This is a genomic window from Burkholderia crassaminum, assembly GCF_964265005.1.
GTDB lineage: Bacteria > Pseudomonadota > Gammaproteobacteria > Burkholderiales > Burkholderiaceae > Burkholderia.
The window spans coordinates 3,520,405-3,576,365 of the sequence record NZ_OZ183799.1 but is presented as its reverse complement, the minus strand read 5'-3'; the positions used below and the strand labels follow the sequence as shown (position 1 = coordinate 3,576,365).

The 55,961-nt window shown below is 68.1% G+C and carries 56 protein-coding genes (2 of these 56 only partly in view); 33 read left to right on the top strand and 23 right to left on the bottom strand.

What is annotated here, in order from left to right; translation table 11 throughout:
- The 4 genes in view from fliI to fliF are tightly spaced (at most 32 nt apart) and all read right to left on the bottom strand, a layout consistent with a single transcriptional unit that may run on beyond the window.
- On the bottom strand, positions 1-977 hold the 5' portion of the coding sequence (fliI, locus tag ACPTTF_RS16615; protein ID WP_423371899.1) for a flagellar protein export ATPase FliI. It extends 556 nt beyond the left edge of the window; only the first 977 of its 1,533 coding nucleotides appear in the window; its start codon is at positions 975-977; its stop codon lies beyond the left edge, outside the window.
- 32 nt (positions 978-1,009) lie between these two features.
- Positions 1,010-1,693, bottom strand: coding sequence for a flagellar assembly protein FliH (gene fliH, locus ACPTTF_RS16610; RefSeq protein WP_166962496.1), 684 nt, complete (start codon positions 1,691-1,693; stop codon positions 1,010-1,012).
- Complete coding sequence (gene fliG, locus ACPTTF_RS16605; protein WP_423371777.1) at positions 1,686-2,681, bottom strand: flagellar motor switch protein FliG; 996 nt, start codon at positions 2,679-2,681, stop codon at positions 1,686-1,688. The genes fliH and fliG overlap by 8 nt, the downstream gene beginning before the upstream one ends.
- Positions 2,671-4,434: a flagellar basal-body MS-ring/collar protein FliF gene (gene fliF, locus ACPTTF_RS16600; protein ID WP_423371776.1), complete on the bottom strand. Its 1,764-nt coding sequence runs from the start codon at positions 4,432-4,434 to the stop codon at positions 2,671-2,673. The genes fliG and fliF overlap by 11 nt, the downstream gene beginning before the upstream one ends.
- Before the next feature lie 249 nt (positions 4,435-4,683).
- Here fliF and fliE point away from each other — a divergent pair, with 249 nt between their 5' ends.
- From fliE to ACPTTF_RS16570, 6 genes are all read left to right on the top strand, one after another.
- Complete coding sequence (gene fliE / locus ACPTTF_RS16595; RefSeq protein WP_166962506.1) at positions 4,684-5,028, top strand: flagellar hook-basal body complex protein FliE; 345 nt, start codon at positions 4,684-4,686, stop codon at positions 5,026-5,028.
- 214 nt (positions 5,029-5,242) lie between these two features.
- Entirely contained in the window at positions 5,243-5,677 is a 435-nt protein-coding gene (gene fliS / locus ACPTTF_RS16590; RefSeq protein ID WP_166962509.1) for a flagellar export chaperone FliS, read from the top strand.
- Positions 5,674-6,006 carry a flagellar protein FliT gene (locus ACPTTF_RS16585; protein ID WP_166962512.1) on the top strand — a complete coding sequence of 111 codons (333 nt, stop codon included), beginning with the start codon at positions 5,674-5,676 and terminating at the stop codon, positions 6,004-6,006. Before fliS ends, ACPTTF_RS16585 begins: the two co-directional genes overlap by 4 nt.
- Before the next feature lie 130 nt (positions 6,007-6,136).
- Entirely contained in the window at positions 6,137-7,492 is a 1,356-nt protein-coding gene (locus ACPTTF_RS16580; protein ID WP_423371775.1) for a flagellar hook-length control protein FliK, read from the top strand.
- Positions 7,489-7,806, top strand: a complete 318-nt coding sequence (locus tag ACPTTF_RS16575; RefSeq protein ID WP_166962517.1) for an EscU/YscU/HrcU family type III secretion system export apparatus switch protein — start codon at positions 7,489-7,491, stop codon at positions 7,804-7,806. Before ACPTTF_RS16580 ends, ACPTTF_RS16575 begins: the two co-directional genes overlap by 4 nt.
- 269 nt (positions 7,807-8,075) lie before the next feature.
- A complete protein-coding gene (locus ACPTTF_RS16570; RefSeq protein ID WP_423371774.1) occupies positions 8,076-8,810 on the top strand; it encodes a PepSY-associated TM helix domain-containing protein in 735 nt (244 codons plus the stop codon).
- Positions 8,811-8,916: 106 nt separating this feature from the next.
- On the opposite strand, the gene ACPTTF_RS16565 is transcribed toward ACPTTF_RS16570, so the two are convergent.
- The 10 genes from ACPTTF_RS16565 to ACPTTF_RS16520 form a co-directional block, all read right to left on the bottom strand.
- A complete protein-coding gene (locus ACPTTF_RS16565; protein WP_166962523.1) occupies positions 8,917-9,942 on the bottom strand; it encodes an XdhC family protein in 1,026 nt (341 codons plus the stop codon).
- Between the two features lie 210 nt (positions 9,943-10,152).
- Positions 10,153-10,656 carry a hypothetical protein gene (locus ACPTTF_RS16560; protein ID WP_423371773.1) on the bottom strand — a complete coding sequence of 168 codons (504 nt, stop codon included), beginning with the start codon at positions 10,654-10,656 and terminating at the stop codon, positions 10,153-10,155.
- A gap of 546 nt (positions 10,657-11,202) precedes the next feature.
- Positions 11,203-12,609 carry an amino acid permease gene (locus ACPTTF_RS16555; RefSeq protein WP_423371772.1) on the bottom strand — a complete coding sequence of 469 codons (1,407 nt, stop codon included), beginning with the start codon at positions 12,607-12,609 and terminating at the stop codon, positions 11,203-11,205.
- A 228-nt stretch (positions 12,610-12,837) separates the two neighbouring features.
- A complete protein-coding gene (gene rqpR / locus ACPTTF_RS16550) occupies positions 12,838-13,494 on the bottom strand; it encodes a response regulator transcription factor RqpR (RefSeq protein WP_423371771.1) in 657 nt (218 codons plus the stop codon).
- A 7-nt stretch (positions 13,495-13,501) separates the two neighbouring features.
- Positions 13,502-14,317, bottom strand: a complete 816-nt coding sequence (gene rqpS, locus ACPTTF_RS16545) for a quorum system sensor histidine kinase RqpS (RefSeq protein WP_166962535.1) — start codon at positions 14,315-14,317, stop codon at positions 13,502-13,504.
- Between the two features lie 415 nt (positions 14,318-14,732).
- Positions 14,733-15,503: a ferredoxin--NADP reductase gene (locus ACPTTF_RS16540; RefSeq protein WP_011353501.1), complete on the bottom strand. Its 771-nt coding sequence runs from the start codon at positions 15,501-15,503 to the stop codon at positions 14,733-14,735.
- A gap of 236 nt (positions 15,504-15,739) precedes the next feature.
- On the bottom strand, positions 15,740-16,387 hold the full coding sequence (locus tag ACPTTF_RS16535) for a LysE family translocator (protein ID WP_423371770.1): 648 nt from the start codon (positions 16,385-16,387) through the stop codon (positions 15,740-15,742).
- A gap of 155 nt (positions 16,388-16,542) precedes the next feature.
- A complete protein-coding gene (locus tag ACPTTF_RS16530; RefSeq protein ID WP_039354781.1) occupies positions 16,543-17,358 on the bottom strand; it encodes an endonuclease/exonuclease/phosphatase family protein in 816 nt (271 codons plus the stop codon).
- Between the two features lie 5 nt (positions 17,359-17,363).
- Positions 17,364-17,852, bottom strand: coding sequence for a hypothetical protein (locus tag ACPTTF_RS16525; RefSeq protein WP_423371769.1), 489 nt, complete (start codon positions 17,850-17,852; stop codon positions 17,364-17,366).
- 146 nt (positions 17,853-17,998) lie between these two features.
- Positions 17,999-18,718: a nitroreductase gene (locus tag ACPTTF_RS16520; protein ID WP_166962544.1), complete on the bottom strand. Its 720-nt coding sequence runs from the start codon at positions 18,716-18,718 to the stop codon at positions 17,999-18,001.
- 230 nt (positions 18,719-18,948) lie between these two features.
- Between ACPTTF_RS16520 and ACPTTF_RS16515 the strand changes: the two genes are divergently transcribed.
- The 10 genes from ACPTTF_RS16515 (at position 18,949) to ACPTTF_RS16470 (ending at position 30,659) form a co-directional block, all read left to right on the top strand.
- A complete protein-coding gene (locus ACPTTF_RS16515) occupies positions 18,949-19,929 on the top strand; it encodes an AAA family ATPase (protein ID WP_166962547.1) in 981 nt (326 codons plus the stop codon).
- 178 nt (positions 19,930-20,107) lie between these two features.
- Positions 20,108-21,217 (top strand): NAD(P)/FAD-dependent oxidoreductase, encoded by a 1,110-nt coding sequence (locus tag ACPTTF_RS16510; RefSeq protein WP_166962550.1) that lies wholly within the window; start codon positions 20,108-20,110, stop codon positions 21,215-21,217.
- 482 nt (positions 21,218-21,699) lie between these two features.
- Positions 21,700-22,011: a high-potential iron-sulfur protein gene (locus tag ACPTTF_RS16505; protein ID WP_021163765.1), complete on the top strand. Its 312-nt coding sequence runs from the start codon at positions 21,700-21,702 to the stop codon at positions 22,009-22,011.
- Between the two features lie 190 nt (positions 22,012-22,201).
- A complete protein-coding gene (locus tag ACPTTF_RS16500; protein ID WP_166962553.1) occupies positions 22,202-23,509 on the top strand; it encodes an MFS transporter in 1,308 nt (435 codons plus the stop codon).
- 327 nt (positions 23,510-23,836) lie between these two features.
- Positions 23,837-25,465 (top strand): ABC transporter substrate-binding protein, encoded by a 1,629-nt coding sequence (locus ACPTTF_RS16495; RefSeq protein WP_423371768.1) that lies wholly within the window; start codon positions 23,837-23,839, stop codon positions 25,463-25,465.
- Between the two features lie 110 nt (positions 25,466-25,575).
- Entirely contained in the window at positions 25,576-26,586 is a 1,011-nt protein-coding gene (locus tag ACPTTF_RS16490; RefSeq protein WP_166962557.1) for an ABC transporter permease subunit, read from the top strand.
- A gap of 4 nt (positions 26,587-26,590) precedes the next feature.
- On the top strand, positions 26,591-27,508 hold the full coding sequence (locus ACPTTF_RS16485) for an ABC transporter permease subunit (protein WP_166962559.1): 918 nt from the start codon (positions 26,591-26,593) through the stop codon (positions 27,506-27,508).
- Between the two features lies 1 nt (position 27,509).
- Complete coding sequence (locus ACPTTF_RS16480; RefSeq protein ID WP_166962561.1) at positions 27,510-28,508, top strand: ABC transporter ATP-binding protein; 999 nt, start codon at positions 27,510-27,512, stop codon at positions 28,506-28,508.
- Positions 28,505-29,521, top strand: coding sequence for a peptide ABC transporter ATP-binding protein (locus tag ACPTTF_RS16475; RefSeq protein ID WP_423371767.1), 1,017 nt, complete (start codon positions 28,505-28,507; stop codon positions 29,519-29,521). Before ACPTTF_RS16480 ends, ACPTTF_RS16475 begins: the two co-directional genes overlap by 4 nt.
- Positions 29,514-30,659: a TraB/GumN family protein gene (locus ACPTTF_RS16470; protein WP_423371766.1), complete on the top strand. Its 1,146-nt coding sequence runs from the start codon at positions 29,514-29,516 to the stop codon at positions 30,657-30,659. The genes ACPTTF_RS16475 and ACPTTF_RS16470 overlap by 8 nt, the downstream gene beginning before the upstream one ends.
- A gap of 547 nt (positions 30,660-31,206) precedes the next feature.
- On the opposite strand, the gene pxpA is transcribed toward ACPTTF_RS16470, so the two are convergent.
- The 3 genes from pxpA to pxpB all read right to left on the bottom strand — a co-directional run bounded on the left by pxpA (position 31,207) and on the right by pxpB (position 33,759).
- Positions 31,207-31,971 carry a 5-oxoprolinase subunit PxpA gene (pxpA, locus tag ACPTTF_RS16465; protein WP_048026612.1) on the bottom strand — a complete coding sequence of 255 codons (765 nt, stop codon included), beginning with the start codon at positions 31,969-31,971 and terminating at the stop codon, positions 31,207-31,209.
- Positions 31,972-32,038: 67 nt separating this feature from the next.
- Entirely contained in the window at positions 32,039-33,106 is a 1,068-nt protein-coding gene (locus ACPTTF_RS16460) for a biotin-dependent carboxyltransferase family protein (RefSeq protein WP_423371765.1), read from the bottom strand.
- Positions 33,103-33,759: a 5-oxoprolinase subunit PxpB gene (gene pxpB, locus ACPTTF_RS16455; RefSeq protein ID WP_423371764.1), complete on the bottom strand. Its 657-nt coding sequence runs from the start codon at positions 33,757-33,759 to the stop codon at positions 33,103-33,105. The genes ACPTTF_RS16460 and pxpB overlap by 4 nt, the downstream gene beginning before the upstream one ends.
- Before the next feature lie 148 nt (positions 33,760-33,907).
- Between pxpB and ACPTTF_RS16450 the strand changes: the two genes are divergently transcribed.
- Positions 33,908-34,420: a winged helix DNA-binding protein gene (locus tag ACPTTF_RS16450; protein ID WP_027788908.1), complete on the top strand. Its 513-nt coding sequence runs from the start codon at positions 33,908-33,910 to the stop codon at positions 34,418-34,420.
- 74 nt (positions 34,421-34,494) lie between these two features.
- Here ACPTTF_RS16450 and ACPTTF_RS16445 read toward each other — a convergent pair whose 3' ends face one another.
- Positions 34,495-35,103 (bottom strand): 5-formyltetrahydrofolate cyclo-ligase, encoded by a 609-nt coding sequence (locus ACPTTF_RS16445; protein WP_423371763.1) that lies wholly within the window; start codon positions 35,101-35,103, stop codon positions 34,495-34,497.
- Positions 35,104-35,111: 8 nt separating this feature from the next.
- Between ACPTTF_RS16445 and ACPTTF_RS16440 the strand changes: the two genes are divergently transcribed.
- From ACPTTF_RS16440 to ACPTTF_RS16425, 4 genes are all read left to right on the top strand, one after another.
- Positions 35,112-37,064, top strand: a complete 1,953-nt coding sequence (locus ACPTTF_RS16440; RefSeq protein ID WP_423371762.1) for a transglycosylase SLT domain-containing protein — start codon at positions 35,112-35,114, stop codon at positions 37,062-37,064.
- 57 nt (positions 37,065-37,121) lie between these two features.
- A complete protein-coding gene (locus tag ACPTTF_RS16435) occupies positions 37,122-38,081 on the top strand; it encodes a complex I NDUFA9 subunit family protein (RefSeq protein WP_423371761.1) in 960 nt (319 codons plus the stop codon).
- Positions 38,082-38,145: 64 nt separating this feature from the next.
- Positions 38,146-38,793 carry a glutathione S-transferase family protein gene (locus ACPTTF_RS16430; protein WP_166962577.1) on the top strand — a complete coding sequence of 216 codons (648 nt, stop codon included), beginning with the start codon at positions 38,146-38,148 and terminating at the stop codon, positions 38,791-38,793.
- A complete protein-coding gene (locus ACPTTF_RS16425; protein WP_423371760.1) occupies positions 38,790-40,031 on the top strand; it encodes a multifunctional CCA addition/repair protein in 1,242 nt (413 codons plus the stop codon). Before ACPTTF_RS16430 ends, ACPTTF_RS16425 begins: the two co-directional genes overlap by 4 nt.
- A 39-nt stretch (positions 40,032-40,070) precedes the next feature.
- Here the strand turns inward: ACPTTF_RS16425 and ACPTTF_RS16420 are convergent, their stop codons facing one another.
- Positions 40,071-40,856 carry a helix-turn-helix domain-containing protein gene (locus ACPTTF_RS16420; protein ID WP_423371759.1) on the bottom strand — a complete coding sequence of 262 codons (786 nt, stop codon included), beginning with the start codon at positions 40,854-40,856 and terminating at the stop codon, positions 40,071-40,073.
- A gap of 432 nt (positions 40,857-41,288) precedes the next feature.
- Here ACPTTF_RS16420 and ACPTTF_RS16415 point away from each other — a divergent pair, with 432 nt between their 5' ends.
- Positions 41,289-43,139 (top strand): M24 family metallopeptidase, encoded by a 1,851-nt coding sequence (locus tag ACPTTF_RS16415; protein WP_423371758.1) that lies wholly within the window; start codon positions 41,289-41,291, stop codon positions 43,137-43,139.
- Positions 43,140-43,158: 19 nt separating this feature from the next.
- On the opposite strand, the gene ACPTTF_RS16410 is transcribed toward ACPTTF_RS16415, so the two are convergent.
- The 4 genes from ACPTTF_RS16410 to flgA all read right to left on the bottom strand — a co-directional run bounded on the left by ACPTTF_RS16410 (position 43,159) and on the right by flgA (position 46,909).
- A complete protein-coding gene (locus tag ACPTTF_RS16410; RefSeq protein ID WP_423371757.1) occupies positions 43,159-44,514 on the bottom strand; it encodes an SGNH/GDSL hydrolase family protein in 1,356 nt (451 codons plus the stop codon).
- Positions 44,515-44,698: 184 nt separating this feature from the next.
- Positions 44,699-45,139, bottom strand: a complete 441-nt coding sequence (locus ACPTTF_RS16405) for a flagella synthesis protein FlgN (RefSeq protein WP_166962587.1) — start codon at positions 45,137-45,139, stop codon at positions 44,699-44,701.
- Positions 45,140-45,210: 71 nt separating this feature from the next.
- Complete coding sequence (gene flgM, locus ACPTTF_RS16400; RefSeq protein WP_423371756.1) at positions 45,211-45,540, bottom strand: flagellar biosynthesis anti-sigma factor FlgM; 330 nt, start codon at positions 45,538-45,540, stop codon at positions 45,211-45,213.
- A 118-nt stretch (positions 45,541-45,658) separates the two neighbouring features.
- A complete protein-coding gene (flgA, locus tag ACPTTF_RS16395; protein WP_423371755.1) occupies positions 45,659-46,909 on the bottom strand; it encodes a flagellar basal body P-ring formation chaperone FlgA in 1,251 nt (416 codons plus the stop codon).
- Positions 46,910-47,113: 204 nt separating this feature from the next.
- Here flgA and ACPTTF_RS16390 point away from each other — a divergent pair, with 204 nt between their 5' ends.
- The 11 genes from ACPTTF_RS16390 to flgK all read left to right on the top strand — a co-directional run.
- Positions 47,114-47,602: a flagellar basal body rod protein FlgB gene (locus ACPTTF_RS16390; protein WP_423371754.1), complete on the top strand. Its 489-nt coding sequence runs from the start codon at positions 47,114-47,116 to the stop codon at positions 47,600-47,602.
- A gap of 40 nt (positions 47,603-47,642) precedes the next feature.
- Positions 47,643-48,068, top strand: coding sequence for a flagellar basal body rod protein FlgC (flgC, locus tag ACPTTF_RS16385; RefSeq protein ID WP_021164156.1), 426 nt, complete (start codon positions 47,643-47,645; stop codon positions 48,066-48,068).
- Positions 48,069-48,132: 64 nt separating this feature from the next.
- Positions 48,133-48,894, top strand: coding sequence for a flagellar hook assembly protein FlgD (flgD, locus tag ACPTTF_RS16380; RefSeq protein ID WP_166962594.1), 762 nt, complete (start codon positions 48,133-48,135; stop codon positions 48,892-48,894).
- A gap of 33 nt (positions 48,895-48,927) precedes the next feature.
- Positions 48,928-50,169, top strand: coding sequence for a flagellar hook protein FlgE (flgE, locus tag ACPTTF_RS16375; RefSeq protein WP_166962596.1), 1,242 nt, complete (start codon positions 48,928-48,930; stop codon positions 50,167-50,169).
- A gap of 19 nt (positions 50,170-50,188) precedes the next feature.
- On the top strand, positions 50,189-50,947 hold the full coding sequence (flgF, locus tag ACPTTF_RS16370; RefSeq protein WP_166962598.1) for a flagellar basal-body rod protein FlgF: 759 nt from the start codon (positions 50,189-50,191) through the stop codon (positions 50,945-50,947).
- Between the two features lie 34 nt (positions 50,948-50,981).
- Positions 50,982-51,770, top strand: a complete 789-nt coding sequence (flgG, locus tag ACPTTF_RS16365) for a flagellar basal-body rod protein FlgG (RefSeq protein ID WP_166962600.1) — start codon at positions 50,982-50,984, stop codon at positions 51,768-51,770.
- A gap of 21 nt (positions 51,771-51,791) precedes the next feature.
- The gene (gene flgH, locus ACPTTF_RS16360) at positions 51,792-52,484 is read left to right on the top strand and encodes a flagellar basal body L-ring protein FlgH (protein ID WP_423371753.1); all 693 of its coding nucleotides are present in this window, start codon (positions 51,792-51,794) and stop codon (positions 52,482-52,484) included.
- Between the two features lie 5 nt (positions 52,485-52,489).
- The gene (locus tag ACPTTF_RS16355; RefSeq protein ID WP_423371752.1) at positions 52,490-53,674 is read left to right on the top strand and encodes a flagellar basal body P-ring protein FlgI; all 1,185 of its coding nucleotides are present in this window, start codon (positions 52,490-52,492) and stop codon (positions 53,672-53,674) included.
- Complete coding sequence (gene flgJ, locus ACPTTF_RS16350) at positions 53,675-54,643, top strand: flagellar assembly peptidoglycan hydrolase FlgJ (RefSeq protein WP_423371751.1); 969 nt, start codon at positions 53,675-53,677, stop codon at positions 54,641-54,643.
- Between the two features lie 218 nt (positions 54,644-54,861).
- On the top strand, positions 54,862-55,617 hold the full coding sequence (locus tag ACPTTF_RS16345) for a flagellar brake protein (protein WP_021164374.1): 756 nt from the start codon (positions 54,862-54,864) through the stop codon (positions 55,615-55,617).
- A gap of 194 nt (positions 55,618-55,811) precedes the next feature.
- Positions 55,812-55,961, top strand: the start of a protein-coding gene (flgK, locus tag ACPTTF_RS16340) for a flagellar hook-associated protein FlgK (RefSeq protein ID WP_423371750.1). The gene runs 1,794 nt beyond the window's last position; 150 of the gene's 1,944 nt are visible here — the first part of the coding sequence; it begins with the start codon at positions 55,812-55,814; its stop codon lies off the right edge, out of view.

Below are 55,961 nucleotides of genomic sequence, written 5' to 3'. Positions count from 1 at the left end.
AGCGAATCCATCAGCAGCAGCACGTGCTTGCCCTGGTCGCGGAAATACTCGGCGAGCGACGTCGCGTAGGCCGCGCCCTGCATCCGCAGCAGCGGCGACACGTCGGCCGGCGCCGCGACGACGACCGAGCGCGCGAGCCCGTCCTCGCCGAGAATCTGTTCGATGAATTCCTTCACTTCGCGGCCGCGTTCGCCGATCAGCCCGATCACGATCACTTCCGCGCTCGTGTAGCGCGCCATCGTGCCGAGCAGCACCGACTTGCCGACGCCGGAGCCCGCGAACAGGCCCATCCGCTGCCCGCGGCCGACGGTGAGCAACGCGTTGATCGCGCGCACGCCGACGTCGAGCACATGGTGGATCGGTTCGCGCTCGAGCGGGTTGATCGACGGCGCCGACAGCGGCGCGTCGACCTTCGACGCGAGCGGGCCGAGGCCGTCGAGCGGGCGGCCCGACGCGTCGACGACGCGCCCGAGCATCTCCCAGCCCACCGGCAGCCGCTTCGCGCCCGCGAGCGGATCGGCGACGGGCGCGCTTTCGCGTGGCCACACGCGTGCGCCGGGCAGGACGCCGGCGACGTCGGTGGTCGGCATCAGGAACAGGCGATCGCCGGCGAAGCCGACGACTTCGGCTTCCGCGTGCGGCAGCGTGCTGCCGGGCGGCAGTTCGATCGTGCATTCGGCGCCGACCGACAGGCGCAGCCCGATCGCCTCGAGCACGAGGCCGGCCGCGCGCGTCAGGCGCCCGCACGGCCGCAGCGGCAGCGCACGGTGGCTGCGCGCGGCGAGCCCGTTCAGGTGGGAGCGCCAGTGCGCGAGATGCGGGTTGTGCGGCGCGCGCGGCGCGTGTGGCGCGCGCGGCGCGGCGCCGGAGGCGTCGGCCGCTGCAGCGGCGCCGTGTGCGTGTGCGTCAGGTGCGGCGTCGGGCGCGGTGTCGGGGCCGAACGATGCGAGCGCGAGTTCGCGTTCGAGCGGCGTCATGCCGTCGTGTGCCAGCGCTTCGGGCGGCCGCGTCACCACGTGCTCACCTTGCCGATCGCGGCGGCGACGCGCTGCCAGCGCGTGGGCAGCGTCGCGTCGACCTCGCCGGTCGCGGCGTGCGCGCGGCAGCCGCCGCGATCGATCGACGCGTCGGTGCGCACGTTCCAGCCGAGCGTATCGAGATCGTCCTGCAGATAGGCTTCGACGACGGGCAGATCGGCCGGATTCACCGCGAGATGCGGCGCGCCGGCGAGCGCGGGTTCGGCCGCGAGCACGTCGCGCACGGCCGCGACGAGCGCGGCCGGGTCGTGCTTCACGTGCTGGCGCACGACCTGCTGCGCGATGTCGAGCGCGAGCTGCGCGATGTCGGCGGCAAGATCGTGCTCGACGCTCGACACGGCCTCGCGGAACGACGCGGCGAGCGCCGCGAGCTGCGCGGCCTGTTCGCGCGCATCGGCCTGGCCGACTTCGAATCCTTGTTCGCGGCCCTGTTCGAAACCGGCCTGGTAGCCGAGCGCCTGGCCTTCGACGTGGCCGGCCGCATGGCCTTCGGCGTGCGCTGCGTCGCGCACGCGCTGCAGGTCCTCGGCGAGCGCGGCGGCGGCCGCTGCCGCGTCGTCGGGCGGCGGCGGGGGCGGCGGCGGGTCGAACGACGCCATCTCCCACCGCTGGTAGGCGGTGAGGGTGCCCGCGCGATCGCTCGCCGAATCAGACATACGCGTCTTCCGCCTTGCCGCCGATCGCGATCGCGCCGCTCTCGGCCAGGTTGCGCACGATCTGCAGGATGCGGCGCTGCTGCGCCTCGACGTCGGACACGCGCACCGGGCCGCGCGCGTCGAGATCCTCGGCGAGCAGTTCGGCCGCGCGCTGCGACATGTTCGCGAGGAACTTCTGGCGCAGTGCCGGCGGCGCGCCCTTCAGCGCGATGATCAGCGTTTCCGACTCGACTTCCTTGAGCACCATCTGGATCGCGCGGTCCTCGAGGTCGAGCAGGTTCTCGAACACGAACATCTGGTCGATGATCTTCTGCGCGAGTTCGGCGTCGTACTGGCGCACGCTTTCGAGCACGCCTTCCTCATGCACGCTCGTCATGAAGTTCAGGATCTCGGCCGCGGTGCGGATGCCGCCCATCGGGCTGCGCTTCAGGTTGTCGCTGCCGGACAGCAGGCCCGTCAGCACGTCGTCGAGCTCGCGCAGCGCGGCCGGCTGGATGCCGTCGAGCGTCGCGATCCGCAGGATCACGTCGTTGCGCAGCCGCTCGGTGAAGCACGACGCGATTTCCGACGCCTGGTCGCGGTCGAGGTGCACGAGGATCGTCGCGATGATCTGCGGATGCTCGTTCTTGATCAGTTCGGCCACCGCACCCGAGTCCATCCACTTCAGGCCCTCGATGCCGCTCGTGTCGCTGCCCTGCAGGATGCGGTCGATCAGTACGCCGGCCTTGTCCTCGCCGAGCGCCTTGGTCAGCACCGAGCGGATGTAGTCGCTCGAATCGAGCGACAGCGCGGTGTGCTGCTCCGCTTCCTTCGCGAATTCCTGCAGCACGTCCTCGACCTGCTCGCGCGTGACATTTTTCAGCGCGGCCATCGCGGCGCCGATCTTCTGGACCTCGCGCGGCGCGAGGAACTTGAATACCTGCGCGGCTTCTTCCTCGCCGATCGACATCAGCAGCAGCGCGCTCTTGGTCAAGCCTTCAGCGTTCATCGGACACCCAGTTCTTCACGACGGTGGCGACGATCTTCGGATCCTGGCGGGCGATCGTGCGCGCGTAGTCGAGGTTGCGTTCGTAGCGGTTCTTCTCGTTTTCGAAGCCGAGCAGCAGCGAGTCGGGTTCCTCGGCCTTGACCGGTGCCGGCAGGCCGTCGAGCAAGACCGGATCTTCCGGCGCGGCGAGCGCCGCCGCGACCGGCTCGGGCGGCGGGAACGCGCGGCGCATCGCCGGGCGCACGAACATGAAGTAGAGCGCCGCCGCGGCCGCCGCGATGCCGAGCCACTTCGCGGCTTCCTTCGCCATCGCGATCATGTCGGGCTGGCGCCACCACGGCAGGTCGGCGTACGGGTCGCTCGCGGTCGAGAACGCGCTGTTCACGACGTTCACCGAGTCGCCGCGCTTCTCGTCGTAGCCCATCGCATCCTTCACGAGCTGTTCGACCTGCGCGAGCTTCGCGGGCGGCAGCGGCTGCATTGTCACGTGGCCCTTCGCGTCGGCGACCGGCTGGTAGTTGACGACGACCGCGACCGACAGCCGCTTCACGCTGCCCATCGGCTGCTCGAGATGGCGGATCGTCTTGTCGACTTCGTAGTTGGTCGTCTGGTCCTTGCGGTCGCTCACGGGCGTCGTCTGCGGCCCGTTCTGGCCGTTGCCGGCGACGATCGGTGCGGACGCCGGCTGCGGCGGCGTGTTCGACAACGCCCCCGGCACGCCCGACGCGCCACCCTGCGCGAGTTCGGTCGCGCTGCTGGTCTGCTGGCTGCGGATCGCGGATTGCTGCGGATTGCCGTTCGGGCCGTAGCTTTCCGACGTCTGCTCGATCTTCGAGAAATCGAGGTCCGCGCTGACCTGCGAGCGCGCGTTGCCCGCGCCGAAGATCGGCGCGAGGATCGCGTCGATGCGTTTCTGCGTGTTGTGTTCGACCTGCTGCACGTACTTGAGCTGGCTGGCGTCGAGGCCGGATGCCGATGCGGTCTGGGTCAGCAGGTTGCCGTCCTGGTCGACGATCGTCACGTTCTTCGCGGGCATGTCGGGCACGCCGGACGACACCATCCGCGTGATCGCCTGCACCTGGCCCTCGTCGAGCACGCGGCCCGGGTAAAGGTCGACGAACACCGACGCGCTCGGCGATTCCTTGTCGCGCACGAACACCGACGGCTTCGGGATCGCGAGATGCACGCGTGCGCCGCGCACGGCGTTGATCGATTCGATGGTGCGCTGCAGCTCGCCTTCGAGCGCGCGCTGGTAGTTGATCTGTTCGGCGAACTGGCTGATGCCGAATTTCTGGTTGTCCATCAGCTCGAAGCCGACCGAGCCGCCTTTCGGCAGCCCCATCGCGGCGAGCTTCAGGCGCGTTTCATGCACCTGGTTCGACGGCACGAGGATCGCGCCGCCGGCATCGGCGAACTTGTAGGGAACGTTTGCCTGCTGGAGCGCGGCAATGATCGCGCCGCCGTCGCGGTCCGACAGGTTGCTGTACAGCACGCGGTAGTCGGGCGCGCGGCTCCACAGCACGAGCGCGGTGATCACGGCGACCGCGAACGCGACGGCGATCAGGAACGGCAGCTTCGGGTTGCCCTTCATCCGCGAGATGCCGGGAATGCGTTCCGCGAAGCCGCCGAGGCCGAAGTCCGCGCCGGCGCCACCCACGCCCGGCATCGCGGCGGCCGCGGCGGCGCCGGGCGCCGGGCTGGCGAGGCCCGCGCGGGCGTCGGGATTGATCAGCGAGTTGGCCTGCGAATCCATGCGTCGAGTTTCTCCGGAGCGGGACGACTGAGCTCGCTCGGACGAGCGGGCGGACAATGACACGATGCGATTATCGTGACCCGGGCCCTACTCCGATCGACCGAAAAGAGCGGGGTTTCCCCCGTACTTTCTCGGCTTTGACGCGCGTCACGCTGCTATCCTTTTTCGCGATCCGGCATGGTGCGCGTGGTGCGGCGCCGGCGGAAACACCCGGTGCTCCGGGGCACTTCTCTCAGTTTTGGGGACAGCATGACTGCGAACGTCAGCGGAATCGGTTCGGTGTTGCAACAGATGCAGTCGATGGCCGCGCAGGCGTCCGGCGGCGTCGCGAGCCCGACGGCAGCGCTGGCCGGCTCGGGCGCGGCGACGGCCGGCACGTTCGCGAGCGCGATGAAGGCGTCGCTCGACAAGATCAGCGGCGACCAGCAGCACGCGCTCGGCGAGGCGCAGGCATTCGAGGTCGGGGCGCCGAACGTGTCGCTGAACGACGTGATGGTCGACATGCAGAAAGCCAACATCGGCTTCCAGTTCGGGCTCCAGGTCCGCAACAAGTTGGTGAGCGCTTACAACGAAATCTCGCAGATGTCGGTCTGACGCGACGGGCATCCGGCAACGGGCATCCGGGGACGGCCATCCGGACAGGGTTATTCAGGGAAGGGCTCCGCGCTGGCCGGCGCCTTCGGCGCCTGGCGGCAGGCCCGGCTTGCCTAAAGCTTTCCAAATCCCTTCCGATAACTCCGGTGAAGGCCGCGTCGTGCGATGCACGACGGCGGTTCCCGTATAGCCAAGGCATAACAAGGAGATGCGCATGTTTTCCCCAGGACACGCTGGAGCCAATGCCTACGCGCGTGTCGGCGTCGAGACGGGGGTGATGGGCGCCTCCCCGCACCGGTTGATCGCGATGCTGTACCAGGGCGCGCGGCAGGCGGTTGCGCTGGCACGCCTGCATTTGCAGCAGGGCAATGTGTCCGCGCGCGGCGATGCGATCGGCAAGGCGATCCGGATCGTCGAGAGCGGGCTGAAGGCGTCGCTGAACCGCGACGCGGGCGGCGAGATCGCGGAGCGGCTGGACGCGCTGTATGCGTATATCGGCCGGCGTCTGCTGGAAGCGAACGCACAGGCGAGCGACGCGATGCTGGTCGAGGTCGACGGGCTGCTCGCGACGCTCGAGGAAGCATGGACGGGGATCGCCCCGGAGGTCGCGCGGATGGCCGCGCAACAGGCAGTGGAAGCATCACGATGAATCGCAAGGCCGAATACTTCGCACGTTACGAGGCGCTCGCCGCCGTGTCGGGCCGGATGCTGGGCGCCGCCCGCAGCGCCGACTGGAGCGCGTTGCCGGGGTTGCAGGCCGAATTCATGCAGCTTGTCGACGGGCTGAAGGAGGCCGATCCGGGCGTCGTGCTCGACGAATCGGATCTCGGCCGCAAGCTCGACCTGATCCGCCGCATCCTGGCCGACGACGCCGCGATCCGCGATCTCGCGAGCCCGGACGTCGCGCGGCTGTCCGCGCTGTTCGAGGCGCGGCGCTCGACCAAGGTATTGACCGATCTCTACCGCGCGCGCGGGTAGGGTCCGTTTCCGGGGAAACGGGCGCGGGGGCGCACGAGCCCGTTGCGGCAGGCGCGCAGTTCCCGCGAGCGGCACCGGTGTGCCGTTCCCGGATTCGCAACGATGTGGCTGAGGTGAGCAGGCTCCGATCATGACCGGTATCGACTCCGTTGCGGCCGCGCTGCTGGCGAGCCGCCTCGACAGCTTGCTGACCGGCACCGTGTCGGCGCCCGCCGGCGGCGGCGCGACCTCGCAGGTCGGCACGCCGGGCACCGGCGCGCCATCTTCGCCTTCGGCCGGCAGCCCGCCCGCCGCGCCGCCAGCCTCCACACAGACCGCACTGTCCGACGTCGGGCGCGTGCTCGACGCGATCTCGCGGGCCGGCGGCGACTCGACGCCGGCCATTGCCGGGCGCGTGCCGCTGCTGGCCGATCCCACCGTGCTGTTGACCGACACGGCCGTGCCGGCCCGCGCGCCGGCCGCCTCCGATCCGGCGGCGTCTTCCACGTCTGCCTCCACCGCGGCGTCGTCCGCAGCGGCGACGCGTGACGCGGCCGCGGCCCTGCCGGTCGCGGCGCTGCGCGCAGCGCTCGCGCAGGCCGTGAGCGAAAGCGGTCTTTTCTACGAATCCCATCTGGCGCAATGGCTGGCCGGCCAGCGCCCGCTCGCGGCACTGATGCGCGAGCCGCAGGCGCGCCTCGCGGCCGCGCTCGCGCCGGCCGACCCGGATGCCGCGCAGCACGGCTCGACCGACGTGCTCGACGAGCTGCTCGCGCAACGGCCACCGCTGCCCGCGCCCGCGCGGGCGACGGCGCAGCCGGGCACGCCGGCCCAGGGCGGCGCGTCGGCTCGCGATCCCGCGCAGGCCTTGCCGGCGGGCGCGCGGCAAGGTGCGACGCTGCCTCCCGATACGTTCGACCTGCTCGGCGAGCGCCCCGATGCGCGCGGGACGCCCGCGCGGGCCGAACTGGCCGCCGCCTCGTCCGACTCCCAGGCGCAGACGCTGGCGCCCGTGCATCCGGCCGCCGTACCGCTCGTCAGGCAGCAGCTCGACGCGCTCGCGACCGACCAGTTCCGCTGGACGGGCGAGGCGTGGCCCGGCGCGCGGCTCGACTGGACGATCGAGCCGGACGATCCGGGCAGCCGCGCGCCGCGCGGCGATGACGGCGTGGGCGACGGCATCGCATGGCGCACGCGCCTGACGCTGACGTTGCCGTCGCTCGGCACGGTCGACGCGGAATTGGTGCTGAACGGCACGCAACTGGTCGCGCGGCTGCGTGCGAACCAGACGGGCGCCGACCGTCTCACACGGCACGAGGCTGCGCTGCGACAGCGGCTCGAGGTGTCGGGGCTGCGGGTGGGCGGGCTGTCGATCCGCGCGGTCGACGACGGCCCGGACGGCTTCGACCTGTTTGCAGCCCAGGCGGCGGCCGCCGCGTATGCGCGCGGTTCGGCCGGCGGCCCGGCGACGCGTGCGCCGGATGTCGACGACGAGGCGCTGCAATGAGCATGACGTCCCGCAAGCGCGCGGCCGCGCTCGTCTACGACCCGAAGGGCGGCGATGCGGCGCCGCGCGTGGTCGCGAAGGGCTACGGCGTGCTCGCCGAGATGATCGTCGCGCGCGCGCACGATGCGGGGTTGTACGTGCATACGGCACCGGAGATGGTGTCGCTGTTGATGCAGGTCGACCTCGACGACCGGATTCCGCCGCAGCTCTACCAGGCGGTCGCGGATCTGCTCGCATGGCTGTACGCGCTCGACCGAACCGAGCCCGCGCCTGACGACACCGCACCGCGCTTTCCGCTGCCGCCGCTGCGCTGAATCGCCCGGCGTCACGCGACTTCTTACGAAATGCTGTCCTGGCCTTGCAAGGTCATTTCGTAGACATTCTTCGTCTATCGGCCGGCATCGTGGCGCAACACGCGCGCTTCGTCCGCAATTCCGCTTTTGTCAGGCTTGTCGCTGCGTACCCGGGCGGATTGAGTCGGCAATTAATTTGTGTAATGATATCCATTCTCATTTTCATGTTGCTCGGGCGGCGCGCACTCTCTGCGCGCCGCCCGTTGTTTTGAACGAATGGAACCTTTCGCGTGAACGCGCCCGAAACGATCAATCCGCCCAGGACGGGTACTTCCCGCGCGGGCGTCACCGTGCTGCACCCGGCGGCCCGCCCGCTGAGCGACGACGAACTGGCTGCGCGCCGCCAGCGCTCGCGCCGCGCGACCTTCATCAAGTGGCTGCGCAAGGTGCACGGCTGGGTCGGGCTGTGGGGCGCGGTGCTCGGGTTGCTGTTCGGCGTGACGGGCGTGCTGCTTAACCACCGCGCGCCGCCGCTGAAGATTTCGACGGGCGAGCCGCAGGTCGAGGAGATGCAGATCGCGCTGCCTGATCCGGCACCGAAGACGCCCGCCGCGATGACGAAATGGCTGCAGCACGAACTGCATTTCGACGGCAAGCCGGGCCGCATGCGCAAGGAGGCCGCACAGCCCGTTGCGTGGGGCGACAAGCGCGTGATGCAGCCGGAGCACTGGCAGATGGGCCTGTTCGGCCCGCATCAGAACCTGCAGGCCGAATACTGGGTCGGCAACGGCTACGTATCGGTGAAGCGCACGGGCAACACGTTCCTGACGACGCTGAACAACCTGCATCGCGGTGTCGGGATGAATCTCGGCTGGGTGCTGCTGATGGACACGATCGCGGGCTCGCTGATCCTGCTGTCGCTGACCGGCGTGCTGCTGTGGACCGAGCTGAACAAGCGCCGCACGGTCGGCGTCGTGCTGGTGGTCGGTTCGGTCGCTGCGGCGCTTGCCGCCGGCCTGACCTGATCGGCGACCGCGCCGGCCTGGTGCCGGCGCGTGCCCTTTCGTCAACTTCGTCGGCTTCGTCCGCTTCGTTCGTTGCGGCCGCGTATCCGGTGCGACCGCGCGCCGATCAGAGGCCGCAGGCCGCGCCGCTGTTCGCCGCGATCTCGCGCGCGGCCTTCGCGCCCTCGACCTGCAGGATCGTCGGCAGCGACACGTGGTTCTTCGCGGCGGTGATCTCGGCGAGGATCGAGATCGCGATTTCCGGCGGCGTCCGGCTGCCGATGTAGATGCCGGCCGGCCCGTGCAGCCGGCCCAGCTCCGCTTCGTTCAGGTCGAATTCGCGCAACCGTTCGCGCCGTGCCGCGTTGTTGCGCCGCGAACCGAGCGCGCCCACGTAGAAGGCGGGTGTTTTCAGCGCCTCCATCAGCGCGAGATCGTCGAGCTTCGGATCGTGCGTGAGCGCGATCACGGCCGAACGCGCGTCGAGGTTCATGTCGAGCACCGTATCGTCGGGCATCGTGCGCACGACGCGCGTGCCCGGCACGTCCCACGCATCCGTGTATTCCTCGCGCGGATCGCACACCGTCACCTGGTAGTCGAGCCCGACCGCGATCTGGCACAGATAGCGCGACAACTGGCCGGCGCCGATCACGAGCATCCGGTAGCGCGGCCCGTGGATCGTGACGAGCCGCTCGCCGTCGAACGCGAGCCCGTCGGCTGCCTGCGCGGGCGACAGCGATGCGCGGCCCGTCGCGAGCGTCATCGTGCGCGTGACGAGGCGCCCGGCCTCGACTTCCGCGCACAGCGCGGCAATCCCGCTGTCGCGCGTGAGCGGTTCGAGCACGAGCTGGATCGTGCCGCCGCAAGGCAGCCCGAAGCGATGCGCTTCCTCGGCCGTCACGCCGTACTTGAGCGCTTCCGGGCGCGCGTCGGCCGCGATTCCGCTCGCATGCACGCGGGCGATCAGGTCGTCCTCGATACACCCGCCGGACACGGAGCCGACCACGAGCCCGTCCTCGCGTACCGCGAGCATCGCGCCTTCGGGGCGGGGCGACGAGCCCCACGTCTTCACGACCGTCACGAGCAGCACACGGCGCCCTTCTTCGAGCCAGCGCGCGCTGGATTTCAATACATCGAGATCGACGCTTTCCATCATCTTCTTCCTGTTGCCGGGCGCGCCCGCCGATGCGGGCCGCCGTTCGATGGCGCGATTATGAACCGGCCGCGGCAAGCGTGCAGTCAGTGGGGAAGGCGCAAAAACGGGGAAGGGAGACGCGGTGCGGCGGGGAAGGCTGGCAGGACGGCCCGTACCGGGCCGTCGGCAGGTTGCCGGGCGGATGCACCCGCCCGGCGGGGCGATGCGTCAGAGTGAGCCCAGGTACTGCGTCAGGTTGCGGATGTTGTTGTCATACGCGCTCGACGTGCCAAGCTCGACGCCGCCGCTGCGCACGTAGTACTCGAACGGCACGGAGCGGGTGCCGAAGAACGGCAGGAAATTGTCCGGCTGCAGCGTCGTGCCGTTCAGGCCGATCGCCCAGTTCCGCGACTTGTACAGCTCGAGCTCGCGGATCGTCGCCTGGACCTGGTTCGTCTCCGACGCGCGAATCGCGGCGATGTGCTGCGTCAGCGTCTCGATGTTGGCCTGGTACGCGCTCGGCTCGCCGACCGAGACGCCACGCGCGCGGACGTAGTAGCTGAACGGCAGGTTGCGTTCGGTGAAGAACGTCAGGAAACCGTCCGGCGCGAGCGTATCCCCGTTCAGCCCGATCGCCCAGTTCTTGCTCTGATAATCCCTGAGCCCCGCAATCGTCTGGTTGGCCGCGCTGATTTCGACTTTCGCCGTGACGTTGACCAATGTATTGCTCATAACAGACCTCTCTGGTTCTTGTTGAACTTCGGACAGGTGCAGCGACATGCCTCCGGGCGGAGGCAATTCAATACCAGCGACCGGGTTACCCGGTTTTAATTTTTTTAATTAAAAAGATGCTGAAAATTCGTTTGTGAATTGGCAATGAATTTCTGTTTAATTAAAATGCTATTCGATGAAATCGATTGCATCGCGCCGCGCTCACGCTGCGGCGTCTTCCCCGTCTGATCTGGGCTGGGCGGGTGTGTTCGCTCGGCCGACCTGAATACTAGTTTGGCGAATGCAAGAGTTCAACATCGATCGCGAGATTATTTTGTTCTATTCATATTCAATTCAATCGAATTACATTTTTAATCGATTAATATGCTGATCGGAATCGAATATATCGGTATTCGAAAAACGATCGGTGAGAATGGGAATTGCCGCGCGCATCGTTGCGGGAAACGCAACGCGGCGGCGTGACGGGCGATGGAAGGGAGGGGGAGGAGGCGGGGCCGGTATCCGGCCCCGCAGGTGCGCACCGTGCCGCGTGCGGCACGGTGGCGCTCAGTGCGCGTCGTGGTGACCGTGCGCGAGCTTCGAGCGGTGACGCGAGTACAGGAAGTAGATCACGAGGCCGATCACGAGCCAGATGCCGAACGCGGCCCACGTGACGGGCTGCAGGTTCAGCATCAGGAACAGGCACGATGCGACCGCGAGGATCGGCACGACCGGTACGCCAGGGCAGCGGAACGCGCGCGGCAGGTCGGGGTGCGTGCGGCGCAGCACGAGCACCGCGATCGACACCATCGAGAACGCCGCGAGCGTGCCGATGTTGATCAGCTCGGCGAGCACGTTGAGCGGCACGAGCGCGGCGATCAGCCCGAAGAACAGGCCGACGAGCCAGGTCGTCAGGAACGGCGTCGCGTAGCGCGGGTGCACGCGCGACAGCATCGCCGGCAGCAGCCCGTCGCGCGACATCGCGAAGATCACGCGCGTCTGGCCGTAGCTCATCACGAGGATCACGGTCAGCATGCCGAGCACGGCGCCGAGATCGATGAAGCCTGCCACCCAGTTCTCGCCGGCAACCTGCAGCGCGTACGAGATCGGGTGCGAGATGTTCGCGTACTGGGCCGACGGCACGATGCCGGTCGCGACCGCGGCGACCGTCACGTACAGCACCGCGCACACCGCGAGCGACGCGATGATGCCGATCGGCAGGTCGCGTTTCGGATTCTTGACTTCCTCGGCGGCCGACGACACCGCGTCGAAGCCGATGAACGCGAAGAACATCACGGCCGCAGCGCCGAATACGCCGTTCCAGCCGTGCGGCATGAACGGCTTCCAGTTCGCGGGCGTCACGTGGAACACGCCGACCGCGATCACGAGCAGCACGACCGACACCTTGATGAACACCATGATGTTGTTGATGCGGGTCGATTCGCGGATGCCGATCGACAGCAGCGTCGTGATCACGATCATCACGAGGAACGCGGGCAGGTTGAACCACGTGACGACACCCGGCACCGCGCCGGGCGCGGCCGTCAGCACCGTGGGCAGCGTCAGCCCGAAACCCTGGAGCAGCGACTGCAGGTAGCCCGACCAGCCGACCGACACGGCCGACGACGCGAGGCCGTATTCGAGCATCAGGTCCCAGCCGATGATCCACGCGACGAGCTCGCCGAGCGTCGCGTACGAGTACGTGTAGATCGAGCCGGCGACGGGGATCGTCGACGCGAATTCCGCGTACGACAGCGCGGCGAGGCCGCACGCGATCGCGGCGATCACGAACGACAGCATCAGCGCGGGGCCGGCCTGCACGGCGCCGGTACCGGTCAGCACGAAGATGCCGGTGCCGATGATCGCGCCGATGCCGAGGAAGGTGAGGTCGATCGCGCCGAGCGCTTTCTTGAGCCCGGCGGCATGCGCGCCGGCGATCATGCGATCGACGTTTTTCTTGCGGAAGAGAGACATTGCGGATGAATCGCCAGCGCGCGCGGGCGCGGTAGCGCTGACTGAGTGAAAACCCGCAATTTTAGCCGATTTGGCGCGCAAGACCCGCTGCGGTGCAGCGATGTGCCGCGAAATAGTCCGATAAAACAAGTGCTTGCGCACCAAAAGGAGGGGCGGCGGGGCGGCAGTGGACAGCGGCGCGGCATGCGCCGCGTCGCTGGATCGGACGCATCGGGTCGGGCGGGGAAATCAGGCGCCGGCCGAAGGCGCCATGTCGACGAGCCGGTTGCTCATCACGTAGAACGTGAGTTCCGCGTTGTTCGACAGCCGCATCTTCTCGAGCAGCCGCGACCGGTACACGCTCACCGTCTTCACGGACAGCGACAGCGTGTTCGCGATGTCGGTAAGCCGCTTGCCCGACGCGAGCATGCAGAGCGTCTGGTATTCGCGGTCGGACAGCTTCTCGTGCGGCAGCGGCTCGTTCTCGAACGACACGTATTCGGCGAGCGCCTCGGCCATCGCGGGGCTCACGTACTTGCGGCCGGCCGCGACCTGCTGGATCGCGCCGATCATTTGCGCAGCGTTGACCGTCTTCGACAGGTAGCCGGCGGCGCCGGCCTTCAGCGCGCGTACTGCGTACTGATCCTCGCGGTACATCGAGAACATCAGCACCGGCGTGCGCGGCAGCTTGCGCTTGAGGCGCTTGAGCACTTCGATGCCGTTCGTGTCCGGCAGCGAGATGTCGAGCAGGATCGCGTCGAATTCCTGTTTGTCGACGGCGGCCATCGCGTCGCCGCCGTTCTCGGCCTCGGTGACGTCGCGTGCGACGCCGCGGTCGATCAGCAACTGGCGGATCCCTTGCCGGACGATCGCGTGATCGTCCACGAGCAGGATGTTCAGGCTCATGACGACCTCACGAAAGCGACGCGCGGCGGGCCGCGACGGGCACCGCGAGCAGCGAGTCCCAAGCGAAGCGCGCGGTGACGCGCGTGCCATGGCCGGTTTCCGGTGCGGCCGTCTCGAAGCTGCCGCCGAACGCCTCGCAGCGGGCGCGCATGCCGGCGAGACCATAGCCGGTGCGGCGGCTCCGGGAGAAACCGGTACCATCGTCGGAGACAATCAGTGACAGATGCGTGCCGTCGGTGGCGATCCGCACGTCGACCGAACTCGCGCGTGCGTGCTTCGCGACGTTCGACAGCGCTTCCTGCGCGACGCGGAACACCGCGAGCGCGCTGGCGCCGGAGATCTGCGTCAGGCGCGCGTCGGCTGCGCATACGAAGCTGGTGCGCAGGCCCGTGCGTGCCGCATGGGTATCGACCCACGACGACAACGTGCCGACCACGCCCGCGTCGAGCGCCGGCGTGTCGCGCTCGTCGATCAGCCGGCGATTCGCGTCGGTCGCGGCGTCGAGCGCCTGCTGCGCCAGCTCCAGCGCGCGCAGGCAACCGTCCGGCGCATCGGCCGGCAGCCACGTTTGAACGTTTGCGAGCGCGAAACGCGCAGCGGTGAGTTCGGCGCCGAGCCCGTCGTGCAACTCGCCGGCCAGGTGGCGGCGGGCTGCTTCGTCGGCGGCGAGCAATTGGGCAGACAGTGCTGCGATCCGCGCGGCGGAGGCGTCGCGTTTCGACGCGGCGTCGGCAATGGGCGGAGTCGCGGCGCAGCCCGGCACGAGCTGTTGCGACGGGAACGGGGCGTGGGCGCCCAAAGGCGCGTTAAGCGACGTATCCATGACTCTCCCTGCTGTCAGAAAGCGGTTCAGACACCGGCTGGCTGCGTGGATCGGCTGCCGTTTCGAAGACGGTCGCCGCCAGAGAATCGCCCCCTGCCGAGGTAACAAAAGTTACGTCTTGTAACACTTGCATCCGACCCTTCCACTCTCATCCGAACGGCAACCACGCGCGCCGAATAATATCTCAAAATTTCTGAAAAGGTCATGTCGGGCGGACATTTAAGGGTAAATGTGAATAATCGGAATGAACGTGTTGTAGGAAAAACACTGACACCCGAGCACCGGACGATGACGTATCCAAATGTAACTAATTGAGATGGGATGATCCCAATTTGTTACGAATTCGCCAAGTAGGGACGAAAAAAAACCGGAGCTTTCGCTCCGGTTCTTGATGACGCGCAAATTCGGGGATCGATCAGTCCACGAATGCGCGCTCGATCACGTAGTGGCCCGGTGCGCTGTTCTTGCCTTCGACGAGGCCGGCCTGCTTCAGCAGGTCGGTCGTGTCCTTCAGCATCGCGGTGCTGCCGCACAGCATCACGCGGTCGTTTTCCGGCGAGAACGGCGGGACGTCGAGATCCGTGAACAGCTTTCCCGTCGCGATCAGGTCGGTGATCCGGCCTTCGTTGTCGAACGCTTCGCGCGTGACCGTCGGGTAGTAGACGAGCTTTTCCTTGATGATGTCGCCAAGGTACTCGTGGCCCGGCAGGTCGTGCTTGATGAAGTCCATGTACGCGAGTTCGCCCTTCAGGCGGCATGTATGCGTCAGGATCACCTTGTCGAAGCGTTCGTAGATGTCCGGATCGCGGATGATCGACATGAACGGCGCGAGGCCCGTGCCCGTCGACAGCATCCACAGCGTCTTGCCCGGCAGCAGGTTGTCGGCGACCAGCGTGCCCGTCGGCTTCTTGCCGATCAGCACCGTGTCGCCCACCTTCAGGTGCTGCAGGCGCGACGTCAGCGGGCCGTTCTGCACCTTGATGCTGAAGAATTCGAGATGCTCTTCGTAGTTCGGGCTGACGATCGAGTAGGCGCGCGCGAGCGGCTTGCCGTCGACTTCGAGGCCGACCATCGTGAATTCGCCGTTGTTGAAGCGCAGGCTCGCCTCACGGGTGCAGGTGAAGCTGAACAGCGTGTCGGTCCAGTGATGGACGGATTGGACGGTGGCGGTGTCGTATTTGCTCATGGCTTTGAAAACGGACGCGCGTGGCGAACGCGAGTAACGGGCCCAAAAACGGGCAAAAAAACCGAGTGCGGCGGCCCGATCGCGGATCGGCCGGCTGGCGCGTCGGACACGCGCCTTCTCGATGACAGGCGATTGAGGAACTCGTTATTTTACCCTGTTGGCGCGGATCGCGGGCTTGACCCCCGCGCCTGCGCGGATTTGGCGCAACGAATCATTTCAATTTGCTTTCGTTTTTTTCAGCGCTCGGCCGCGAGCTTCGCGCCGAGGCCGACGAGTGCCACGCCGCACAGCGCGTCGAGCGGGCGCCGCACGCGCCGGTAGCCGCGTTGCGCGCGCGGGCTCGCGAACAGGTATGCGACGCACGAATACCAGCCGGCCGACAGCACGCCGATCGTCACCAGCACCGCGCCGTTGAACCACAGCGGCACGTGCGCGGGCAGCATCGCCGCGAACACGCTGGTCCAGAACGCGCACGATTTCGGGTTCGTCAGGCACGTGAACAGGCCGCTGCGATACGCGCGCAGGTAGTCGCGCGCGTGCGGCGCGGCCAGCGGCACGCGTTCGTCGGGCGCGTCAGCCGGCGCCGCGTCGCGGCGCACGCCCGAGCGCAGCAGCTTGAAGCCGAAATACACGAGGTACACGGCGCCGCCGATCCGGATCGCCTCGTACAGCCATTCGACCTGGTGCAACAGGGCCGCGAGGCCGAGCATCGCGAGCGTCGCCCAGGCGACCGACGCGGTGCCGACGCCGAGCGCCGACGCGGCGCCGAGGCTGCGTCGCCCAGCGAGCGACAGTTGCGAAATCATGAAGAAATTCGGGCCGGGGGTGATCGCCGCGACGAGATAGACGACGGCGATTTGCAGCAGGATCGGCAGGTAGGTCATGGCGGCGCGGCCCGGCGGCGGGCGCGGGAGGAATGGGCAAGCCGTTAATGTAGCGCGCGCCGCACGGCCGCGCTTTGGCCGCGTGGGACCGCGGCCGTGATCGACTCGCGATCGCGGTCGATATCGCGGCCGTTACGGTGGTCGTATCGCGGTCGTTATTGCGGATCGAGGCGCAGGCGCGCGATGTACGGCAGGTGGTCCGACAGCCACGCGGCCTCGCCGGACGGTGCGCGCCATTCGAGTGGGGTCAGCCCGCGCACGAACATCTTGTCGAGCGCGAGCGCCGGCGAGAACGCGGGGAACGTGCGGCCCGATTCGCCGAGCAGTGTCGCGACCTCGGACAACCCGATCTCGCCGAACAGCGCGACCGAATCGTTGCGCCAGTCGTTGAAGTCGCCGGCGAGCATCAGCGGGCCGTCGCCTGCATTGCGCACGATCCAGTGCGCGATCCAGTGCATCTGGCGCAGCCGCGCGGCGCGCGTGAGCGCGAGGTGCGCGCACAGCAGCGTGACCGGTCGCGCGCCCGCGAGCGTCGCGCGCGCGACCAGCAGCCCGCGCCGCTCGAAGCGGTGCGCCGAGATGTCCCAGCGGCCGCCGAGGTCGAGCGGATGCGGCGACAGGATCGCATTGCCATGCCGCCACGACGGCTTGAACACGTTCGGCCCGAGCGCGATCTGCCAGTCGAGTGCATGCGCGATCTCGGTGGCCTGGCAGTGCCATACGTCGTCGACCGCGTCGTCCATCGGCGCGCCGAAGCCGGGCGCGAGCACGGGGCGCGGCATGCGGCGCGCCATCGCTTCCTGCAGGAAATAGACGTCGGCGTGCGTCGACTGCATCCAGTTGCGCATCGCGTTCCACGCGGTGAAGCCGAGCGGTGAGCGGCCCTTGTGCAGGTTCCAGCTCACCGCGGTGATTTCGTCGGGTGCGGCGTGCGGTTCGGCGAACGGCAGGGACAGGGCGTCGGCGGACATGACGCTCAATCCTTCGCGACGTGCGCACGCACGCGGTACACGAGGTGCGGACGCTGTTCGACGAGCGTCCAGTCGGTCCACGCGTCGCTGCCGACCGTCAGGCCGGGGTGGCTCGCGACGATTTGCCGCGGCGACGCGGGCACGCACGGATCGCTGCGCGTGGCGTTTTCGTCGTCGAGCGTTTCCTGCACGTCGAGCGCGAGCGACACCGTGTTCGCGCCGGCATCGACGGTGAGCGGCGCGACCGTCACCGAGCGCGAGCGCTCGGTCGGCACGACGCGCGCGGCGTTGCCGCAGCCGACCGGCACGGCGGAAGGGTAGCGATGGGTATCGGTACGGGTCTGACCCACGGTGGTGCGCTGCTGGAACGTGTCGATGGTCTGACCGTCGCGTACCACCTGGATCTCCCACGCGACGGAGGCCGGCGCGGGGCTCTGCGCATGGGCCGCGAGCGCGACGCTCGCGAGCAGGACGGCCAGGCCGTGTTTCAGCATGAAACGTCTCCGGAAACGCGCAATAGCGGGGAACGGACGCACATCTTACGCCCGATCGATTTCGATCGCGATGTGACAGGACGCGCGGCGACAGGGGCGCCGCACGATGCGGTCCTGTTCGAAAGGTAGGGCCGCGTCATGCGTTTTCAAGCGAAAAAACGCGCGAACTCGGCGACGGGCGCACGCTCGGTGACGAGGCGGTTCTCTATCGCGTCCGGGTCCGCATGGCCGAGCGACATGCCGCAGACCAACTGTTCGTTGGCGGGAATGCCGAGGTGTTCGGTGACGATCCGGTGAAACGGCACGAACGCGGCCTGTGGGCAGGTATCGAGCCCGCGTGCGCGCGCGGCCGTCATCACGCCCTGCAGGAACATCCCGCAGTCGAGCCATGCACCGTGGGTCATCACGCGGTCGAGCGTGAAGAACAGCGCGACCGGCGCATCGAAGAAACGGAAGTTGCGCGCGTGCTGCGCATGCATGCGCGCCTTCTCGTCGCGGCCGATGTTCAACAGGCCGTACAGGTCCCAGCCGACCTTGCGGCGCCGGTCGATATACGGCGACACCCATTCGCGCGGATAGTAGTCGTACTCGGCGACGTATTTCTCGTCGCGCGCGGGATCGTCGTGCGCCGCGGTGAGCGCGGCGGCGAGCGCATCGCGCGTGGCGCCCGTCGCGACGTACACGCGCCACGGCTGGATGTTGGTGCCCGACGGCGCGCGGCTCGCGGCTTCGAGGATCGCCTCGAGCGTGTCGTGCGGCACCGGTGTCGGCAGGAACGCGCGGATCGCGCGGCGCGACGTGAGCGCCGCGTCGACGGCGCCGATCGCATCGGCATCGGCGCACGGGGAAGCAGTGGGGACGGACATCGGCATACCTTCGGGACGGGGGCCGACGCGCCGCGCGGGCGCCGTCGGCCAAGGCCGGAGCGGCGGATGGGTGAACCGACGATCATACGCCGCGGTGCGCCGGCGTGCAGCGCGCGCGGGTGTTAGCAGCAGACGCGCGTGGCTGCTTGCTTGCGCAGGGATGCGGGATCGCTACACTGAAATCGTAAGGGTCTGATGGTCGTGTGACGGCAAGCGGCAGCGAGGTTGGTATGACGACGGCGATGGTGAAACAGGAACTGGCGGTGGCGTCCTTCAGCACGGTGTACGACCTCGAGCAGGTCGAGACGGCGCTGAGTGACCTGAACGAGAGCGCGAGCGACGCACTGCGCGCCACCTACGAGAGGATGCTCAAGACGGGCAACCTGCGCTTCTGCGTGAAGCCGAACCGGATGCCGTCGTTCGACGCGCTCGGCGAGGCATTGCCCAATTTCGCCGAGCCGCTCGACGACGTGCGCAAGCAGGTCGCGCTGTGCCTCGAAACGGACGACCGGCTCGAACTGATGCCGATCCTGCTGCTCGGGCCCCCGGGCATCGGCAAGACGCATTTTGCGAAGGCGCTCGCGCAACTGCTCGGCACCGCGTACCACTACGTGCCGATGAGTTCGCTGACGGCCGGCTGGATCCTGTCGGGTGCGTCGTCGCAATGGAAGAACGCGAAGCCCGGCAAGGTTTTCGAGGCGCTCGTGAACGGCAGCTACGCGAATCCGGTGATCGCGGTCGACGAGATCGACAAGGCCGGCAGCGATGCGCAATACGATCCGCTCGGCGCGCTGTACGCGTTGCTCGAGCACGACACCGCGCGCGCGTTCATCGACGAATTCGCGGAAGTGCCGATCGATGCGGGCAACGTGATCTGGATCGCGACCGCGAACGAGGCGCACGCGATTCCGGAGCCGCTGCTCAACCGGATGAACGTGTACGAGATCGAACCGCCCGATGCGGCCGGCGCGCGCCGGATTGCGCAGACGATCTACGACGAGATCCGCACGTCGCATGCGTGGGGGCGGCGCTTCCCGGATACCCTTGGCGACGACGCGCTCGACGTGCTGGCCGCGACCCCGCCGCGCACGATGCGCCGCGCGCTGCTGCACGCATTCGGCGCTGCGCGGCTCGACGGGCGCGACGCGATCGGGCCGCGCGACATCCGGGCCGACGAGGGCGCCGCGAAGCGCCGGCCGATCGGCTTCTGAACGAGCGGCGCGCGCACGGCCGCGGCGGCGTGCGCGCCGTGCAGTGCCGTGTGTCATGCCGTGCGTCGTACGTCATGCACGGCGTCGTCGCGATACGCTGCACGACCTTCGGCAAGCGGGAGAACCGGGACGTACAATTCTATTCTCTCCCCTCGACGCGCGAGCGGCGCGAAACGTCATGGAGCAGATGGATTGTGTCGTGATCGGCGCGGGCGTCGTCGGTCTTGCGATTGCGCGCGAACTGGCCGCGCGCGGGCGTGAAACGCTCGTGCTCGAGGCCGCCGATGCGATCGGCACGGGGACGAGTTCGCGCAACAGCGAAGTGATCCATGCGGGGCTCTACTATCCGCGCGGGTCGCTGAAGGCGATGTCGTGCGTGCGCGGGCGCGACCTGCTGTACGAATTCTGCGAGACGCATCACGTGCCGCACCGGCGCACCGGCAAGCTGCTCGTCGCCACGAGCCCGGCGCAGGTGAAGCAGCTGAAAGCGATTGCCGCGCGCGCGACCGAAAACGGCGTGCTCGACCTGATGCCGCTCACGCGTGTCGAGGCGCAGACGCTCGAGCCTGCGCTCGAATGCGTCGAGGCGCTGTTCTCGCCGTCCACCGGCATCGTCGACAGTCACCAGCTGATGCTCGCCCTGCTCGGCGATGCGGAGCGCGACGGCGCCGTGTGCGCGCTGAAAGCCCCGGTCGAATCGATCGACGTGCTGCGCGGCGGGCGCTTCGTCGTGCGCACGGGCGGCGACGCGCCCGCCGAGATCGAGGCCGCCTGCGTGATCAACAGCGCGGGCCTCGGTGCGCAGGCGCTGGCGCGCCGCACGCGCGGCCTCGACCCGCGCTGGGTGCCGCCGCTCTATCTCGCGCGCGGCAACTATTTCAGCCTGTCGGGCCGTGCACCGTTCTCGCACCTGATCTACCCGATGCCCGACCGCGCGGGGCTCGGCGTGCACCTGACGCTCGATCTCGGCGGGCAGGCGCGCTTCGGCCCCGACGTTGAATGGGTCGATGCGCTGCGCTACGAAGTCGATCCCGCACGCGCGAGCGCGTTCTACGCGTCGATTCGCGCCTTCTGGCCGGGCTTGCCCGACGACGCGCTGCAGCCGGCCTACGCGGGCATCCGGCCGAAGGTCGCGGGCCCCGGCGAGCCGCCGGCCGATTTCATGGTGCAGGGCGCCGCGCAGCATGGCGTGCGCGGGCTCGTGAACCTGTTCGGCATCGAGTCGCCGGGGCTCACCGCGTCGCTTGCGCTCGCGCAGCGCGTGGGCGACATGGCGGCGTACCGCTGACGTGGCGGGCGTGTAGCGGGCGTGTGTCGGCCAGGTTGCGGCCACGTGGCGGCCGTGTGAATTTCCTTATCTCCGGAATTTCGGCGCGCACATTTATTCGCTTGAGCGTTATTCTGTCGATCGGCTGTACAGGGTCTGTCTACCGATGGAACACGCATGCGTTGCCCCGAGAAGGGCCGCTCGCGAGGCGCGCGACGCCGCGAATACTGGACGTATTCGCAAGGAGCGCACCGCGGCGAGCGGCCCTTCTCGGGGCAACCCCTAATCGGTATCGTTTCCACGGGAAGGCCCGAAATCGCCCGCATGGCGGCGTCGGTCGTCGCTTGTTTGGCTCGGCCAAACGGCGCTCCTCCCTCCTTGCCCTGCGCCCCGCAAGGAAGTCCCCTTGGGGGACGAGCGATTTCGGGCCTTCGCATGCGTGTTCCATCGGTAGACAGACCCTGGAACAGCTTTCAAACCAATAACGTTGGAGCGAGTCCCCCATGAAAACATCCCGTCGGAGTTTCCTGATTACGAGCATTGGTGCCGTGTCCGCGCTGGCGCTGTCGCGCGAAGCGCTGGCTGATGCGCCGATGCTGTCGGAAACCGATCCGACCGCAGTGGCGCTCGGCTACAAGGCCGATGCCACGAAGGTCGACAAGACGAAGTACCCGAAATACGCAGCGGGCCAGGATTGCGCGGCCTGCATGCTGTACCAGGGCAAGAAGGGCTCGGCCTCCGGCCCGTGCGGCGCCTTTCCCGGCAAGCAGGTGTCGGCGAAGGGCTGGTGCAGCGCCTTCTCGAAGATGGGTTGAGCCCCGTGCGGCATCGTGCGATGCCGCATTGTGGCGAAAACCGCAAAACGCCCGCCATCGAAAGATGGCGGGCGTTTTTTAATGCTTGAAAACGGTTCCGTCGCTTTCTACACTCGCTGCAAACCAGCGCGCCGCGGGCACCCGTGTGCCGCACCGCCCGACACGGCGAACTGACGAGGACGAGGCACGCATGGCGACGATTGCGAATTCAACGAAAACGATCCGGCCCGAGCGTGCGCTGAACCGGCGCGCGGTGGCGGCCGCCGTGATCGGCAACGCGCTCGAGTGGTACGACTTCACGGTGTTCGGCTTCATGACGGTCGTGATCGCCGAGCTGTTCTTCCCGACCTCCAGCGAATATTCGTCGCTGCTGCTGACGACCGCGACGTTCGGCGTCGCGTTCTTCATGCGCCCGATCGGCGGCATCGTGTTCGGGCTGTACGCCGATCGCGCCGGCCGCAAGGCCGCGCTGTCGCTCGTGATCCTGTTGATGACGGCCGGCATCTTCCTGCTCGCGGTCGCGCCGCCCTATGCGGCGATCGGCATCGGCGGCCCGATCCTGATCGTGCTGGGCCGGCTGCTGCAGGGCTTCTCCGCGGGCGGCGAATTCGGCAGTGCGACGGCGCTGCTGATCGAGGCCGCGCCGTTCTCGAAACGGGGCTTCTACGGCAGCTGGCAGATGGCGAGCCAGGCGGCCGCGCTGCTGATCGGCGCGCTCGTCGGCGCGGCCGTCACGCGCGGGCTGTCGCACGATGCACTGCGCAGCTGGGGCTGGCGCGTGCCGTTCATCCTCGGGCTCGTGATCGGCCCGATCGGCTTCTACATCCGCCGCCATCTCGCCGATTCCGAAGCGTTCCTGCATGCGCAGCAGAGCGCGCGCCGCGCGACGCTCGGCGACGTGTTCACGCGCCACCCGCGCGAGGTGCTGTGCGGGCTCGGCTCGGTGATCGCGCTGACGGTGACGATCTACGTGCTGATCAGCTATCTGCCGACCTTCGCGGTGAAGCAGCTGAAGCTGCCCTATGCGGAATCGTTCTACGCGGTGATCGTCGGCAACCTGCTGCTGATGGTGCTGTCGCCGGTCGCCGGTGCCTGGTCGGACCGCATCGGCCGCAAGGGGCTGTCGCTGTGGTCGCTGGTGCTGACGCTCGTGCTGATGTACCCGCTGTTCGCGTGGCTCGACGCGGCGCCGAGCATCGCGCGGCTGATCGCGGTGCAGGCCGTGCTGTCGGTCACGCTCGCAGGCTACTACGGGCCGTTCGGCGCGATGATCGCCGAGCTGTTCCCGGCCAACGTGCGCTCGACCGGGCTGTCGATCGCGTACAACGTCGCGGTGATGTTGTTCGGCGGCTTCGGGCAGTTCATCGTCACGTGGCTGATCAAGGTCACGGGCACGCCGCTCGCACCGACCTACTATGTGATGGCCGGGATCGCGCTGTCGATCGTCGCGGTCGCGTTCGTGCCCGCGCGCAGTGCCGACCTCGACGCGCCTGCGTGACGAAATGACGACATGACGATTTGAAGACGGTCATCGGATCGTTTCGCAAAACGCAATGATGTGCTGCAGAACGCGCGGAAACCGTGTGTCGAACCTTCGTGTTCGCGCCCGAATTGTTTAGTCGTCGAACGAAACTAGCGCGAGATGAACGGAATTGTCGCTCGCGCGCGTTGTCGCATTTTTTACCCACACTAAAAATCGGCAAAAACCCGCGCGGGCATATAGAAGAGTTTTTTCTCCAGCTTGTTGCCACATCGTTAGCTCAAGTAATATCCGCGTACACCGGCCCCGGGCGGGCCGGTTCCGATCTGGAGACCTGGAGGAAACATGGAATACAACCGTCTGTTGCACACCCTGCGTGTTACCGCCATTGCAGGCGTGGCAGCGGCATCGCTCGGCGTCGCGGGTTCTGCATTCGCACAGATCCCGAACAAGACTCTCGTCTACTGCTCAGAAGGCAGCCCGGCGGGTTTCGATTCCGCGCAATTTACGACCGGCGTCGATTTCACCGCCGCCACGTTCACCGTCTACAACCGCCTCGTCGAATTCGAGCGCGGCGGCACGAAGGTCGAGCCGGGCCTCGCCGAGAAGTGGGACGTGTCGTCCGACGGCAAGGTGTACACGTTCCACCTGCGCCACGGCGTGAAGTTCCACACGACCGACTTCTTCAAGCCGACGCGTGAATTCAACGCGGACGACGTGCTGTTCACGTTCCAGCGCATGCTCGACCCGAACCAGGCGTTCCGCAAGGCATACCCGGTGTCGTTCCCGTACTTCACCGACATGGGCCTCGACAAGCTGATCACGAAGGTCGAGAAGGTCGATCCGTACACCGTGAAGTTCACGCTCGCCGAGCCGAACGCGCCGTTCATCCAGAACATGGCGATGGAATTCGCGTCGATCCTGTCGGCCGAATACGGCGACCAGCTGATGAAGGCAGGCAAGGCCGCCGACATCAACCAGAAGCCGGTCGGCACGGGTCCGTTCATCTTCCGCAGCTACACGAAGGATGCGACGATCCGATTCGACGGCAATCCTGATTACTGGAAGAAGGGCGAAGTGAAGATCTCGAAGCTGATCTTCTCGATCACGCCCGACCCGGGCGTGCGAGTGCAGAAGATCAAGCGCAACGAATGCCAGGTGATGAGCTATCCGCGTCCGGCCGACATCGCGACGCTGAAGGCCGATTCGGGCGTCGACATGCCGTCGCAGGCAGGCTTCAACCTCGGCTACCTCGCGTACAACGTCGAGCACAAGCCGGTCGACAAGCTCGAAGTGCGTCAGGCGCTCGACATGGCGATCAACAAGAAGGCGATCCTCGAATCCGTCTACCAGGGTGCCGGTCAAGCCGCTACCGCGCCGATGCCGCCGACCCAATGGTCGTACGACAAGAACCTGAAGATGGCGCCGAACGACACCGCGAAGGCGAAGGCGCTGCTCACGAAGGCAGGCTTCCCGAACGGTTTCGAGATCACGCTGTGGGCGATGCCGGTGCAGCGCGCGTACAACCCGAACGCCCGCCTGATGGCCGAGATGATCCAGGCCGACTGGGCGAAGATCGGCGTGAAGGCGAAGATCGTCACGTACGAGTGGGGCGAGTACATCAAGCGCGCGCACGCGGGCGAGCAGGACACGATGCTGATCGGCTGGACGGGCGACAACGGCGATCCGGACAACTGGCTCGGTACGCTGCTCGGCTGCGACGCGATCAAGGGCAACAACTTCTCGCACTGGTGCTACAAGCCGTTCGACGACCTGGTCCAGAAGGGCCGCACGACGACGGGCCAGGACGCGCGTACGAAGCTCTACACGCAGGCTCAGCAGATCTTCGCGCAACAGCTGCCGTTCTCGCCGGTCGCGAACTCGACGGTGTACCAGCCGGTGCGCAAGAACGTGGTCGACATGCGTATCGAGCCGCTCGGTTATGTCCGCTTCGATGGTGTTGGCGTGAAGTAATACGCCTGTCGTAAGCTGTCGCGAAGACCGGCTAATTCATCCGGCGGCGGGAGGCCAAAAGCTTCCCGTCGCCGGTCGCACATTTCCCACAAGAAAATACGAGACGCATCATGTTCACATTCGTGTTGCGCCGCGTGGGCATGGTGATTCCGACTTTCATCGGCATCACCATCCTGGCGTTTGCGCTGATTCACCTGATACCGGGCGACCCCATCGAAGTGATGATGGGCGAGCGCGGCGTCGATCCCGCGATGCACGCAGAGGCGATGAAACGCCTCGGGCTCGACCAGCCGCTGCCCATGCAGTACCTCCACTACATCGGCCGGGCGCTGCATGGCGACCTCGGCACGTCGATCATCACCAACACGAGCGTTGGCGGCGAGTTCTTCGCGCGCTTCCCGGCGACCGTCGAGCTGTCGCTGTGCGCGCTCGTGTTCGCGCTCGCGGTCGGGCTGCCGGCCGGCGTGATCGCCGCGCTGCGGCGCGGCTCGATCGTCGACCACGGCGTGATGGGCACCGCGCTCACCGGCTACTCGATGCCGATCTTCTGGTGGGGGCTGATCCTCATCATGGTGTTTTCGTCGTACCTCGGCTGGACGCCCGTGTCGGGGCGCATCGCCGTCGAATACGACTTCCCGCACCCGACGGGCTTCATGCTGATCGACGCGCTGCTCGCGCCGGATGAAGGCTCGTTCAAGTCGGCGGTCAGCCACCTGATCCTGCCCGCGATCGTGCTCGGCACGATCCCGCTCGCGGTGATCGCGCGGATGACGCGCTCGTCGATGCTCGAAGTGCTGCGCGAGGACTACATCCGCACCGCACGCGCGAAGGGGCTGTCGCCCGCGCGCGTGGTCGTCGTGCATGCGCTGCGCAATGCGCTGATCCCGGTCGTCACCGTGATCGGCCTGCAGATCGGCACGCTGCTCGCGGGCGCCGTGCTGACCGAGACGCTCTTTTCGTGGCCCGGTGTCGGCAAGTGGCTGATCGATGCGATCGGCCGTCGTGACTATCCGGTCGTCCAGGGCGGCATCCTGCTGATCGCGACGCTCGTGATCGTCGTGAACCTGGTCGTCGACCTGCTGTACGGCGTGCTGAATCCGCGCATCCGCCACACGAGGTAATCCCATGAGCAATCTGCAAAACACCTTGCCGACCGAATCCGCGCCGGCCGGCGGCCGTGCGCTCGCGCTGCGCGAGTTCTGGGCCAACTTCTCGCGCAACCGCGGCGCCGTCGGCGCCGGCGTCGTCGTGATCGTGCTGATCCTGGTCGCGCTGCTCGCACCGCTGCTCGCGCCGCACAGCCCGGTCGAGCAATACCGCGACTTCGTGAAGATCCCGCCCGCATGGCTCGATGGCGGCAACTGGAAATTCATCCTCGGCACCGACGAAGCGGGCCGCGACATCCTCTCGCGCCTGATGTACGGCGCACGGATGTCGTTCTGGATCGGCTTCGTGTCGGTCGTGCTCGCGCTGATCCCCGGCATCGTGCTCGGGCTCGTGGCGGCGTTCTTCCAGAAGTGGGCCGACACGCCCGTGATGCGCATCATGGACGTGCTGCTCGCGCTGCCGTCGCTGCTGCTCGCGGTCGCGGTCGTCGCGATCATCGGCCCGGGCCTCACCAACACGATGTTCGCGATCGCGATCGTCGCGCTGCCGGCCTATGTGCGTCTCACGCGCGCGTCGGCGCTCGGCGAGCTGCAGAAAGAGTACGTGACGGCGTCGCGCGTGGCCGGTGCCGGCACGCTGCGCCTGATGTTCTCGCAGGTGCTGCCGAACTGCACGGCGCCGCTGATCGTGCAGGCGACGCTCGGCTTCTCGTCGGCCATCCTCGACGCGGCCGCGCTCGGCTTCCTCGGCCTCGGCGTGCAACCGCCGACCGCCGAGTGGGGCGCGATGCTGGCGTCCGCGCGCGACTACATCGACAACGCGTGGTGGATCGTGACGATGCCGGGCCTGTCGATCCTGATTTCGGTGCTTGCGATCAACCTGCTCGGCGACGGGCTGCGCGACGCGCTCGATCCCAAACTGAAACGGATGGCCTGACATGACCCAGAATCTTCTGACCATCCGCAATCTCGCGGTGAATTTCAACGGCCTGCCCGCCGTCGACCGGATCAACCTGTCGATCGCGCCGGGCGAGGTGGTGGGCGTCGTCGGCGAGTCGGGTTCCGGCAAGAGCGTGACGATGATGGCGCTGATGGGCCTGATCGACGCGCCGGGCAAGGTGACGGCCGACGAGGTCACGTTCAACGGCGTGGATCTCCTGAAGGCGTCGCCGAAGGCGCGCCGCAAGATCGTCGGCAAGGACATCGCGATGGTGTTCCAGGACGCGCTGACGAGCCTGAACCCGAGCTACACGGTCGGCTACCAGATCAAGGAAGTGCTGAAGCTGCACGAAGGGCTGCGCGGCGACGCGCTGCACCGGCGCGCGCTCGAACTGCTCGACCAGGTCGGCATTCCCGATGCGAAGAACCGCATCACGTCGTTCCCGCACCAGATGTCGGGCGGGATGAACCAGCGCGTGATGATCGCGATGGCCGTCGCGTGCAACCCGAAGCTCCTGATCGCCGACGAGCCGACCACCGCGCTCGACGTGACGATCCAGGCGCAGATCATGGATCTGCTCGTGAAGCTGCAGAAGGAACGCGGGATGGCGCTCGTGCTGATCTCGCACGACCTGGCCGTGGTGTCGGAGGTCGCGCAGCGCGTCGCGGTGATGTACGCGGGCGAGGTGATCGAGACCAACAGCGTGCCCGACATCTTCCGTGCGCCGCATCATCCGTACACCGAAGCGCTGCTCGCGGCGATTCCCGAGCACAATAAAGGGGCGCGTCGCCTTGCCGCATTGCCCGGCATGGTGCCGGGCCGCGATGATCGCCCGTCCGGGTGCCTGTTCGCGCCGCGCTGCAAGTACGTCGTCGACGACTGCCGCAAGGCACGGCCGGCGCTCGACACGCTGGTGTCCGGCAACGATGCGATGCGCGCACGCTGCATCAAGCCGCTCAACGTTTCCAACCTCGACCTGACGGGAGGTGCACGATGAATGCAGTCAATCAAACGCGTGCCGAGCCGCACGACGAGGAAGCCGTGCTGGTGGCCGACGGCCTCGCGAAACACTATTCGGTGAAGCGCGGGATGTTCGGGCAGGGCACGGTGAAGGCGCTGAACGGCGTGTCGTTCTCGCTGAAGCGCGGCAAGACGCTCGCGGTCGTCGGTGAATCGGGCTGCGGGAAGTCGACGCTCGCGCGCCAGCTCACGATGATCGAGACGCCGACGTCGGGCAGCCTGACGATCGACGGCAAGAACGTGGCCGGTGCAAGCCGCGAGACGGTCGCCGACCTGCGCCGCCGCGTGCAGATGGTGTTCCAGAACCCGTTCGCGTCGCTGAACCCGCGCAAGACCGTCGAGCAGACGCTTTCCGAGCCGCTCGAGATCAACGCGAACCTGACGGCCGCCGAGCGCGCGCAGCGCATCGCGCAGATCATGCGCACGGTCGGCCTGCGGCCCGAGCACGCGAAGCGCTATCCGCACATGTTCTCGGGCGGCCAGCGCCAGCGTGTCGCGATCGCGCGCGCGATGATCCTCGATCCGCGCATCGTCGTGGCCGACGAGCCGGTGTCCGCGCTCGACGTGTCGATCCAGGCGCAGATCCTGAACCTGTTCATGGATCTGCAGGAGCAGTTCAAGACGAGCTACGTGTTCATCTCGCACAACCTGTCGGTGGTCGAGCACGTCGCGGACGACGTGATGGTGATGTACTTCGGCAGCGTCGCCGAGCTCGGCGACAAGGCGACGATCTACGCACGGCCGCGCCATCCGTACACGCGCGCGCTGATGTCGGCGACGCCGGCGATCTTCGAGGAAGACCGCCGCGTGCAGATCAAGCTGCAGGGCGAACTGCCGTCGCCGCTCAATCCGCCGTCGGGCTGCGCGTTTCACCAGCGCTGCCCGTATGCGGTCGAGCGCTGCCGTGCGGAGGAGCCGCAACTGCGCGAGGTCGACGGCCGGCACGTGGCCTGCCATCGGGCCGAGGAGGTAGGGGAGGCGAATGCCTGAAGCGTTGGCGGCGCGCGCGTCCGGCGTGCGCCGTGCGGGGGCAAGCAGCGCGCGCGTGATGCGCGCGTACCGCTACGCGCGGCGCTGGAGCGTGCGTACCGTCACGGGCGCGGCGCTGGCCGGCGCGTGCGTGGCGGCCAGCCTCGTGGTTCCCGTCGAATCCGCGCGCGCCGAAGGGCGCGCGCCGGCCACTTCACCGATCCATCCGTCGCAAGTCCCGCCGCCGGGCATGAGCCTGCCGGGCTTTCACGCCCCCGCCGTGTCGAACGGCACGGTCGCGAGCGGCGCGGTGCGCGTGCAGCCCGCGCGCATGCCGTTCTACGTCGCGACCAAGGGCAAGGTGACGCTCTACGTGCTCGGCACGCTGCACACGGGCGATCCGTCCGATTACCCGAGCGCGCAGCCGTTCCGGCCGCGCATTCTCGCGGCGCTCGCCGCGTCGCCGACGCTCGCGCTCGAGCTGTCGCCCGACGACCTGCTCGAATCGCAGGACGACGTGTCGAAGTACGGCGTATGCCGCTACCCGTGCCTGCAGCGCCTGCTGCCGGAGCCGCTGTGGCAGCGGCTCGCGGCGCGCCTGCACGGCAACCCGGCCGCGCTCGCCGAGATTCGCAAGATGCGGCCGTGGCTCGCGGCGCTCGTCGTCGAGACCTACGATTCGCTGTCGGCCGGCCTGCAGACCGAGTACGGCACCGAGGCGCAGTTGCAGAACGTGTTCCTGAAGAAGAAGGGCGGCCGCGTGATCGGGCTCGAGACGCTCGCCGAACAGATGCGCGCGTTCACCGGGCTGACGCTCGCCGAGCAGCGCGAGATGCTCGCGCAGGACATGGTGCAGACGCCCGCGCAGAACGCCGACGACATCAAGGCGCTGCACCGGCTGTGGCGAATTGGCGACGCCGATGCGATCTCGGCATGGGCCGTCGCGAAGAGCGAACGGCTCGCGCGTTCGAAGGTGTTGTCGGCGTCGATCGACGACAAGATCCTGTACGAGCGCAACCGCCGCTTCGTTGCACGGATGACGGCAATCGCCGCACCGAACCGGCCGCTGTTCGTCGCGATCGGCGCGCTGCACCTGGGCGGCCCGCGCGGCGTGCTCGAATTGTTGCGTCAACAAGGTTACAGGGTCGACGCGAACTGATCGCCGTCAACGCGCCCGAACCGATCCTCCCCTGTTTGATCGACGTTGTGCGAGCGGCTTGAACGCCTGTATGGACACGCAATCCGATAAGGAAAACCCTCGAATCGTCAGAAAATAGCGTTTCAAACGATTGACATCCCGATCTGCCAATATCTATCCTTCGATCCACAAGTTGAAAAAATGAAAAGAATAGAAAAAGTTCTACGGGGTAGCAGAAAATAAAGCGCGGGGTTAGCGCGTTGCCGGCACGTGATGCACGTGCCGGCCGCGGAAGTGTCTGCATGTACGGCGGGGCCAATCATCGTCGGACAACAACAAGGCATGCAGGCCGACTTGCGGGATAAGCAGCGTTCCGTCGTCCCACCGGGGAATGCAGTGATCGGGCGGCGGCGGACGTTTTTTAATCCGGAAGATTTTTCCGGTCACCGTCGAAAGACGGTTTCGGGGGGCGAATCGACAGACGGCGAAGCCGCAGCGATTGCGCCAACGGAAAAGCGCCACGAGGGCGCTTTTTTCTTTTGTGCGACGGATAACGCGACCAGCTGGGTCACGCGCGTTCGTCGGCCTGCAGCATGCCGGGCGCGACCACGTCGACGCCCACCGCCTCGAGCGCGGCGCGAATCCGTTTCGCGAATACCAGCGCATGCGGCCCGTCGCCGTGCAGGCAGACGGTCTGCGCATTGAGCATCACCCATTCGCCGCCGATCGCGCGCACCTGACGGCTGCGCACCATGTCCAGCGTGCGCGCGATCATCGTGTCCTCGTCGTCGATCAGCGCGCCGGGCTGGTTGCGCGGCACGAGCGAGCCGTCCGCGCGGTAGCCGCGATCGGCGAACACTTCCTCCACCGCGGCGAGCCCCGCGTGCCGCGCGGCCGCGACGAACACGCTGTTGGCGAGCCCGAATACCGCGAGCGACGGATCGAAATCGCGGATCGCGGACACCACCGCATCGGCGATCATCGGGTCGCGTGCGGCCTGGTTGTACAGCGCGCCGTGCGGCTTCACGTGCGCGATGCGCCCGCCCTCGGCCTGTGCGATCGCCGACAGCGCGCCGAGCTGGTACAGCACGCCCGCATAGATGTCGCCGGCCGGCAGCTGCATTTCCTTGCGGCCGAAATTCTCCGGATCGTGAAAGCTCGGATGGGCGCCGATCGCCACGCCTTTCTGCACGGCCCAGCGCACGCAGTCGCGCATCGCGTTCGCACCGCCCGCATGCCACCCGCATGCGATGTTCGCGGACGTGACGAGGTCGAGCAGCGCCTCGTCCGAACCGCATCCTTCGCCGAGATCGGCATTCAGATCGATTTCCATGATGTTCCTCGTCCACTGATTGCGTGGCCCGTCTTTGCTACTGCCTTCGGTACTGCTACCGCCATTGTCATGCCGCGCGCGACTGGGCGCGGCGGCGCGCTTCCTCGCGCAGGTCGATCGCAACGTCGATCTGCCGCAGATAGGCACGTTCTGCGGTCAGGGCGGCGCGCGCGGCGTCGGGTGTCGTGCGCACGAAGCGGATCGGCAGGTTGAGCCGCGCCTGCGCGAGTTTCCACAGATCCGCACGGATCACCGTGCCGATCTTCGGGTAGCCGCCGGTGGTCTGCGCATCGTGCATCAGCACGATCGGCTGGCCGTTCGGCGGCACCTGGATCGTGCCGGGCAGCACCGCATGCGACAGCAGCTCGGCCGGCCGCTCGCGCATGAGTTCGACGCCGGCCAGCCGATAGCCCATGCGGTTGCTGTTCGCCGTGACGAGCCATTCCTCGTCCCAGAACGCCTGCTGCGAATCGGCGGCGAACGACGCGTAGTCGGGGCCCGGCAGCACGCGCACGGGCATCGCCCACGGCGCATGCGCGGGGCGGTGGCGACGCGGCGGCTCGTCGACCCGCACGAACGCGCACCACGCCGGCGCCTTTACCCCGAATTCCTGCGCATCGGCCGCGAGGCAGCCCATTCCGGCCGGAAGCACACCGACCGGGAGGCGATCGCCGTCGCGCAGCGCGCGGCCGCCGAGGCCGCCGAAGCGCGACGCGAGATCGGTGCTGCGCGAGCCGAGCATCGGCAGCACGTCGATGCCGCCGGCGATGCACAGGTAGCCGCGCATCCCGCGTTTCGCAGCCGGCAGCACGAGCGTCTGCCCGGCCTCGACCGGCAGGCTCCACCACGAATATACGCGCCGGCCGTCGAGCGTGGCGCCGAACTCGGTGCCGGTGATCGCGATGCGGGTCGCGCGCGTGAAGCGGAACGCGGCCGGGCCGATCGTGATTTCGACGGCCGCCGCGTCGGGACGGTTGCCGACCAGCCGGTTGCCGACCTCGAGCGCGAGGCCGTCGAGCGCGCCACCCTGCGCGACGCCGAGATGGCGCGCGCCGCGGCGCCCGAGATCCTGCACGGTGGACAGCGGGCCGGCCCGCACCACCTCGATGGTGCCCGGTGCGTTGCTCTGGGTCATCGTGCGTCGACTCCCGCAATGGTGAAGCGCACGCGGTCGCCGGGCAGCAGCAGCGTCGGCTGCGGCCGCGCCGGATCGAACAGCACCTGCGACGTGCGGCCGATCAGTTGCCAGCCGCCGGGTGACTTGGCCGGGTAGACGCCGGTTTGCGCGCCGCCGATGCCGACCGAGCCGGCCGGCACCTCGAGGCGCGGCGCCGCGCGGCGCGGCGTGTGCAGCGCGGCATCGAGCCCGCCGAGATACGCGAAGCCCGGCTGGAAGCCGACGAAGAACACGACGTAGGCGCCGGCTGCGTGGCGCGCGACGACCTCGTCGGCCGACAGGCCGGTATGGGCGGCGACGGCCGGCAGGTCGGGGCCGGCTGTGCCGCCGTACTCGACCGGGATCTCGACTTCGCGACCGTCCGCATGCTCGACGTCGGCCGTCTCCCACGCGTCGCGCAGCGCCGGCGTGAGCGACTCGGCCGTCGTGGCGAGCGCGTCGAATACGATCGTCAGGTTGTTCATGCCGGGCACGACGTCGACCACGTCGGGCCACGCGCGCGCGGCCTCGGCAACGGCCCAGACGCGGCGCTGGCAATCGAGCGTGGCGGGTGGCGGCACCTCGCAGACGAGGGCGGCATCGCCGAGCGGATAAATGCGGGGTTGCGTCATCGGACTGGCACGGTTCGGACGGCAATGTTAGCGCACATTGTCAATAAAATATCGACATCTTCCCAATAAGCGTTTTCGCCTAGCCCGTATGTCCGGGCTTGTGGCGTACACTCGGCACACCCTGTCATCCGGCTTGCTCCGCCTTTCCATGAAGCGTCCTGCGACCAAGATCGTGTCATCCGAACACCTCGTTTCCGATTCGAGCGCGGAGCTGTCGGAGCTCGAATACGGGCTCATCATGGCAGGCAATGCATTCAACCGGTGGATGGTGCGCTGCATGTCGGCGGCAGGCGCGAAGGACATGACGGCGGTCGAGGTGTCGCTGCTGCATCACGTCAGCCATCGTGAACGCAAGAAGAAGCTCGCCGACATCTGCTTCGTGCTCAATATCGAGGATACGCACGTCGCGACCTATGCGCTGAAAAAACTGATCGCCCGCGGCTATGTGAAGAGCGAGAAGAACGGCAAGGAAGTGTTCTTCTTCGCGACCGACGCGGGCCGCGACCTGTGCCTGAAGTATCGCGAGGTGCGCGAGCACTGCCTGATCGAGACGCTGAAGGACAGTGGGCTCACCAACGAGCAGATCGGCGATGCGGCGCAGTTGCTGCGCAACGCATCGGGCCTGTACGACACGGCCGCGCGCGCGGCGGCGTCGCTGTAAACGGTTGCGCCGAGGGTGGCGCACGGCCATGCGCTGACGGGCGTGCGACGCCGGACGCGGCGGCGCACGCCGCATCACCCGGCGGCCGGGTAGAGCGCGCCGTCGGTCACGATCCAGCGCAGCGCGAGATCGTGCGCTTCGGCCGGCAGGGCGTCGACGCGGCACGCTTCATAGGCGATGCCGACCGTCACGGGCGGCTGGCTGCCCGGCCACGCGGCGAGCGTGCGGTCGTAATAGCCGCCGCCGTAGCCGAGCCGGTAGCGCTGCAGATCGAATCCCACACAGGGAATCAGCAACAGGTCGGGCACGACGACGATTCCCGACGCCGGTTCCGGAATCCGGTGATGACCTTCGCGCATCGGCGTGTGCGTGTCCCATGCGTGAAACTCGAGCGGCGTGTGCCGCTCACCGATCACGGGCAGCGCGGCGCGCCGGCCGGCACCGGCCGCGCACCAGGCGAGCACCGCATCGCGCGCATCGAATTCGCCCGGCAGCGGCCAGTAGAACCCGACCGTGCGCGGCGCGAGCCGTTCGAGCAGCGTGCGCAGCCGCGCGTCGAGCGCGGCGTTCGCGGCGGGTTGCGACGCGGCGTCGCGCCGCGCGCCGGACAGCGTTTTGCGTAGCGCAACCTTCGGGTTTGGCACAGGGTTGCGTGCTATGCTTTCGCTCACTTCGCGCTCCATTCAAAACGATGTCGAACAGCCTTTTCCGAGTATATCGCGCGGTCGCGCTGACGCTTTCGGCCACCGCGCTCGTCGCGGGCACTGCCGCGTGCGCCGCACCGAACGACGATACGGTCTCCGGGGACGACCAGACCTTCGTGCAGCTTCGTGAAGCCGCGCGCCGCAACGACGCCGCGAAAGCCGCCCAGCTCGCGTCGATGATTCCGAACTATCCGGTACCGTCCTACGTCGAGTATTTCCAGATCAAGCCGCAGCTGTTCGATGCGACGGGCCGCGCGCGCGTGGACGCGCCGGACGCGCCCGTGCAGTCGTTCCTGCAGCGCTACGACGGCCAGGCGATCGCCGACCGCCTGCGCAACGACTACCTGCTCGTGCTCGGCGCGCGCCACGACTGGCGCAACTTCGACGATCAATACAAGCGCTTCGTGCTCGACGACGACACGCAGGTCAAGTGCTATGCGCTGGAATCGCGCGCGGCGCGCGGCGAGAACGTCGCCGATGCGGCGCGCGCGCTGCTCGTCGAGCCGAAGAATTACGGTGACGCGTGCGTCGACCTGATCACCGCGCTGACGGTCAACCAGCAGTTCACGAGCGACGACGTGTGGCAGCAGGCGCGCCTCGCGTACGAGCAGAACTACACGACGCTCGGCGGCAAGATCGTCGACGCGCTCGGCCCGCGCCCGGTCGGCTTCGACCAGGCGACGAGCGCGCCGCCGCTGTACCTCGCGCGCGGCGTCGGCCCCGACGCGACGTCGCACCAGCTCGCGCTGATCGCGCTCGGCCGCATGGCGCGCAACGATCCGGACGCGGCAGCCGGGATGCTGACGTCGGTCGCCGCATCGCTGAACAAGCAGGAACAGGCGATCGCGTGGGGTGCGATCGGCTACCAGGGCGCGATCAAGCGCTCGCCGCTCGCATCGGTCTGGTACGCGAAATCCGCGAACGCGCCGCTGTCGAACCCGGGCTACGAATGGCGCACGCGCGCCGCGCTGCTCGCCGGCAACTGGCCGATGGTGCGCTGGTCGATCGAGCAGATGCCGCCGTCGCTGCGCGACGATCCGGCCTGGATTTACTGGCATGCGCGCGCGCTCAAGCAGAGCGGCGACACGCTGCAGGCGAACCAGGAATTCGAGCAGGTCGCCGGCCAGTTCAACTTCTACGGACAGCTTGCCGGTGAAGAGCTCGGCCAGCGCACGACGATCCCGCCGCGCACGAAGGTGAGCGACGGCGAGATCGACGCGATGAGCAAGATTCCGGGCTTCGCGCTCGCGCAGCGTTTCTACGCGCTGAACCTGCGCCTCGAAGGCAACCGCGAATGGAACTGGCCGCTGCGCGGGATGACCGATCGCCAGCTGCTCGCGGCCGCCGAATACGGCAAGCGTGTCGACCTGCTCGACCGCACGGTCAACACGGCCGACCGCACGAAAGCCGAGCACGACTTCACGCTGCGCTACCCGTCGCCGTACCGCAACATCGTCGAGCGCTATGCGCAGTCGACGGGCCTCGACACCGAATGGGCGTACGGGCTGATCCGCCAGGAGTCGCGCTTCATCACGAGCGCGCGTTCGTCGGTAGGCGCGGGCGGCCTGATGCAGCTGATGCCGGCCACCGCGCAGATGGTCGCGAAGAAGCTCGGCATGGGCACGATCTCGCGCACGCAGATGCACGACATCGATACCAACATCCAGCTCGGCACCTGGTATCTGGCGGACATCTACAACAACTTCGACAGCTCGCCGGTGCTCGCCACGGCCGGCTACAACGCGGGCCCGGGCCGGCCGCGCCAGTGGCGCCAGGTGTTGACGCAGCCGGTCGAAGGCGCGATCTTCGCAGAAACGATTCCGTTCAACGAGACGCGCGACTACGTGAAGAACGTGCTGTCGAACACCGTCTATTACGCGGCGCTCTTCGAGGGCAAACCGCAGTCGTTGAAGAAACGTCTAGGCATGATCTCGCCCTGATCCGCAATCTTCACACTGCCGCGCGAGACGCGGCAGTGTTCTTTTGAGGTTCCTGACATGGACCGCCAGACCGTCGCGCTGCTGGGCGGCACCGGCTTCATCGGCAGCCGGCTCGTCAATGCGCTGATCGACGCCGGCAAGCAGGTACGGATCGGCACGCGCCGGCGCGACCACGCGCGTCACCTGCAGATGCTGCCGGTCGAAATCGTCGAACTCGAAGGGCTCGACACCCGCACGCTCGCGCGCTTCGTCGCCGGTGCGCACGCGGCGATCAACCTCGTCGGCGTGCTGCACGGCGGCCGCGGTACGCCGTACGGGCCCGGCTTCGAGCGTGCGCACGTCACGCTGCCCGCCGCGCTCGCGACCGCCTGCACCGAGGTGGGCGTGCAGCGCGTGCTGCACATGAGCGCGCTCGGCGCCGATTCGCACGGCGCGAGCATGTACCAGCGCTCGAAGGGCGACGGCGAGGCCGCGCTGCATGCGATCGCGGCGACCGATTCGCTCGCGCTGACGATCTTCCGCCCGTCGGTCGTGTTCGGCCCCGGCGATGCGTTCCTCAACACGTTCGCGAACCTGCAGCGCACGGTGCCCGTGCTGCCGCTCGCGATGCCCGATGCGCGCTTCCAGCCCGTGTTCGTCGGCGATGTCGTGCGCGCGTTCGTCAACACGCTCGATCTCGCGGCCGCACACGGCAAGACCTACGAGCTCGGCGGCCCGACCGTCTACACGCTCGAGCAGCTGGTGCGCTATTGCGGCACGCTGGTCGGCCGTCAGGCACGCATCGTGCGGCTGCCCGACGCACTCGCGCGGCTGCAGGCGAGCGTGTTCGAATGCCTGCCCGGCGAGCCCGTGCTCACGCGCGACAATCTCGCGACGATGTCGGTGCCGAACGTGCTGTCGGGGCCGCTCGCGCCGGAGCTCGGGATCTCGCCCGCGAGTCTCGAAAGCATCGCGCCCGCGTATCTCGGCAATGCCGCGCAGCGGTCCCGGTTCGACTGGTTCCGCTCGCGCCGCTAGGCCGGCCCGGGGTGCCGTCGTTCCGCTTCTTTCTTTTCACTTTCGCGCTTTCCGGAACACCGTCATGAAACTCGTCATTGGAGACAAGAACTACTCGTCGTGGTCGATGCGTCCGTGGCTGCTGCTCGCGCATTTCGGCATCCCGTTCGACGAGGTCGCGATCGAGCTGCGCCACGACGACACGGCCGCACGCATCCTCGAGTATTCGCCGTCCGGCAAGGTGCCGTGCCTGATCGACGACCACGGCGTCGCGATCTGGGATTCGCTCGCGATCGCCGAGACGCTCGCCGAACGCTATCCGCAGTTTCCGATGTGGCCGGCCGATCCGCTCGAGCGCGTGCATGCGCGCTGCGTCGCGGCCGAGATGCATGCGGGCTTCGCGGCGCTGCGCACGCAGATGGGCATGAACGTGCGCGCGTCGATGCCGGGACGCGGCGCGACGCCCGAGGCGCTCGCCGACGTCGCGCGTATCGATGCGCTGTGGAGCGCTTGCCTCGAGGCGTCGGGCGGGCCGTTCCTGTTCGGTGAATTCGGGATCGCCGATGCGATGTACGCGCCGGTCGTGATGCGCTTCAATACGTACGCGCCGGGCCTGTCGCCGGAAGCGGCCGGCTATGCGGCCCGCGTGACGGCGCTGCCGGCCGTCCAGCGCTGGATCGACGCCGCGCGGCGCGAAACGAACGTGATCGCCGAATACGAGCCCCGGCCATGAACATCTACGCAGTAGGCGGCGCCATCCGCGACGAATTGCTCGGCGTGCCCGTGCAGGACCGCGACTACGTGGTGGTGGGCGCGACCCCCGAGCAGATGGCCGCGCAGGGGTTCCGGCCGGTGGGCAAGGACTTCCCGGTCTTCCTGCATCCGCGGACGCAGGAGGAGTACGCGCTGGCGCGCACCGAGCGCAAGACGGCGGCCGGCTATCACGGCTTCCAGTTCCATTACGCGCCGGACGTCACGCTCGACGAGGATCTCGCGCGGCGTGACCTGACGATCAACGCGATGGCGCGCGAGGTGAGCCCGGAGGGCGAACTGGTCGGGCCCGTAATCGATCCGTTCGACGGGCAGGCCGACCTGCGCGCACGCGTGTTCCGCCATGTGAGCGATGCGTTCGTCGAGGATCCGGTGCGGATCCTGCGCATCGCGCGCTTCGCCGCGCGGTTCGCGGATTTCACGGTCGCGGACGAAACGCTCGCGCTGATGCGGCGGATGGTCGACGCGGGCGAGGTCGACGCGCTCGTGCCCGAACGCGTCTGGCAGGAAATCGCGCGCGGGCTGATGGAGGCGAAGCCGTCGCGGATGTTCGCGGTGCTGCGCGAGTGCGGCGCGCTCGCGCGCATCCTGCCCGAAGTCGATGCGCTGTGGGGCGTGCCGCAGCGCGCCGACTACCACCCGGAGGTTGACACGGGCGTGCACGTGATGATGGTCGTCGACTATGCGGCGAAGCAGGGTTATTCGCTGCCGGTGCGCTTCGCGGCGCTCACGCACGATCTCGGCAAGGCGACGACGCCTGCCGACGTGCTGCCGCGCCATATCGGCCACGAGGGTCGCAGCGTCGACCTGCTCAAGCCGTTGTGCGAGCGGCTGCGCGTGCCGAACGAATGCCGCGATCTCGCGCTCGTGGTCGCGCGCGAGCACGGCAACCTGCATCGCGTGATGGAGATGGGCGCGGCCGCGCTGGTGCGGCTGTTCGAGCGCAGCGACGCGCTGCGCAAGCCGGCGCGTTTCGCCGAGATGCTGCAGGCGTGTGAATCGGATGCGCGCGGGCGGCTCGGGCTCGATGCGCAGCCGTATCCGCAGGCCGAGCGGCTGCGCGTCGCGCTCGCGGCCGCGCGCAGCGTCGATGCCGGCGCGATCGCGCGCGGCATCGGTAACGATACGGAGAAGATCCGGGAAGCCGTGCATCGCGCGCGGGTCGAGGCCGTCGCGCAGGCGCTCGAGATCGGCGAATAGGGCGTCGGGAAGGGCGCGCGTCGCGCGCCTGGAAAGCCGTTACGCCTTCTTCTTGCGCGCCGGCTTGGCGGCCGCCGGGCGTTTGCCGGCGGAAGCGCGCGGCTTGGCCGCAGCCTTCTTTTCTTTTTCTGCCGCGCCGGCGTCACGCTCGCGATCCGCCCGTTTGGGCGCCGACCCGCGGCGGCTCGTACGCGGCTCGCCCGGTGTGGCGCGCACGACGGGGGCCGGTTTCCTGGCGTCCATCGTCGCGGACACGAATCCGGCGCCATGGTCGTCGAACAGCGGCAGCGTGCCGACCGCGATCACCTCGGCCGGCCCGTCACCCACGTTGGCGACCCGATGCCGCTTGCGCGCGTCGAAGTGCAGCGAGTCGCCGGGCGACAGCGGGTAATCCTTCTTGCCGACCGTGTAGCAGATCCGGCCGGCCAGCACGTACACGAATTCGTCGCCGCCGTGCGCCACCCATTCCGAGCGGTAGCCTTCCATCATCTGCACCTTGAGCGCGTTGATCTGGCTGCCGTCGAACGTGGTGGAGAGGCGTTCGTACCACTGCGACGTGGCGTCGAGCGCGTACGGCTTGCGGCGGCCCTCGTGCGAATCGGGCTGCGCCTGGCGCGGCTGTTCGATCAGCGCGCCGAGCGGCACGCCGAGTGCCTTCGCGACGTTGACGAGCGACGACAGCGAGATGCCCGTGAGATGGCGCTCGACCTGGGACAGGAACCCGACCGACAGTTTCGCTTCAGTCGCGACTTCCAGCAGCGTCTTCTTCGCTTCCCGGCGCAGGCGGCGAATGCGCTGGCCGATACGCATGATGTCTGAATCCATGAATCTCTTTCGTGGCAACGAGTCGGGAGGCGAGCGGACGGGCGGTGCAGTCGCCGGACAGGGATTTCCGCGCATCGCACGAAGCACGGCCGTCGGGACGGCGATGCCGGCGCATTGTACCGCGCGGTGTTGCCGGGTGAATTCACGCTGTGCCGGAATGCGCAAGCGTCGCGCCGATTTTAGCCCTACGAAAATTTTGGCTTGACCTCAATTTCAGCGTGCTCTAGATTCTGTCGCGCGCATCAAAAAAAGTTAAGTGAGACGAAATTTTTTCAAGGGCCTGCCGCCGGGACGGTACGGCGGCCCGGCGCCATGCCGCGCCGGGTCGAGCGTCGACCGTGCGGCGGCGCCGAGCCGCGTCAGCCCTGCCTCGGGCCTGCACCCCCGCCGCGTCACCGCCGGCCGCCGACAACAATGCATAACGGGCTTCCGATGATCGATCGACTGAAATACAGCTTCTCCGGCCTTCCCCCGTACGACGCGTCCGTCGCCGACACGCAGGCCGGTTTGTCGCGCCTGCTCGATGCCGCGCGGCTCGACGCGGTGCTGGTCACGTCGCAGGACGAATACGTGACCGAGTACCTGCCGCTCGCCAACAATCCGCGCTACGCGGTATCGGGTTTCGACGGCTCGGCCGGCTGCGGGATCTTCCTGAGCGCGGCGACCGCGCAGGCGCTCGGGCTGCCGCCGTTCGTGCTGTTCGTCGACGGCCGCTATCACCTGCAGGCCGAGCAGCAGTGCGATCCGGCGCGGGTGCGCATCGAGAAGCTCGCGATGGACGTGACGATCTGGCGGGCGATGGCCGACTGGCTGGTCGCACACGGGAGCCGGCTCGCACGGGTCGGCTACGACGCGCGGCGGATCAGCGTCGGGCAGCGCGATCGCCTGTTCGAGCAGACACAGGCCGCGTCGCTCGACTGGACGAGTCTCGCCGAGCGCGAGATCGATCGCGCGATCGCGTTGCCGGGCTGGGTCGTCGAGCGGCCGATCTTCGAGGTGCCGGAAGCGATGACCGGCCTGAGCGTCGCGCAGAACTTCGACGCGCTGAACCGCAAGCTCGCCGCGCATACCGGCGCGCCGGACGGCAAGACCGCCTTCTTCACCTGCGCATCGGATGACCTCGCGTATCTGCTGAACAGCCGCGGTTATCACATCCCGAATGCGTCGTCGCACCTCGGCTTCCTGTTCGCGGTGGGCGGGCAGGTTGTGTTGTTCCTGCCGGAAGGCTGCGACCGCTGCGAAGTCACGCTCGAGTCGTATCCGGCGCTGCATGTGATCCGGCGCGATGTCGCGGCGCTCGAGCGCTTTCTCGCGCCGTTCGCGGTCGATCACGTGTGCTACGGCTTCGAATCGGTGAACTGCGCGCTCGTCGACGCGGTGAAGCGGGTGTGGCCGCAGGCGCGGCATGCCGACTTCAACCCGGTCGAGGCGATGCGGGCCGGCAAGACGCCGGCGGTGCTCGACCGGTTCCGCGACGCGTTTGCGCGCAGTTCCGCGGCGATCGCCGAGACGATGCGCTGGGCGAAAGCCGGCGAGCCGGGCAAGCGCCACACCGAATACGACCTGGCGCGCGCGATCAACGACGCGTACGGCGCGCGCTCGGCGGTCGCGCTGACGTTTCCGTCGATCGCGGCGAACGGTGCGAACAGCGCGTTCGCGCATTACACGGCGGCGAGCGCCGACGTCGAGCTGACGGAAGGCGAACTTGTGCTGCTCGACAGCGGCGCGTATTACGAAGCAGGCTTCGCGACGGATTGCACGCGCGTGGTGCTGCGCCGGACGCACCCGGAGACGGTCGCGCAGCCGTGGCAGCGCGAGATCTATACGGTCGCGCTGAAGGCTTGCATCAAGGGGCTCGTCACGCGCTTCCCGAGCACGGCCAAGGGCGGCGACGTCGATGCGCTCGTGCGGCAGGTGTGCCGCGATCACGGCCACGATTTCGGCCATGGCACCGGGCACGGCGTCGGGATTCACGTGCACGAGGGCGGCGTGCGGTTCGCGCCGGGCGCGCAGTACGGGCTCGTGCCGAATGCGGTGATTTCGGTCGAGCCGGGCATCTACTTGCCGGGCAAGGGCGGCGTGCGGATCGAGAACATCGTGATCATCCGTCAGGACGACGCCGAGCCGGATACCGTGACGTTCGAGAACATCGTGACGGTCGGCTACGACTGGGACCTGATCGATCTCGACCTGCTGGACGACGACGAGCGCGCGTACCTGCGCGACTACGAGCGGCAGTGTGTGGCGCGCGGCACGCAGGTCACCGCGTGTCCGCTGCTGTAGGCACCGCCGCCCGCGCCGGTCAGTTCAGCAGGCGCGCCCGCACGAACGGCGCGATCCGCTCGGCGAGCCACGCGTGCGTGCGTGTCGTCGGGTGCAGCGTGTCCCAGAACACGAAGCGCGCCGGGTCGCGGCAGTCCGCACGCGGCGTCTGCGCGCTCAGGTAGGTGAGCGACGACGGTTTCGGGATGTCGAGGCATGAGCGCTTCGCGTCGTCGAAGCCGTATTGGGCCGGGTGGTTCAGCAGGTCGTCGAACAGCGCGTACGCATCGAACACCTCGAGCCGCAACGTCGCGCCGTAACGGGCGCGCAGCGCGGCGGCCGCGTCGGCGAGGCGCTGGTTGTAGTCCTTGACCTGCGCGGCGACGCTCGCCGTGTCGGTGCGTGTCGCGAACACCGGGGCGCGCGACACGTCCGGCAGCGTGACGAGCATGATCCGCGTCGCGCCGGCCGCGGCGAGCCGCTCGAGGCTGTCGCGCACCGCATTCGCCGCCTGCTCGGGCGAGCGCCCGTAGTTCACCAGGTCGTTGCCGCCCGCGAACACCGCGAACAGCGTGTTGGCGGGCCGGTAGTCCGGCGCGCGATCCATGTATTCGCGCCACGAGTCGATCTGCTGCACGAGCCCCGGCACGACGAGGTACTGGTCGGTCGCCGCACCGCCGATTGCCCAGTTGTAGAACGGCAGCCGCAGCGCGTTCGCGAGATATTCCGCCCACACCGGGCCGTTGCTGAAGCGTCCCGCCTGCCAGCTCGTGGCGTTCGGCAGCTTCCACTGGCTCGCGTTGAACATGTTCTGCGTGTCGGACAGGCTGTCGCCGAATACGATCAGCTTGTTGACGCGCGCGTCCTGCTGTGCGGCGTCGACGGTCCACACCGTGTAGTTGAACGACAGCGCGTTGTTCGCCGCGACCGCCTGCACGAGGTCGGACTTGATGCCCTTCGCGGCCAGCGTCTTGCGGCATACGTCGGCGAGCGTGTCCTGCGCCGTCGTGCTGTAGAACATGTTCTTCCACTGCGTGATGCCGTCCGCCCACCAGTAGCCGGACACGCGATACCAGTCGCCGCCGGCCGGGTCGCGCGCCCATTCGTAGGTCGCGGCCGGCTTCAGCGGATCGGCGTCGATCCGGTACCAGCAGCGCAGGTAGGTGTAGGTGTCGGAGCCGCGGCGCGACGCGCGCGGCGTCGCGCCGGGTGTGCTCGATGCGGCCGGCGGCACGATGTCGGGGCCGGCCGGCGACAGTGACATGTCGCCCGTCGGCGTGGGCAGCGGCGCGGAGCCGGCGGCCTGCGCGGCGGGGAGCGTCAATGCGGCGCCCAGCGCCGCGACGGCGGAAACGGCGGCGACGCGGTATGGCAACGGAATGCGGAAATATGGCATGCGGCCCTCTTCTGATTGTTGTGACGGAACGGCGGCGCGGCTGCGCAGCCGTGTATCGGAAGGGACCGTGGTTGCCGGGTTCGAGCCCGGTCTGTCGAAACTTGAGATGCCGCGAACGGCGGCGAGGTGCTACGAGGTGCGGCAGGGACGGTAGCGGCGGCGCCGCCGCCGGTCAGTCAGTGTTTCAGCGCGTGAGTGCCGATACGCGCCCGTCGGGGCCATAGACGCCGGCCGGCGCGGGCGCCGAGCGCAGTACCGCGAGCGCGCGCTCGTTGTAGTCCATCCGGATCCGGATCAGCATCCCGTTGTTCGCATTGGCCTGGCGCGCGCGTTCGGCGGACTGTTGCAGCAGCTGCCAGCGGCCGGCGAGGCGTGCATCGCGCTCGGCGGCCTGGTCCATCCCCTTCTTGCCGGACGGAAAGCCGAGTGCGGAAAGCTGGGTGTCGCGCGTGCGTTCGAGCTGCGCGAGCCGGTCGATCAGCTCGCTCTTCTTCTCGACGATCCCGGGCAGCATCTCGAGCGGCTGGGCCATCGTGAGCGCCTTTTCCTCGTAGGCGAGCAGGGACGCGAACGCCTCGACCGTCGCGTGTTCGTCGTTGACCGTGGCCAGCAGCTCTTCTCTCATCGCGTCATGCTCGTCGTGCCGGCGCGGGTTGGGCGCCGGCAAACCGGGGGACCGGCCTCGCGAGGCCGGCTTCAGCTGCCCGGGCGCTGCTGCTGCAGCAGCTCGCGGGCGGTATTCAATACGCCGTCGGCAATCTTGTTCGCGTCGATCGTCAGCGTGCCGTTGTTCAGCGCGTCCTTGATCGACTGGACCAGGCCCGTGTCGATGTCGCCGTTGCCGGACGCGGATACCGAACGCAGCTGGCCGGACAGACCCGACAGGTTCACGGTCGTGTCGCCGCCGGTCGACCCTGCATCGCCCGCTTGCGCGGACGAAGACGAGGCCGTGCCGGATTGCGCACGGTTCGCGCCGTTGCCGGTCGGCGCCAGAGGGCTCGGGTTCGGAGTGGAATCGATCTTCACGATGGGTTTCCTGTTCGGTTTGACCCAGATAACGGCCGGGTCGGCCCGAACTTTAGCATCGCGAGCCCGAAATGCTCCGAATAAACAATTCTTTACACTCTTGCGGCGAGATCCGTCCCTATAACGGAATTTCCACGGTGCCGGCGTCCTTGACGATCGCCGTGACGATCTGGCCCGCCGCCATTCGCACCCGTACCGACTGGCCGGGCGCGGCATTCGCCAGCGCGCTGCCCTCGGCCGAAATCGTGAACCCGGGCCCGGCCGCGACGACCCGCACCGTCTGGCCGGCCGACACCGACGCCGCGCTCTTCAGCAGGTCCTGCCGCAGCGGCAGCCCGGCCGAGATGCGCGCGAGCGCGGTCGAGCCGATCGCCTGCGCCGGATCGGTGATCACCGCGAGCGGCAGCACCGTCAGGTCGCCGTCGCGGGCGACCAGGTCGGCCGCGGAGAGCGGCTCGCCGGGCGCGATCTGGCGCGCGGCGACGTAATAAGTGGCCTGCACGGTGACCTTCGCCTGCAGGTAGACGGTCCACGGCCGCTCGCCCGCGCAGCGCACGCCGACCGTCGTGCGGCCCCACAGGCGCGCGCCGGTCGGCAGGAACGGTTCGAGCGTCGTGCACGCGGCGAGCCCGCGCGGAAACGCGGTCGTGACCGTCGCGGAGGGCTTGCCGGGCAAGCCCGCGATCTGTTGCTGCAGGAACGCGAGGGCCGCGCGGCGGATCGACTCGGGATCCTGCTGGCCGGGCGGTGTCACGGGCTGGGCCGCATTGGCCGCCGGGGCCGGGTTGGCGGAACCTGCCGTCGTGCGCGGCGCCGGTAAGGCCGACGCGGCGCGGGCCGCCGCCACGCGCGCGGCGATCGCCGGCTGCGGGGCGGGCCGTGCGGGATTCGACGCGGGCTCGGCCGTGCCGGCGACGACCGTCGCGATCGCATTCGGATCGGCGGCGCGCGGCGTGCCGTATCCGGCGTTCGTGCGGGCGGCTGCGTAGACGGGGCGAGGCGCAGCGGCCGGCGCAGGAGCCGGCGGCGGGACGGTCGTCACGACCATCGTGCCGGCCGGTTGCGGCGCGTAGCCGGCAGCGCCGGCACCCGCGCCGCTCGCCGCGCGACCCGCGTCCGGCGCCAGGACTGAACCCGTCGCCGCATTCCCGCCGAACGGCCCGCCGCTCGCCGCATTGGCGTGCGCGAGCGCGGTTTCGGCCGTCTCGCCGCGTCCGGGAATCACGATCATCCCGTCGTCCGCGTGCGCGGCCGGGGCGGCGATCCACAGCGCCGCAGCGAGCGCAAATGCACGCGCAAACGCACGCGCAAACGCACGCCGGACGTGCGTGAGCCGCCCGTTCCTGCCGCGAAGTGCGCTGCCAGTCATCGCCGTATCCCCGATCCGTTGCTCCGCTTCGCATTCTAGGGAGCGGGGCCGTCGCGCAAACGATGAATAGAGGGGGCCTTTGCCGCGTTATTCGCCCGATTGCCGGTTGCGTCCGGCGCCTACCATCGCTGTCATGGAAAAAAGCCTCTCGGGTCGCCATCCGGCGCGAGGGGCGTGCAGCGCTTCATACGGAGAGACGCACACATGCTGGACAAACTCGATGCGGAATTCGCGTTCGGCCGACAGGCGCTCGACGTGCGCGCCTACCGGCAGGAACTGCTGTCGTCGAACATCGCGAACTCCGACACGCCCGGCTATCAGGCCCGCGACGTCGATTTCGCGTCGACGCTCGCGCGCTCGTTGAAGCAGGCGGGCGGCGGCCTCGCGCCGAGCAACGCCGGGCAACTGCCGATGACGCGGCCGGCCGGCGTGACGAGCGGCATGTCGATGGTGTCGACGGCGGCGGGCCACATGGCCGGCACCGCGAAGCTGATCCCGACGGGCGGCCCGGCGGACGACTACGGCCGCGCGCAGTACCGGATGCCGCTGCAGCCGTCGCTCGACGGCAACACGGTCGATCTCGACGTCGAGCGCGTGCAGTTCGCGAACAACGCGCTGCACTACCAGACCGGGATGACCGTGATGACCCAGCAGATCAAGGCGATGATCGCCGCGATCTCGACGAACCAGTGACGGCGCGCACCGCCTCCGAATCCGAGCAAAAGGAGCTTCCATGCCTTCGTTGATGAACATCTTCGGCGTCGCCGGCTCGGCGCTGTCCGCGCAGTCGCAGCGCCTGAACGTCACCGCGTCGAACCTCGCGAACGCCGACAGCGCGACCGGCCCCGACGGCAAGCCGTACAAGGCCAAGCAGGTCGTGTTCGCGACCGACCCGATCGGCGGTGCGCGCACCGCGTCCGGCCAGGGCGTGGGCGGCGTGCGCGTGACGAAGGTGATGGACGACCCGTCGCCGATGAAGTCGACCTACGACCCGTCGAACCCGGCCGCCGACGCGAACGGCTACGTGCAGATGCCGAACGTCGATCCGGTGCAGGAGATGGTGAACATGATCTCGGCGTCGCGCTCGTACCAGGCCAACGTCGAGACGCTGAACACCGCGAAGACGCTGATGCTCAAGACGCTGACGATCGGCTCGTAAGCCGCGCGCCAACCGACCTTACAGACCCGACAGTTCCGAAAGTTCAGACAGAAGGTTACCCACGATGGCTTCCTCCAGCACGACGATCGGCAGCAACGGCACGAGCGTGTCGAACCTGCCGACCGACACGATGAACACCAACAACGTGTCGTCGACCAACGGCACGTCGGCGAGCGACCTGCAGGCGACGTTCCTGAAGCTGCTCGTCACGCAATTGCAGAACCAGGATCCGACCAGCCCGGTCGACAGCTCGCAGATGACCTCGCAGCTCGCGCAGATCAACACGGTGAGCGGCATCGCGCAGCTGAACACGTCGCTCACGTCGCTGTCGACGCAGCTCACGGCCGGCCAGCAGACGCAGGCCGCGATGCTGATCGGCACGAACGTGCTCGCGCCGGGCAACGCGGTTGCGGTGAAGAGCGGCGCGGCGTCGCCGTTCGGCGTGTCGCTGGCGAGTTCGGTGTCGAACCTGACGATCACCGTGAAGAACGCGGCGGGCACCGTGGTGAACACGATCAACGCGGGCGCGCAGTCGGCCGGCACCGTGCCGTTCAACTGGAAGCCGACCGACTCGGCGGGCAACGCACTGCCGGACGGCAAGTACACCGTCACCGCGTCGTACACCGACAGCAACGGCACGCCGCAGCCGGCCACGACGCTCGCGGCCTCGACCGTGCAGAGCGTGATCAAGCAGGCGGACGGCACGGCGGGGCTCGTGCTGTCGAACGGCACGACGGTGGGGCTGTCCCAGGTCGCGTCGATCTTCCCGAACACCACGTCGTCCGCGTCGTCTTCGTCCTCGTCCGGCGGCACCACCACCAACTGATACTGATCGAGCATTCTCGAAACGGAGACCGAAATGGGTTATCAACAGGGTCTGAGCGGCCTCTCGGGTGCATCGAACGCGCTCGACGTGATCGGCAACAACATCGCGAACGCGAACACGGTCGGCTTCAAGTCGAGCACCGCGCAGTTCGCCGACATGTACGCGAACTCGGTCGCGACGTCGACCAACACGCAGATCGGCATCGGCACGGCGCTGAACTCGGTCGAGCAGAACTTCAGCCAGGGCGGGGTCACCACGACGAACTCGTCGCTCGACGTCGCGATCAACGGCAACGGCTTCTTCCAGATGTCGAACAACGGCGTGACGACGTATTCGCGCGACGGCACGTTCCAGCGTGACAAGAACGGCTACATCATCGACTCGCAAGGCCGCAACCTGATGGGCTACATGGCCAACGCGGGCGGCGTGATCAACACCGCGCAGACCGTGCCGCTGCAGGCGCCGACGACCAACATCGCGCCGACCGCGACGACCAAGATCTCCGCCCAGTTCAACCTGAACTCGCAGGACACGGTGCCGGCCAAGACGCCGTTCAGCGCGACCGACAACACGACGTACAACTACTCGACGTCGATCCAGGTATACGACTCGCTCGGCGGCTCGCAAGCGGTCAACATGTATTTCGTGAAGTCGGCGGCCGGCACGTGGGAAGCGTACGCGGGCGTGCAGGGTGGCGCGACGACCGACCTCGGTACGGTCACGTTCAACTCGTCGGGCGCGATCCAGAGCACGACGACGGGCACGCCGGCCACGCCGACCACGTCGCTCGGCCAGTTCCAGTTCACCGTGCCGAACACCGACGGCTCGGCGACGCCGCAGAACCTCACGCTCGACCTGACCGGCACGACGCAGTACGGCGGCAAGGACGGCGTGAACAACCTCGCGCAGGACGGCTACGCGAGCGGCACGCTGACGACCTACACGATCGGCACCGACGGCAAGCTGACCGGCAACTACTCGAACGGCCAGACCGCCGTGCTTGGCCAGATCGTGCTCGCGAACTTCAACAACCCGAACGGGCTGGTGAACCTCGGCGGCAACCAGTACGCGGAGAGCTCCGCGTCGGGCGTGCCGCAGGTCTCGGCGCCGGGCAGCACGAACCACGGCACGCTGCAGGGCAGCGCGCTCGAGAGCTCGAACGTCGATCTCACGTCGCAGCTCGTCAACCTGATCACCGCGCAGCGCAACTACCAGGCGAACGCGCAGACGATCAAGACGCAGCAGACCGTCGACCAGACGCTCATCAACCTGTAAGCGCGGATAACGCTCAGCCATGGACCGACTGATCTACACGGCGATGACAGGTGCGTCGCAGTCGCTCGACCAGCAGGCGATCGTCGCGAACAACCTCGCGAACGCGTCGACGACGGGCTTTCGCGCGCAGCTCGCGACATATCGCGCGGTGCCGATGAATTTCGGCGACGGCAGCACGATCGACCCGACGACGACGCGCACCTACGTGCTCGCGTCGACGCCCGGCGCCGATTACGCACCGGGTCCGATCACGCGCACCGGCAACCCGCTCGACGTCGCCGTGCAGGGCGCCGGCTGGCTGTCGGTGCAGGCGGCCGACGGCAGCGAGGCGTACACGCGCGCGGGCAACCTGCACGTCGACGAGAACGGCCAGCTCGTCAACGCGAGCAACCTGCCGGTGGTCGGCAACGGCGGCCCGATCTCGGTGCCGCCGAACGCGGAAGTGACGATCGGCAAGGACGGCACGGTGTCCGCGCTGATGCCGGGCGACCCGCCGACGGCGGTCGCGATCGTCGACCAGATGAAGCTCGTGAATCCCGATCCGGCCACGCTCACGCGCGGCAACGACGGGTTGTTCCGCACCGCCGACGGCAATCCGGCCGACGCCGACCCGAACGTGGTCGTCACGCCGAATTCGCTCGAAGGCAGCAACGTCAACCCGGTGACCGCGATGGTCGCGATGATCGACAACGCACGCGCGTTCCAGCTTCAGTCGAAGCTGATCCAGACGGCCGACCAGAACGAGCAGTCGGCGAACCAGCTGCTCAATTTCAGCTGAGCGCCCGCGCCAGCTTACGCAGGAGAATCGACAAGTGAACCGTTCGCTCTACATCGCCGCCACCGGCATGAATGCGCAGCAGGCGCAGATGGACGTGATTTCGAACAACCTCGCGAACACCAGCACGAACGGCTTCAAGGCGTCGCGCGCGGTGTTCGAGGATCTGCTGTACCAGACCATCCGCCAGCCGGGCGCGAACTCGACGCAGCAGACCGAGCTGCCGTCGGGCCTGCAGCTCGGCACCGGCGTGCAGCAGGTCGCGACCGAGCGCCTGTACACGCAGGGCGGCCTCACGCAGACCGGCAACTCGAAGGACGTCGCGATCAACGGCGCGGGCTTCTTCCAGGTGGTGATGCCGGACGGCACGAACGCGTACACGCGCGACGGCTCGTTCCAGACCAACGCGCAGGGCCAGCTCGTCACGTCGAGCGGCTACCAGATCCTGCCGGCGATCACGATCCCGCAGAACGCGACGTCGCTGACGATCGGCAAGGACGGCGTGGTGACGGTCACGCAGGCGGGCTCGACCAATTCGGTGCAGATCGGCGCGCTGCAGATCGCGACCTTCATCAACCCGGCCGGCCTCGAGGCGCGCGGCGAGAACCTGTTCTCCGAGACGACGTCGTCGGGCGCGCCGAACGTGTCGCAGCCGGGCCTGAACGGCGCGGGCGTGCTCAACCAGAACTACGTCGAAGCGTCGAACGTGAACGTCGTGCAGGAGCTCGTCAACATGATCCAGACGCAGCGTGCCTACGAGATCAACAGCAAGGCCGTGACGACGTCCGACCAGATGCTGCAGACCGTCACGCAGATGAAGAGCTAACCGGAAAGTCCCGTCGTCGCCATGAAGCAGGTTCGCCTCCTCCCGTCAGCCACCGTCCGCGCCGCATGCGCGGTCGCGGTGGCGGCGCTCGCCGCCGGTTGCGCGCAGATCCCGCACGACCCGATCATCCAGCAGCCGATGACGGCGCAGCCGCCGAGGCCGATGTCGATGCAGGCGCCCGGCTCGATCTACAACCCCGGCTACGCGGGGCGGCCGCTCTTCGAGGATCAGCGGCCGCGCAACGTCGGCGACATCCTGACGATCATGATCGCGGAGAACATCAACGCGACCAAGTCGTCGGGCGCGAACACGAACCGGCAGGGCAACACCGACTTCAACGTGCCGACGGCCGGCTTCCTCGGCGGGCTGTTCGCGAAGGCGAACCTGTCCGCGTCGGGCGACAACAAGTTCGCGGCGACCGGCGGCGCGAGCGCGGCGAACACGTTCAACGGCACGATCACGGTGACCGTCACCGGCGTGCTGCCGAACGGCAACCTGGTGGTCAGCGGCGAGAAGCAGATGCTGATCAACCAGGGCAACGAATTCGTACGCTTCTCGGGCGTCGTGAACCCGAACACGATCTCGGGTGCGAACTCGGTCTACTCGACGCAGGTCGCCGACGCGAAGATCGAATATTCGGCGAAGGGCTACATCAACGAAGCCGAGACGATGGGCTGGCTGCAGCGCTTCTTTCTCAACATCGCGCCGTGGTGATGACGATGCAGAAGACGCTTCTCGACCGCCTGTCGGCCCGCGCGCATACCGCCGCGCGGCTCGCCGCCGTGTTCGCGGCGGTGGCCGCGGCCTGCCTGTTCGGCGCGGCGCCCGTGCACGCGGAACGCCTGAAGGATCTCGCGCAGATCCAGGGCGTGCGTGACAACCCGCTAATCGGCTATGGCCTCGTCGTCGGTCTCGACGGCACGGGCGACCAGACGATGCAGACGCCGTTCACGACGCAGACGCTCGCGAACATGCTCGCGAACCTCGGCATCTCGATCAACAACGGCTCGGCCAACGGCGGCGCGTCGCAACTGAGCAACATGCAGCTGAAGAACGTCGCGGCCGTGATGGTGACCGCCACGCTGCCGCCGTTCGCGCGGCCCGGCGAGGCGCTCGACGTGACGGTATCGTCGCTCGGCAATGCCAAGAGCCTGCGCGGCGGCACGCTGCTGCTCACGCCGCTGAAAGGCGCGGACGGCCAGGTGTATGCGCTGTCGCAGGGCAACATGGCGGTCGGCGGCGCGGGCGCCAGCGCGAACGGCAGCCGCGTGCAGGTGAACCAGCTCGCGGCCGGCCGGATCGTCGGCGGCGCGATCGTCGAGCGCGCGGTGCCGAACGCGATCGCACAGATGAACGGCGTGCTGCAGCTGCAGCTGAACGACATGGACTACGGCACCGCGCAGCGGATCGTGTCGGCAGTCAATTCGAGCTTCGGCCCGGGCACCGCGACCGCACTCGACGGCCGCACGATCCAGCTGGCGGCGCCGGCCGATTCGGCGCAGCAGGTCGCGTTCATGGCACGGCTGCAGAACCTCGACGTCAGCCCGGACAAGGCCGCGGCGAAGGTGATCCTGAACGCGCGCACCGGCTCGATCGTGATGAACCAGATGGTCACGCTGCAGAGCTGCGCGGTCGCGCACGGCAACCTGTCGGTCGTCGTCAACACGCAGCCGGTGGTGTCGCAGCCGGGGCCGTTCTCGAACGGGCAGACGGTGGTGGCGCAGCAGTCGCAGATCCAGCTCAAGCAGGACAACGGCGCGCTGAAGATGGTGACGGCCGGCGCGAATCTCGCCGACGTCGTGAAGGCGCTGAACACGCTCGGCGCGACGCCCGCGGACCTGATGTCGATCCTGCAGGCGATGAAGGCCGCCGGCGCGCTGCGCGCCGACCTGGAGATCATCTAAATGGCAGCCTCTCTCCCGAACGCGAACGACCTCACGCAGCGCTTTGCGCTCGACGTGCAGGGTTTCGACGCACTGCGCGCGCAGGCGAAGCAGTCGCCGCAGGCCGGCGCGAAGGCGGTCGCCGGCCAGTTCGACGCGATGTTCACGCAGATGATGCTCAAGAGCATGCGCGACGCGTCGCCTGACGGCGGGCTGTTCGATTCGCATACGTCGAAGCTGTACACGTCGATGCTCGACCAGCAGCTCGCGCAGCAGATGTCGACGCGCGGGATCGGCGTCGCCGACGCGCTGATGAAGCAGCTGCTGCGCAATGCGGGGCAGGGCGCGGGCAGCGACACGGCGGCCGACGTCGGCGCGGGCGGCCTCGGCACGTCCGGTAACGAAGGCGGCCTCGCCGCGATGAACGCGATGGCGAAGGCCTACGCGAACGCGGCGAACAACGGCGGGCTCGCCGGCACGCGCGGCTACTCGGCCGGCAGCGCGCTGACGCCGCCGCTGAAGGGCGCGAGCGGCGTGCAGGACGCCGACGCGTTCGTCGACCGGCTCGCGGGCCCCGCGCAGGCGGCCAGCGCGTCGACCGGCATCCCGGCGCGTTTCATCGTCGGCCAGGCCGCGCTCGAATCGGGCTGGGGCAAGCGCGAGATCCGCGCGAACGACGGCTCGACGAGCTACAACGTGTTCGGCATCAAGGCGACCAAGGGCTGGACCGGCCGCACGGTGTCGGCGCTGACGACGGAATACGTGAACGGCACGCCGCGCCGCGTGGTCGCGAAGTTCCGCGCGTACGATTCGTACGAGCACGCGATGACCGATTACGCGAGCCTGCTGAAGAACAATCCACGCTACTCGGGCGTGCTGAGCGCGAGCCGCAGCGTCGAAGGCTTCGCGCACGGAATGCAGAAGGCCGGCTACGCGACCGACCCGAACTACGCGAAGAAGCTGATTTCGATCATGCAGCAGATCGGCTGACGGCCCCGTCGGCTACCGCTGTCATCCCCTCTGGACCGCGCCCGGCAGCCCGCCGCGCGCGGTTTCAACGTTTGCGCGAAAAAAATCCCCGTTTCGATCTAAACTTTCGGTCAGCACTGCCGCTAAGTGTGAGAGACCTGCGACCGGGCCCCCGTTCTGGCCCGGTTTTATTGCGCACCGGTTGCCCGGGCGCCCATGACAAGAAAGACCGGCTAGCCATGAATATCGAAACGTCGACGGACCCCAGCCTGGATGCAGGCCACTCCGGGCCCGACTATGCCCGCCGCAATCCGCTGGAAATCGGCGTGCAGCTGCGCAACCTCGTGAACCGCGGCGATTTCCTGACCGTCCAGTATCCGGGCGGCCAGCTCGTCACGCGCCTGCTCGAGGTGGATGTCGGCGCGCGGACGTTCACGTTCGACTGGGGTGCGCTGTCGGAGCAGAACGCCGGCATCCTGGGCGCGTCGCACTGCACGTTCGCGGCCGCGCCGGAGGGCGTGCGCGTCGAATTCTCCACGGGCACGCCGCGCGAGACGCGCTACGAGGGGCTGCCCGCGTTCGTCGCCGATTTCCCCGACGTCCTGATGTGCATCCAGCGCCGCGAGTATTTCCGCGTCGATGCGCCGGTCGTCGATCCGTACGTGTGCCGCGGCAAGCTGCCGGACGGCGAGAGCTTCCTGTTCGAAGTGCATAACCTGTCGCTCGGCGGCGTGGGGCTGCGCACGGCCGACGAACGCGTCGAGGCGCTCGAGGTCGGCACGCTGCTGCCCGACGTCGAGCTCGAGCTGACCGGCCACGGCAAGCTGTCGCTCGACCTGCAACTCGTGTCGCAGCGCTCGACGCAGATGCCGAACGGGTCGCGCCGCTACCAGCTCGGCTTCCGTTACATGTCGCTGCCGGGCAGCGCGGAGAACACGCTGCAGCGGCTGATCACGCAGCTCGAGATGAAGCGCCGCTCGCTCGCGCGGGCCTGACGCGCAAGCGGCGGCCGGCCCCGCCCGGGGCCGCTCGCGCAACGTGTGCGGCACTGCCGGCGCACGCTTTCACCGGCCGCGCGCGAGCGCGCGTCGCGCGTGCATTTTTTCCTCAATTTTTTCCAGAAGCGGCCGTTATACCGGGAGTCACGCAACCCGGCGGCCGCAGTGCGGCCGGCTTATCAGGATCGCGCATGTCCAACTCACTCATGAACCTCGGTGTCAGCGGCCTGAATGCCGCGCTCTGGGGCCTCACGACGACCGGCCAGAACATCAGCAACGCGGCGACGCCGGGCTATTCGGTCGAACGCCCCGTCTATGCCGAGGCAAGCGGCCAGTACACG

Coding starts and splice junctions, on each gene's coding strand:
- fliG (WP_423371777.1), bottom strand. CDS start 2,681: ATGAACGCTGAAGGCTTGACCAAGAGCGCGCTGCTGCTGATGTCGATC.
- fliH (WP_166962496.1), bottom strand. CDS start 1,693: ATGTCTGATTCGGCGAGCGATCGCGCGGGCACCCTCACCGCCTACCAG.
- ACPTTF_RS16510 (WP_166962550.1), top strand. CDS start 20,108: ATGGAGCAGATGGATTGTGTCGTGATCGGCGCGGGCGTCGTCGGTCTT.
- flgJ (WP_423371751.1), top strand. CDS start 53,675: ATGGCAGCCTCTCTCCCGAACGCGAACGACCTCACGCAGCGCTTTGCG.
- ACPTTF_RS16495 (WP_423371768.1), top strand. CDS start 23,837: ATGGAATACAACCGTCTGTTGCACACCCTGCGTGTTACCGCCATTGCA.
- pxpB (WP_423371764.1), bottom strand. CDS start 33,759: ATGACGCAACCCCGCATTTATCCGCTCGGCGATGCCGCCCTCGTCTGC.
- ACPTTF_RS16515 (WP_166962547.1), top strand. CDS start 18,949: ATGACGACGGCGATGGTGAAACAGGAACTGGCGGTGGCGTCCTTCAGC.
- fliS (WP_166962509.1), top strand. CDS start 5,243: ATGTTTTCCCCAGGACACGCTGGAGCCAATGCCTACGCGCGTGTCGGC.
- ACPTTF_RS16425 (WP_423371760.1), top strand. CDS start 38,790: ATGAACATCTACGCAGTAGGCGGCGCCATCCGCGACGAATTGCTCGGC.
- ACPTTF_RS16415 (WP_423371758.1), top strand. CDS start 41,289: ATGATCGATCGACTGAAATACAGCTTCTCCGGCCTTCCCCCGTACGAC.
- ACPTTF_RS16585 (WP_166962512.1), top strand. CDS start 5,674: ATGAATCGCAAGGCCGAATACTTCGCACGTTACGAGGCGCTCGCCGCC.
- ACPTTF_RS16575 (WP_166962517.1), top strand. CDS start 7,489: ATGAGCATGACGTCCCGCAAGCGCGCGGCCGCGCTCGTCTACGACCCG.
- pxpA (WP_048026612.1), bottom strand. CDS start 31,971: ATGGAAATCGATCTGAATGCCGATCTCGGCGAAGGATGCGGTTCGGAC.
- ACPTTF_RS16535 (WP_423371770.1), bottom strand. CDS start 16,387: ATGACCTACCTGCCGATCCTGCTGCAAATCGCCGTCGTCTATCTCGTC.
- ACPTTF_RS16560 (WP_423371773.1), bottom strand. CDS start 10,656: ATGAGCAATACATTGGTCAACGTCACGGCGAAAGTCGAAATCAGCGCG.
- ACPTTF_RS16450 (WP_027788908.1), top strand. CDS start 33,908: ATGAAGCGTCCTGCGACCAAGATCGTGTCATCCGAACACCTCGTTTCC.
- flgA (WP_423371755.1), bottom strand. CDS start 46,909: ATGACTGGCAGCGCACTTCGCGGCAGGAACGGGCGGCTCACGCACGTC.
- flgD (WP_166962594.1), top strand. CDS start 48,133: ATGGCTTCCTCCAGCACGACGATCGGCAGCAACGGCACGAGCGTGTCG.
- ACPTTF_RS16390 (WP_423371754.1), top strand. CDS start 47,114: ATGCTGGACAAACTCGATGCGGAATTCGCGTTCGGCCGACAGGCGCTC.
- ACPTTF_RS16345 (WP_021164374.1), top strand. CDS start 54,862: ATGAATATCGAAACGTCGACGGACCCCAGCCTGGATGCAGGCCACTCC.
- ACPTTF_RS16565 (WP_166962523.1), bottom strand. CDS start 9,942: ATGGAAAGCGTCGATCTCGATGTATTGAAATCCAGCGCGCGCTGGCTC.
- flgH (WP_423371753.1), top strand. CDS start 51,792: ATGAAGCAGGTTCGCCTCCTCCCGTCAGCCACCGTCCGCGCCGCATGC.
- ACPTTF_RS16520 (WP_166962544.1), bottom strand. CDS start 18,718: ATGTCCGTCCCCACTGCTTCCCCGTGCGCCGATGCCGATGCGATCGGC.
- ACPTTF_RS16410 (WP_423371757.1), bottom strand. CDS start 44,514: ATGCCATATTTCCGCATTCCGTTGCCATACCGCGTCGCCGCCGTTTCC.
- ACPTTF_RS16505 (WP_021163765.1), top strand. CDS start 21,700: ATGAAAACATCCCGTCGGAGTTTCCTGATTACGAGCATTGGTGCCGTG.
- ACPTTF_RS16405 (WP_166962587.1), bottom strand. CDS start 45,139: ATGAGAGAAGAGCTGCTGGCCACGGTCAACGACGAACACGCGACGGTC.
- ACPTTF_RS16430 (WP_166962577.1), top strand. CDS start 38,146: ATGAAACTCGTCATTGGAGACAAGAACTACTCGTCGTGGTCGATGCGT.
- ACPTTF_RS16500 (WP_166962553.1), top strand. CDS start 22,202: ATGGCGACGATTGCGAATTCAACGAAAACGATCCGGCCCGAGCGTGCG.
- flgF (WP_166962598.1), top strand. CDS start 50,189: ATGGACCGACTGATCTACACGGCGATGACAGGTGCGTCGCAGTCGCTC.
- rqpS (WP_166962535.1), bottom strand. CDS start 14,317: ATGGATACGTCGCTTAACGCGCCTTTGGGCGCCCACGCCCCGTTCCCG.
- ACPTTF_RS16485 (WP_166962559.1), top strand. CDS start 26,591: ATGAGCAATCTGCAAAACACCTTGCCGACCGAATCCGCGCCGGCCGGC.
- ACPTTF_RS16355 (WP_423371752.1), top strand. CDS start 52,490: ATGCAGAAGACGCTTCTCGACCGCCTGTCGGCCCGCGCGCATACCGCC.
- ACPTTF_RS16490 (WP_166962557.1), top strand. CDS start 25,576: ATGTTCACATTCGTGTTGCGCCGCGTGGGCATGGTGATTCCGACTTTC.
- ACPTTF_RS16445 (WP_423371763.1), bottom strand. CDS start 35,103: ATGGAGCGCGAAGTGAGCGAAAGCATAGCACGCAACCCTGTGCCAAAC.
- ACPTTF_RS16480 (WP_166962561.1), top strand. CDS start 27,510: ATGACCCAGAATCTTCTGACCATCCGCAATCTCGCGGTGAATTTCAAC.
- ACPTTF_RS16475 (WP_423371767.1), top strand. CDS start 28,505: ATGAATGCAGTCAATCAAACGCGTGCCGAGCCGCACGACGAGGAAGCC.
- ACPTTF_RS16540 (WP_011353501.1), bottom strand. CDS start 15,503: ATGAGCAAATACGACACCGCCACCGTCCAATCCGTCCATCACTGGACC.
- ACPTTF_RS16555 (WP_423371772.1), bottom strand. CDS start 12,609: ATGTCTCTCTTCCGCAAGAAAAACGTCGATCGCATGATCGCCGGCGCG.
- ACPTTF_RS16470 (WP_423371766.1), top strand. CDS start 29,514: ATGCCTGAAGCGTTGGCGGCGCGCGCGTCCGGCGTGCGCCGTGCGGGG.
- flgC (WP_021164156.1), top strand. CDS start 47,643: ATGCCTTCGTTGATGAACATCTTCGGCGTCGCCGGCTCGGCGCTGTCC.
- ACPTTF_RS16435 (WP_423371761.1), top strand. CDS start 37,122: ATGGACCGCCAGACCGTCGCGCTGCTGGGCGGCACCGGCTTCATCGGC.
- rqpR (WP_423371771.1), bottom strand. CDS start 13,494: ATGAGCCTGAACATCCTGCTCGTGGACGATCACGCGATCGTCCGGCAA.
- flgE (WP_166962596.1), top strand. CDS start 48,928: ATGGGTTATCAACAGGGTCTGAGCGGCCTCTCGGGTGCATCGAACGCG.
- ACPTTF_RS16460 (WP_423371765.1), bottom strand. CDS start 33,106: ATGACCCAGAGCAACGCACCGGGCACCATCGAGGTGGTGCGGGCCGGC.
- ACPTTF_RS16530 (WP_039354781.1), bottom strand. CDS start 17,358: ATGTCCGCCGACGCCCTGTCCCTGCCGTTCGCCGAACCGCACGCCGCA.
- ACPTTF_RS16420 (WP_423371759.1), bottom strand. CDS start 40,856: ATGGATTCAGACATCATGCGTATCGGCCAGCGCATTCGCCGCCTGCGC.
- fliF (WP_423371776.1), bottom strand. CDS start 4,434: ATGGATTCGCAGGCCAACTCGCTGATCAATCCCGACGCCCGCGCGGGC.
- ACPTTF_RS16580 (WP_423371775.1), top strand. CDS start 6,137: ATGACCGGTATCGACTCCGTTGCGGCCGCGCTGCTGGCGAGCCGCCTC.
- ACPTTF_RS16440 (WP_423371762.1), top strand. CDS start 35,112: ATGTCGAACAGCCTTTTCCGAGTATATCGCGCGGTCGCGCTGACGCTT.
- ACPTTF_RS16525 (WP_423371769.1), bottom strand. CDS start 17,852: ATGCTGAAACACGGCCTGGCCGTCCTGCTCGCGAGCGTCGCGCTCGCG.
- fliE (WP_166962506.1), top strand. CDS start 4,684: ATGACTGCGAACGTCAGCGGAATCGGTTCGGTGTTGCAACAGATGCAG.